Annotated in this window: 50 protein-coding genes, 4 tRNA genes and 1 rRNA gene; 42 read left to right on the top strand and 13 right to left on the bottom strand. The window is 57.8% G+C overall.

Annotated features, from left to right (window positions below):
- The 9 genes from wzxE to PFH44_RS05860 all read left to right on the top strand — a co-directional run.
- On the top strand, positions 1-726 hold a 726-nt coding region (gene wzxE, locus PFH44_RS05900; protein ID WP_283824561.1), incomplete at its 5' end, for a lipid III flippase WzxE.
- Positions 723-1,802 carry a TDP-N-acetylfucosamine:lipid II N-acetylfucosaminyltransferase gene (locus PFH44_RS05895; RefSeq protein ID WP_283824560.1) on the top strand — a complete coding sequence of 360 codons (1,080 nt, stop codon included), beginning with the start codon at positions 723-725 and terminating at the stop codon, positions 1,800-1,802. The genes wzxE and PFH44_RS05895, both read left to right, overlap by 4 nt.
- The gene (gene wzyE, locus PFH44_RS05890) at positions 1,799-3,145 is read left to right on the top strand and encodes an ECA oligosaccharide polymerase (RefSeq protein WP_283824559.1); all 1,347 of its coding nucleotides are present in this window, start codon (positions 1,799-1,801) and stop codon (positions 3,143-3,145) included. The genes PFH44_RS05895 and wzyE overlap by 4 nt, the downstream gene beginning before the upstream one ends.
- An 11-nt stretch (positions 3,146-3,156) precedes the next feature.
- Positions 3,157-3,897, top strand: coding sequence for a lipopolysaccharide N-acetylmannosaminouronosyltransferase (gene wecG / locus PFH44_RS05885; RefSeq protein ID WP_283824558.1), 741 nt, complete (start codon positions 3,157-3,159; stop codon positions 3,895-3,897).
- Positions 3,898-4,234: 337 nt separating this feature from the next.
- Positions 4,235-5,620: a bifunctional threonine/serine APC transporter ThrP gene (thrP, locus tag PFH44_RS05880; RefSeq protein WP_045853612.1), complete on the top strand. Its 1,386-nt coding sequence runs from the start codon at positions 4,235-4,237 to the stop codon at positions 5,618-5,620.
- Positions 5,621-5,722: 102 nt separating this feature from the next.
- A tRNA-Arg gene (locus tag PFH44_RS05875) sits at positions 5,723-5,799 on the top strand.
- A gap of 65 nt (positions 5,800-5,864) precedes the next feature.
- Positions 5,865-5,940, top strand: a tRNA-His gene (locus tag PFH44_RS05870).
- Between the two features lie 22 nt (positions 5,941-5,962).
- A tRNA-Leu gene (locus PFH44_RS05865) sits at positions 5,963-6,048 on the top strand.
- A gap of 42 nt (positions 6,049-6,090) precedes the next feature.
- Positions 6,091-6,167, top strand: a tRNA-Pro gene (locus PFH44_RS05860).
- Positions 6,168-6,647: 480 nt separating this feature from the next.
- On the opposite strand, the gene hemY is transcribed toward PFH44_RS05860, so the two are convergent.
- The 4 genes from hemY to hemC are packed head-to-tail and all read right to left on the bottom strand — an operon-like array spanning position 6,648 to position 10,735.
- Positions 6,648-7,844: a protoheme IX biogenesis protein HemY gene (gene hemY, locus PFH44_RS05855; protein WP_045853611.1), complete on the bottom strand. Its 1,197-nt coding sequence runs from the start codon at positions 7,842-7,844 to the stop codon at positions 6,648-6,650.
- Positions 7,845-7,847: 3 nt separating this feature from the next.
- Entirely contained in the window at positions 7,848-9,035 is a 1,188-nt protein-coding gene (gene hemX / locus PFH44_RS05850) for a uroporphyrinogen-III C-methyltransferase (RefSeq protein ID WP_283824557.1), read from the bottom strand.
- Between the two features lie 21 nt (positions 9,036-9,056).
- Positions 9,057-9,797, bottom strand: a complete 741-nt coding sequence (gene hemD, locus PFH44_RS05845; protein WP_045853609.1) for a uroporphyrinogen-III synthase — start codon at positions 9,795-9,797, stop codon at positions 9,057-9,059.
- Entirely contained in the window at positions 9,794-10,735 is a 942-nt protein-coding gene (gene hemC / locus PFH44_RS05840) for a hydroxymethylbilane synthase (protein WP_045853608.1), read from the bottom strand. The genes hemD and hemC overlap by 4 nt, the downstream gene beginning before the upstream one ends.
- A gap of 348 nt (positions 10,736-11,083) precedes the next feature.
- Between hemC and cyaA the strand changes: the two genes are divergently transcribed.
- The gene (cyaA, locus tag PFH44_RS05835) at positions 11,084-13,636 is read left to right on the top strand and encodes a class I adenylate cyclase (protein WP_283824556.1); all 2,553 of its coding nucleotides are present in this window, start codon (positions 11,084-11,086) and stop codon (positions 13,634-13,636) included.
- A 70-nt stretch (positions 13,637-13,706) separates the two neighbouring features.
- Here the strand turns inward: cyaA and cyaY are convergent, their stop codons facing one another.
- Positions 13,707-14,027, bottom strand: a complete 321-nt coding sequence (gene cyaY / locus PFH44_RS05830; RefSeq protein WP_041143490.1) for an iron donor protein CyaY — start codon at positions 14,025-14,027, stop codon at positions 13,707-13,709.
- Positions 14,028-14,165: 138 nt separating this feature from the next.
- Between cyaY and lptM the strand changes: the two genes are divergently transcribed.
- From lptM to PFH44_RS05790, 9 genes are all read left to right on the top strand, one after another.
- Positions 14,166-14,369, top strand: a complete 204-nt coding sequence (gene lptM / locus PFH44_RS05825) for an LPS translocon maturation chaperone LptM (protein WP_045853606.1) — start codon at positions 14,166-14,168, stop codon at positions 14,367-14,369.
- Positions 14,370-14,433: 64 nt separating this feature from the next.
- Positions 14,434-15,258 carry a diaminopimelate epimerase gene (gene dapF, locus PFH44_RS05820; protein ID WP_045853712.1) on the top strand — a complete coding sequence of 275 codons (825 nt, stop codon included), beginning with the start codon at positions 14,434-14,436 and terminating at the stop codon, positions 15,256-15,258.
- Positions 15,255-15,962 (top strand): DUF484 domain-containing protein, encoded by a 708-nt coding sequence (locus PFH44_RS05815; RefSeq protein ID WP_041143492.1) that lies wholly within the window; start codon positions 15,255-15,257, stop codon positions 15,960-15,962. Before dapF ends, PFH44_RS05815 begins: the two co-directional genes overlap by 4 nt.
- Positions 15,959-16,861 carry a tyrosine recombinase XerC gene (gene xerC, locus PFH44_RS05810; protein WP_045853605.1) on the top strand — a complete coding sequence of 301 codons (903 nt, stop codon included), beginning with the start codon at positions 15,959-15,961 and terminating at the stop codon, positions 16,859-16,861. The genes PFH44_RS05815 and xerC overlap by 4 nt, the downstream gene beginning before the upstream one ends.
- Positions 16,861-17,577 carry a 5-amino-6-(5-phospho-D-ribitylamino)uracil phosphatase YigB gene (gene yigB / locus PFH44_RS05805; protein ID WP_045853604.1) on the top strand — a complete coding sequence of 239 codons (717 nt, stop codon included), beginning with the start codon at positions 16,861-16,863 and terminating at the stop codon, positions 17,575-17,577. Before xerC ends, yigB begins: the two co-directional genes overlap by 1 nt.
- A 78-nt stretch (positions 17,578-17,655) precedes the next feature.
- A complete protein-coding gene (gene uvrD / locus PFH44_RS05800) occupies positions 17,656-19,818 on the top strand; it encodes a DNA helicase II (RefSeq protein WP_045853603.1) in 2,163 nt (720 codons plus the stop codon).
- A gap of 148 nt (positions 19,819-19,966) precedes the next feature.
- On the top strand, positions 19,967-20,023 hold the full coding sequence (ysgD, locus tag PFH44_RS28015) for a YsgD/CorL family protein (RefSeq protein ID WP_350028775.1): 57 nt from the start codon (positions 19,967-19,969) through the stop codon (positions 20,021-20,023).
- A gap of 148 nt (positions 20,024-20,171) precedes the next feature.
- Positions 20,172-21,122, top strand: coding sequence for a magnesium/cobalt transporter CorA (gene corA, locus PFH44_RS05795; protein ID WP_283824555.1), 951 nt, complete (start codon positions 20,172-20,174; stop codon positions 21,120-21,122).
- Positions 21,123-21,338: 216 nt separating this feature from the next.
- The gene (locus PFH44_RS05790) at positions 21,339-22,241 is read left to right on the top strand and encodes an endonuclease/exonuclease/phosphatase family protein (RefSeq protein WP_133601418.1); all 903 of its coding nucleotides are present in this window, start codon (positions 21,339-21,341) and stop codon (positions 22,239-22,241) included.
- A 58-nt stretch (positions 22,242-22,299) separates the two neighbouring features.
- Here PFH44_RS05790 and rarD read toward each other — a convergent pair whose 3' ends face one another.
- The gene (gene rarD / locus PFH44_RS05785) at positions 22,300-23,193 is read right to left on the bottom strand and encodes an EamA family transporter RarD (protein ID WP_283824554.1); all 894 of its coding nucleotides are present in this window, start codon (positions 23,191-23,193) and stop codon (positions 22,300-22,302) included.
- A 49-nt stretch (positions 23,194-23,242) separates the two neighbouring features.
- The gene (gene yigI / locus PFH44_RS05780; RefSeq protein WP_041143499.1) at positions 23,243-23,707 is read right to left on the bottom strand and encodes an acyl-CoA thioesterase YigI; all 465 of its coding nucleotides are present in this window, start codon (positions 23,705-23,707) and stop codon (positions 23,243-23,245) included.
- Between the two features lie 156 nt (positions 23,708-23,863).
- Between yigI and pldA the strand changes: the two genes are divergently transcribed.
- From pldA to rhtC, 3 genes are all read left to right on the top strand, one after another.
- Entirely contained in the window at positions 23,864-24,736 is an 873-nt protein-coding gene (gene pldA / locus PFH44_RS05775) for a phospholipase A (protein ID WP_283824553.1), read from the top strand.
- 68 nt (positions 24,737-24,804) lie between these two features.
- Positions 24,805-26,631 carry an ATP-dependent DNA helicase RecQ gene (gene recQ, locus PFH44_RS05770; protein ID WP_283824552.1) on the top strand — a complete coding sequence of 609 codons (1,827 nt, stop codon included), beginning with the start codon at positions 24,805-24,807 and terminating at the stop codon, positions 26,629-26,631.
- A gap of 160 nt (positions 26,632-26,791) precedes the next feature.
- Positions 26,792-27,412, top strand: coding sequence for a threonine export protein RhtC (gene rhtC, locus PFH44_RS05765; RefSeq protein ID WP_045853598.1), 621 nt, complete (start codon positions 26,792-26,794; stop codon positions 27,410-27,412).
- 42 nt (positions 27,413-27,454) lie between these two features.
- On the opposite strand, the gene rhtB is transcribed toward rhtC, so the two are convergent.
- Positions 27,455-28,075 carry a homoserine/homoserine lactone efflux protein gene (rhtB, locus tag PFH44_RS05760; protein ID WP_283824551.1) on the bottom strand — a complete coding sequence of 207 codons (621 nt, stop codon included), beginning with the start codon at positions 28,073-28,075 and terminating at the stop codon, positions 27,455-27,457.
- Positions 28,076-28,184: 109 nt separating this feature from the next.
- Between rhtB and pldB the strand changes: the two genes are divergently transcribed.
- The 3 genes from pldB to PFH44_RS05745 all read left to right on the top strand — a co-directional run bounded on the left by pldB (position 28,185) and on the right by PFH44_RS05745 (position 31,157).
- Complete coding sequence (gene pldB, locus PFH44_RS05755; protein ID WP_283824550.1) at positions 28,185-29,177, top strand: lysophospholipase L2; 993 nt, start codon at positions 28,185-28,187, stop codon at positions 29,175-29,177.
- 191 nt (positions 29,178-29,368) lie between these two features.
- Positions 29,369-30,169: a sugar/pyridoxal phosphate phosphatase YigL gene (gene yigL / locus PFH44_RS05750; RefSeq protein WP_283824549.1), complete on the top strand. Its 801-nt coding sequence runs from the start codon at positions 29,369-29,371 to the stop codon at positions 30,167-30,169.
- Positions 30,170-30,257: 88 nt separating this feature from the next.
- On the top strand, positions 30,258-31,157 hold the full coding sequence (locus PFH44_RS05745; protein WP_045853594.1) for a carboxylate/amino acid/amine transporter: 900 nt from the start codon (positions 30,258-30,260) through the stop codon (positions 31,155-31,157).
- Here the strand turns inward: PFH44_RS05745 and metR are convergent.
- Positions 31,045-31,998: an HTH-type transcriptional regulator MetR gene (gene metR, locus PFH44_RS05740; RefSeq protein ID WP_283824548.1), complete on the bottom strand. Its 954-nt coding sequence runs from the start codon at positions 31,996-31,998 to the stop codon at positions 31,045-31,047. The two genes, PFH44_RS05745 and metR, sit on opposite strands and share 113 nt — an antisense overlap.
- 236 nt (positions 31,999-32,234) lie before the next feature.
- Here metR and metE point away from each other — a divergent pair, with 236 nt between their 5' ends.
- On the top strand, positions 32,235-34,499 hold the full coding sequence (gene metE, locus PFH44_RS05735) for a 5-methyltetrahydropteroyltriglutamate--homocysteine S-methyltransferase (protein ID WP_283824547.1): 2,265 nt from the start codon (positions 32,235-32,237) through the stop codon (positions 34,497-34,499).
- A gap of 117 nt (positions 34,500-34,616) precedes the next feature.
- Here metE and PFH44_RS05730 read toward each other — a convergent pair whose 3' ends face one another.
- A complete protein-coding gene (locus PFH44_RS05730; RefSeq protein ID WP_283824546.1) occupies positions 34,617-35,432 on the bottom strand; it encodes a dienelactone hydrolase family protein in 816 nt (271 codons plus the stop codon).
- A 267-nt stretch (positions 35,433-35,699) separates the two neighbouring features.
- Here PFH44_RS05730 and udp point away from each other — a divergent pair, with 267 nt between their 5' ends.
- From udp to tatD, 9 genes are all read left to right on the top strand, one after another.
- Positions 35,700-36,461: a uridine phosphorylase gene (gene udp, locus PFH44_RS05725; RefSeq protein WP_041143515.1), complete on the top strand. Its 762-nt coding sequence runs from the start codon at positions 35,700-35,702 to the stop codon at positions 36,459-36,461.
- 141 nt (positions 36,462-36,602) lie between these two features.
- Positions 36,603-38,051 carry a DNA recombination protein RmuC gene (gene rmuC / locus PFH44_RS05720; RefSeq protein WP_283824545.1) on the top strand — a complete coding sequence of 483 codons (1,449 nt, stop codon included), beginning with the start codon at positions 36,603-36,605 and terminating at the stop codon, positions 38,049-38,051.
- A 70-nt stretch (positions 38,052-38,121) separates the two neighbouring features.
- Entirely contained in the window at positions 38,122-38,877 is a 756-nt protein-coding gene (ubiE, locus tag PFH44_RS05715) for a bifunctional demethylmenaquinone methyltransferase/2-methoxy-6-polyprenyl-1,4-benzoquinol methylase UbiE (RefSeq protein ID WP_041143517.1), read from the top strand.
- Between the two features lie 13 nt (positions 38,878-38,890).
- Positions 38,891-39,496 (top strand): ubiquinone biosynthesis protein UbiJ, encoded by a 606-nt coding sequence (gene ubiJ / locus PFH44_RS05710; protein WP_283824544.1) that lies wholly within the window; start codon positions 38,891-38,893, stop codon positions 39,494-39,496.
- Positions 39,493-41,133: a ubiquinone biosynthesis regulatory protein kinase UbiB gene (ubiB, locus tag PFH44_RS05705; RefSeq protein ID WP_283824543.1), complete on the top strand. Its 1,641-nt coding sequence runs from the start codon at positions 39,493-39,495 to the stop codon at positions 41,131-41,133. The genes ubiJ and ubiB overlap by 4 nt, the downstream gene beginning before the upstream one ends.
- Before the next feature lie 131 nt (positions 41,134-41,264).
- Positions 41,265-41,516, top strand: a complete 252-nt coding sequence (gene tatA, locus PFH44_RS05700; RefSeq protein WP_041143520.1) for a Sec-independent protein translocase subunit TatA — start codon at positions 41,265-41,267, stop codon at positions 41,514-41,516.
- A 3-nt stretch (positions 41,517-41,519) separates the two neighbouring features.
- Entirely contained in the window at positions 41,520-42,056 is a 537-nt protein-coding gene (tatB, locus tag PFH44_RS05695; RefSeq protein ID WP_045853587.1) for a Sec-independent protein translocase protein TatB, read from the top strand.
- 2 nt (positions 42,057-42,058) lie between these two features.
- Positions 42,059-42,832, top strand: a complete 774-nt coding sequence (gene tatC / locus PFH44_RS05690; RefSeq protein ID WP_045853586.1) for a Sec-independent protein translocase subunit TatC — start codon at positions 42,059-42,061, stop codon at positions 42,830-42,832.
- Positions 42,833-42,859: 27 nt separating this feature from the next.
- Positions 42,860-43,654 carry a 3'-5' ssDNA/RNA exonuclease TatD gene (gene tatD, locus PFH44_RS05685; RefSeq protein WP_161795630.1) on the top strand — a complete coding sequence of 265 codons (795 nt, stop codon included), beginning with the start codon at positions 42,860-42,862 and terminating at the stop codon, positions 43,652-43,654.
- Between the two features lie 8 nt (positions 43,655-43,662).
- On the opposite strand, the gene rfaH is transcribed toward tatD, so the two are convergent.
- Positions 43,663-44,151 (bottom strand): transcription/translation regulatory transformer protein RfaH, encoded by a 489-nt coding sequence (gene rfaH, locus PFH44_RS05680; RefSeq protein ID WP_041143524.1) that lies wholly within the window; start codon positions 44,149-44,151, stop codon positions 43,663-43,665.
- 177 nt (positions 44,152-44,328) lie between these two features.
- Between rfaH and ubiD the strand changes: the two genes are divergently transcribed.
- Complete coding sequence (gene ubiD / locus PFH44_RS05675; protein WP_041143525.1) at positions 44,329-45,798, top strand: 4-hydroxy-3-polyprenylbenzoate decarboxylase; 1,470 nt, start codon at positions 44,329-44,331, stop codon at positions 45,796-45,798.
- Between the two features lie 55 nt (positions 45,799-45,853).
- Positions 45,854-46,555, top strand: a complete 702-nt coding sequence (gene fre, locus PFH44_RS05670) for an NAD(P)H-flavin reductase (RefSeq protein WP_045853584.1) — start codon at positions 45,854-45,856, stop codon at positions 46,553-46,555.
- A gap of 234 nt (positions 46,556-46,789) precedes the next feature.
- Here fre and fadA read toward each other — a convergent pair whose 3' ends face one another.
- Together fadA and fadB are read right to left on the bottom strand one after the other, a co-directional pair.
- Positions 46,790-47,953, bottom strand: coding sequence for an acetyl-CoA C-acyltransferase FadA (gene fadA, locus PFH44_RS05665; RefSeq protein WP_283824542.1), 1,164 nt, complete (start codon positions 47,951-47,953; stop codon positions 46,790-46,792).
- Between the two features lie 9 nt (positions 47,954-47,962).
- Complete coding sequence (gene fadB / locus PFH44_RS05660) at positions 47,963-50,152, bottom strand: fatty acid oxidation complex subunit alpha FadB (protein ID WP_283824541.1); 2,190 nt, start codon at positions 50,150-50,152, stop codon at positions 47,963-47,965.
- A gap of 192 nt (positions 50,153-50,344) precedes the next feature.
- Here fadB and pepQ point away from each other — a divergent pair, with 192 nt between their 5' ends.
- The 5 genes from pepQ to PFH44_RS05635 all read left to right on the top strand — a co-directional run.
- Positions 50,345-51,676, top strand: a complete 1,332-nt coding sequence (gene pepQ / locus PFH44_RS05655) for a Xaa-Pro dipeptidase (protein ID WP_045853581.1) — start codon at positions 50,345-50,347, stop codon at positions 51,674-51,676.
- Positions 51,676-52,290 carry an IMPACT family protein gene (locus PFH44_RS05650; RefSeq protein WP_045853580.1) on the top strand — a complete coding sequence of 205 codons (615 nt, stop codon included), beginning with the start codon at positions 51,676-51,678 and terminating at the stop codon, positions 52,288-52,290. The genes pepQ and PFH44_RS05650 overlap by 1 nt, the downstream gene beginning before the upstream one ends.
- A 40-nt stretch (positions 52,291-52,330) precedes the next feature.
- A complete protein-coding gene (trkH, locus tag PFH44_RS05645; protein WP_045853579.1) occupies positions 52,331-53,782 on the top strand; it encodes a Trk system potassium transporter TrkH in 1,452 nt (483 codons plus the stop codon).
- A gap of 11 nt (positions 53,783-53,793) precedes the next feature.
- Positions 53,794-54,327 carry a menaquinone-dependent protoporphyrinogen IX dehydrogenase gene (hemG, locus tag PFH44_RS05640; protein WP_283824540.1) on the top strand — a complete coding sequence of 178 codons (534 nt, stop codon included), beginning with the start codon at positions 53,794-53,796 and terminating at the stop codon, positions 54,325-54,327.
- A 404-nt stretch (positions 54,328-54,731) separates the two neighbouring features.
- A 16S ribosomal RNA gene (locus PFH44_RS05635) occupies positions 54,732-54,796 on the top strand; the annotation flags it as partial.

The raw sequence follows: 54,796 nt of genomic DNA, 5'->3' as shown, positions 1-54,796 counted from the left end.
CTGCTAGGGCTGGGGCTGGTTCCCGCGCTGGTGGTGGTTCCGGCGGCTATCGGGTTGTGGCGGCGGGGGAGTATCCCGCTCAGCGCGCTGCGCCCGCGCTGGGATAACGGCCTGGCGGGGCAGCTGTCAAAATTTACCCTGATGGCGCTGATTACCTCGGTAACTCTGCCGGTCGCTTACGTGATGATGCGTAACCTGCTGGCGGAGCATTACGGCTGGGAGGCCGTGGGGATCTGGCAGGGGGTGAGCAGTATTTCCGACGCCTATCTGCAGTTCATCACCGCGTCGTTCAGCGTCTATTTGCTGCCTACGCTCTCCCGGCTAACCGCCAAAGCGGATATTACCCGCGAGATCGGCAAATCGCTAAAATTTGTCCTGCCGGCGGTGGCGGCGGCGAGCCTGACCGTCTGGCTACTGCGCGACTTTGCCATCTGGCTGCTGTTTTCCGAACGCTTCACGGCGATGCGTGACCTTTTTGCCTGGCAGCTGGTGGGCGACGTCCTTAAGGTCGGGGCCTATGTCTACGGCTACCTGGTGATCGCCAAAGCGTCACTGCGTTTTTATATTCTGACGGAAATCAGCCAGTTCACGCTGTTGACCGCCTTCTCACACTGGCTTATTCCGGCGCACGGCGCAGTTGGCGCAGCGCAGGCGTATATGGCTACGTATATTGTTTATTTCGCCCTTTGTAGCGGCGTGTTTTTACTTTGGCGTAAACGGGCATGACAGCACTGATACACGTACTGGGATCGGATATTCCGCATCACAACCAGACCGTTCTGCGGTTCTTTAATGACGAGCTGGCCGCCGGCGACGAGCGGGCGCGCAGGTTTATGGTGGTCGGTGACGCAGCGGGCGTCCGCGAGGCGTATCCGGCGCTATCCATCACCTGTTATCCCGGGAAGAAATCGCTGGCACAGGCGGTCATCTCCGCGGCGAAAGCGGATCGGCGCCAGCGCTTTTTCTTCCACGGTCAGTTCAATACCGGCCTGTGGCTGGCGCTGCTCGGCGGCGGAATTCGCCCTTCCCAGTTCAACTGGCATATCTGGGGCGCCGATCTGTATGAGAATTCGTCCAGCCTGAAGTTCCGGCTTTTCTATCCGCTGCGCCGTATGGCGCAGGGGCGCGTGGGGCGCGTTTTTGCCACCCGCGGCGACCTGAGCTGGTTTGCCCGCCGCCACCCAAAGGTGGCGGGAGAGCTGCTCTATTTCCCGACCCGGATGGATCCAGCGCTGAATACGCTGGCGGATAGCGCTCCGCGCGCCGACGCGCTGACCATTCTGGTCGGCAACTCCGGCGATCGCAGCAATGAACATATTGCGGCGCTGCGCGCTATTCATCAGCAGTTTGGCGATACGGTAAAGGTGATCGTCCCGATGGGCTATCCGGCCAACAATGCGGAATATATTAGCGAAGTGCGCGCGGCGGGCGCGGCGTTGTTTAGCGCCGGGAATTTACAGGTGCTCAGCGACAGGCTGGAATTCAACGATTACCTGGCGCTGCTGCGCCGCTGCGATCTGGGCTATTTTCTCTTTGCCCGCCAGCAGGGGATCGGTACGCTGTGCCTGCTGATTCAGGCGGGTATTCCCTGCGTCCTGAATCGGGAGAATCCGTTCTGGCAGGATATGACGGAGCAGAATATTCCGGTATTGTTTACCGGCGATACCCTGGATGTTGCGGTGGTACGCGAGGCCCAACGTCAGCTGGCGAACGTTGATAAGAACCAGATCGCTTTCTTCCGGCCAAACTACCTGGCGGGCTGGCAGCGGGCATTGCAGATTGCCTCGGGGGTGAGCGCATGACATTAATGCAATTTAGCGGGCTGCTGGTGGTCTGGCTGCTGTCGTCGCTGTTTATTGCCACCGCCACGTATTTTGAGTTTCGCCGGGTGCGCTTTAACTTCAACGTCTTCTTTTCGCTGCTGTTTCTGCTGACTTTCTTCTTCGGCTTCCCGCTGACCAGCATTCTGGTCTTCCGCTTTGACGTCAGCGTGGCGCCGCCGGAAGTGCTGCTGGAAACCCTGCTGGTGTCGGTGTGCTTTTACGCGGTGTATTACGTCACCTACAAAACGCGGCTGCGTTCGTCCGCTCACGATAGCCAGCGCCGCCCGCTGTTCACCATGAACCGCGTGGAGACCCATCTGGCATGGATGATTCTGCTGGCCGTTGCGCTGCTGTGCGTCGGCGTTTTCTTTGCCCACAACGGATTCCTGCTGTTCAGGCTCAACTCCTATAGCCAGATCTTCTCCAGCGAAGTGTCCGGCGTGGCGCTGAAGCGCTTTTTCTATTTCTTTATTCCGGCGATGCTGGTGGTCTACTTCCTGCGCCAGGACTATAAGGCGTGGATTTTCTTTCTTATCAGCACCACCGCCTTTGGCCTGCTGACCTACGCTATCGTCGGTGGCACGCGGGCGAACATCATTATCGCCTTCGCCATCTTCCTGTTTATCGGCATTATTCGCGGCTGGATAAGCCTGTGGATGCTGGCTGCGGCCGGCGTGCTGGGGATTGTCGGTATGTTCTGGCTGGCCCTGAAGCGCTACGGGATGAACGTCAGCGGCGATGAGGCGTTTTATACCTTCCTGTACCTGACCCGCGATACCTTCTCGCCGTGGGAGAACCTGGCGCTGCTGCTGCAGAACTACGATAAGATCGAGTTCCAGGGACTGGCGCCGATGATTAGGGATTTCTACGTCTTTATTCCCAGCTGGATGTGGCACGGTCGACCGTCGATGGTCCTCAATACCGCCAACTACTTCACCTGGGAGGTGCTGAATAATCACTCCGGGCTGGCCATCTCCCCGACGCTGATTGGTTCGCTGGTGGTGATGGGCGGGGTGTGGTTTGTTCCGCTGGGGGCGGTCGCGGTCGGGCTGATTATTAAGTGGTTTGACTGGCTGTATGAGCTTGGCAACCGGGAGAGCAACCGCTATAAGGCGGCCATTCTGCATAGCTTCTGTTTTGGCGCTATCTTCAATATGATCGTGCTGGCACGCGAAGGGCTGGACTCTTTCGGCTCTCGCGTGGTGTTTTTCCTCGTGATCTTTGGTATCTGCCTGCTGGCGGCGAAGTTGCTGTACTGGTTCCTGGATAGCGTAGGACTGATTCATAAGCGGACCAAACCGCTTTCGCAACCTCAGGTCTGATAAGGATTAACATGTCTGAGAGTACTTCCGCGCCGTTGTATCTGCTGAGAGGTTTACAGCTTATCGGGTGGCGCGACATGCAGCACGCACTGGATTTTCTCTACGCTGACGGCGCCATTCGTCAGGGTACGCTGGTGGCGATCAACGCCGAAAAGATGCTGGCAGTCGAGGACGATCCCGAGGTTCGGGCGCTAATTGGAGCGGCCGAATTTAAATATGCCGACGGTATTAGCGTGGTGCGGTCATTACGTAAAAAATATCCTCAGGCCCAGGTATCGCGCGTGGCGGGGGCCGACCTGTGGGAAGCCCTGATGGAGCGCGCCGGAGCCCAGGGCACGCCGGTCTTTCTGATCGGCGGCAAGCCGGAGGTGCTGGCCCAGACCTGTACGCAGCTGCGCCAGCGCTGGAACGTTAACATCGTCGGGAGCCAGGACGGCTATTTCTCCGCCGACCACCGTCAGGCGCTGTTTGAGCGCGTCCGCGACAGCGGGGCCAGCATCGTCACCGTGGCGATGGGCTCGCCGCGCCAGGAGATCCTGATGCGCGACTGCCGGCGGGTCTATCCGCAGGCGCTCTATATGGGCGTGGGCGGCACCTACGACGTCTTTACCGGCCACGTTCAGCGGGCCCCCAGGTTCTGGCAGAACATGGGACTGGAGTGGTTCTATCGTTTGATATCACAGCCCAGCCGGATTAAAAGACAGATCAGGCTGCTGCGCTATTTACGTTGGTATTATACCGGTCAGCTCTAATATTCCACTGCAAAATGGCGATTTTTCACACATATTCTGTGTAATACATTCACCTGGCTGATACTTTATTTGCCATTTCGGCAAAATTAATTAACCATTCTCATGCTTAATGCGCGCCGGCACTCTTTGCCGGCGTGCAGGCAGGGCTATTTCCTTTCACACATTTATAAAAATAACCGGTATATGCGCGGGACCTTCAGAAGGGCATCAGGGCGGCTTATCAGCTAACTTTCCGACATCCATCATGATGACGGAGGGATGGGTGCGTGCTGCCAATAGCGAGGCCGTTCGGCGGGGAACGAGTAAAACCCGGAGCAGGGCAAACACAAGAGGGTATATGACTGAGAAAAAAGCGGAACTTCAGCGCGGGCTGGAGGCCAGGCACATTGAGCTAATCGCCCTTGGCGGTACGATTGGCGTCGGTTTATTTATGGGATCGGCGAGTACGCTGAAGTGGGCCGGCCCGTCGGTCCTGCTGGCGTATATTATTGCGGGCTTATTTGTCTTCTTTATCATGCGTTCGATGGGGGAGATGCTGTTCCTCGAACCGGTAACCGGCTCGTTCGCCGTTTACGCTCACCGCTATATGAGCCCGTTCTTCGGCTATCTGACCGCCTGGTCCTACTGGTTTATGTGGATGGCGGTAGGGATATCGGAGATTACGGCCATCGGGGTTTACGTCCAGTTCTGGTTCCCCGACATGGCGCAGTGGATACCGGCCCTGATTGCCGTTGGGCTGGTGGCGTTGGCGAACCTGGCGGCGGTGCGCCTGTACGGTGAGATCGAGTTCTGGTTTGCGATGATTAAGGTCACGACCATCATCGTGATGATTGTGGTCGGGCTGGGGGTGATTTTCTTTGGCTTTGGTAACGGCGGGCACTCCATCGGCTTTGGCAACCTGACCGAACACGGCGGCTTCTTTGCCGGCGGCTGGAAGGGCTTCCTGACCGCGCTCTGTATTGTCGTTGCCTCCTACCAGGGCGTTGAGCTTATCGGTATTACCGCCGGAGAAGCGAAGAATCCGCAGGTGACCCTGCGCAGCGCGGTCGGCAAAGTTCTGTGGCGTATCCTTATTTTTTACGTAGGCGCCATTTTCGTCATTGTGACTATCTTCCCATGGAATCAGATTGGCTCCGGCGGCAGCCCGTTCGTACTGACCTTTGCGAAGATTGGCATCACCGCCGCGGCGGGCATTATCAACTTTGTAGTTCTGACGGCCGCGCTTTCCGGTTGCAATAGCGGAATGTACAGCTGTGGCCGCATGCTCTACGCGCTGGCAAAAAACCGCCAGCTGCCGGCGGCAGTCGGCAAGGTCTCCCGCAGCGGCGTACCGGCGGTCGGCGTCGCGCTGTCGATCCTGATCCTGCTGGTGGGCTCCTGCCTGAACTATATTATTCCCAATCCGCAGCGGGTGTTCGTCTACGTCTACAGCGCGAGCGTGCTGCCGGGTATGGTGCCGTGGTTTGTGATCCTGATTAGCCAGCTGCGTTTTCGCCGCGCGCATCAGGAGGCGATGGCCAGCCACCCGTTCCGCTCGCTGCTCTTCCCATGGGCGAACTATATTACGATGGCGTTTCTGGTTTGCGTGCTGATCGGCATGGGTTTTAACGAAGATACCCGGATGTCGCTGTTTGTCGGAATTCTTTTTCTGGCCCTGGTTACCCTTATTTATAAGGTTTTTGGCCTCGGGCGGCATGGAAATGTCGATAAAGCGGCTGAATAAGCAGCAAAGCGCATAAAGTGTGAGCAAACGGAAATTTTATTTAAAAAGGCACTAGACAGCGGGGGGGGAAGTCCGTAATATCCGACCCCGCAACGGCGCTAAGCGCCCGTAGCTCAGCTGGATAGAGCGCTGCCCTCCGGAGGCAGAGGTCTCAGGTTCGAATCCTGTCGGGCGCACCATTTAACCCGGTGCTTGAGCTGCGGTGGACTGTTTAAGACAGTGCCGCGTGAAAAGATTTGTAGTGGTGGCTATAGCTCAGTTGGTAGAGCCCTGGATTGTGATTCCAGTTGTCGTGGGTTCGAATCCCATTAGCCACCCCATTATTTGATAGAGTTGTGAATTGCGAAGGTGGCGGAATTGGTAGACGCGCTAGCTTCAGGTGTTAGTGTCCTTAGGATGTGGGGGTTCGAGTCCCCCCCCTCGCACCACGACTTTAAAGAATTGAACTAAAAATTCAAAAAGCAGTATATCGGCGAGTAGCGCAGCTTGGTAGCGCAACTGGTTTGGGACCAGTGGGTCGGAGGTTCGAATCCTCTCTCGCCGACCAATTTTGAACCCCGCTTCGGCGGGGTTTTTTGTTTTCTGCTATTGCAAAAAAATCCTCGTATCTTCCTGATTTAAAAAATAAAACTTCCCTGTTTCTACCGCCATTATTTGCCCAGAAAACTCCCAATTCACCATCAGGGGAGATGTCATCTCCACAGAACCTGTGCGATAATAAACGGGTAGATGCTCATTCCATCTCTTATGTTCGCCTTAGTGCCTCATAAACTCAGGAATGACGCAGAGCCGTTTACGGTGCTTATCGTCCACTGACAGATGTCGCCATTATCTGGTCTCATCAAACACCATGGACACGACGTTGAGTGAAGCACCCAATTTGTTGTCAAACAGACCTGTTTTAACGCCCGCCCTGATTATCAGTGCGGGCGTTTTTTTCTTTCAGGGGCTGGTAAGAAAAGGGCAGGGGATAAACGGAGAAGGCGGCGCGCTGTCGCCCCTGATGAGGCGACAGCGGCTGGGACGGCTACTGCGGCGTATTGTTCTGCAGGGTTAGCAGCAGGCCATCGCGGCGCAGAGTGGCGGCCTCTTCCGGCTGGTGCAGCCGGTCGAGCGTATCGGCCAGCCAGGCGTAGTCAAACGCATCCGGGCGCTGCTTCAGGGCGGCGCGGAACGCGATGCTGGCCTCCTGCCATTCGCCATGGCGCATCAGCGATTGCCCCAGCGTACTCCACAGCAGCGGACGATCGCCGACGGTTTTGATCTGCTGGCGCAGCACCTTTTCCAGCTGTTCCGGATTATTGGTTTTCAGGCGCGGGATAAGCATCACCAGGCGATCGTCATACTGCTTTTTCAGACCGTCGATAATAATCTGCTGCGCGGTATCGTGGTCATCGCTCTCGATGAGCAGATTGGCCATCGCCACCTGCAGCGCGACCTGGCCACGCGTTTTACGGCTTTGGTTTTTCCACCATTCGCGCAGGCCTTCGCTGCCCCGATCGGCCAGCGTCTTATCCATTAAACCAATCCACGCCTGCTGCTCCAGCGCGGCACGATGCTCTTCATCGCCGACGTTGGCTTTGGCCATCGACGGGATGATGTCCAGCAGCGAGTGCCAGGCGCCGGTGCGGGTGTAGGCCTGCTCCGCGAGACGCAGGACTTCAGGATGGCGGGGAGTGATTTCCAGCAGCTTATCAATACCGTGACGCGCCGCATGATTTTCATTGCGCGCCAGCTGCAGACGCACGCGGGCAATCTCTACCGGGATCAGATCGTCCCCGGCGAGCTCCGTTGCGCGCTCAAGATGCTGATTGGCGCGGGCTTCATCGCCGCGCTGCTGGGCCGCTTCCGCCGCCAGAAGATAGTTAACCACCGGCTGCTCGGCGTGATCGGCATTTTTGGCCATCAGCTTTTCAACCTGCTGATAGTCGCCTTCCGCCAGTTTAAGCAGCGCCTGCTCGGTTTGCTTGCGCGCGCGGCGGCGTTTACGTCCTACGAACCAGCCGCGGGTATGGGCGCCGGTGCGAAAAATACGCCGCAGCAGCCATTCAATGGCAAACAGCACCACCATGGTGAGGATCAGTACGATCGCCAGGCCGGTAACGCTGGTTTCAATGTTGTAGTTATCGGTTTGGATCAGCACGTAGCCCTGATGGCCGGAAATGATCGGACCGATAACGATCCCGGCGATCAGCAGTGCGAAGAGTAAGAGAATTTTCAACATGCGTTACTCTCCTTGTGGCGCAGGGGCTGGTGCCGGCACGGCTGGCGTCGGGGCAGGAGCCGGAGCACCGCTCTGCGCGACGGCGGGTTGTGCCATCAGGTTACGCACTCGCGTCTGCATCAGCTTCTCGAGTATTGCCTGACTCTGCAGATTTTCCGGTACGCTCATGGTGATGCTCTGCTGGCTCAGCTTATCGACTTCCTCAAGGAAGGCTTTGGTGGTGGCATCGTCAGTATCGTAATAGGCGCGAACCCAGGTCGATACGTTTTCCAGAGCCTGCTTGTAGGTCTCTTCCTGGTGGCGCGGAACCGCCTGCGCGGCGACCAGCAGGCGGGAGCGAATATTCTCGCGCAGGTAGACGTCCTGGTTCGGCGCCAGCAGCGGCACTGCCGTTTCATCGCGGCGGCGGATGGTGATAAAGCTGTCCATAAAGCTCTGCCAGCTCTTCTGCAGGTTAATGCGCCACTCGCCGATTGAGCTGGACAGCTCTTCGCTGTCGGAATCCATCGGCGAGTCGTCGTCGTTATTATCCGCCAGACGCAGGTTGTCTATCTGATTAGCGAGCTGATTCACTTTGAGAATGATGCCGTCGTAGTCGACCTGGCTTACCGCCGAGAGCGAGGCGATATCGTCGGTGATGGCGCGGCGGGCGCCAATCAGGCTGGGGTCGTTCATGTCGGCGAGGCTGGCGTCGGCGCTTTTGAGCAGCGCGGCAGCGGTGGGGACGTCCTGATCGCTCCACAGCTTGCGTCCGGCAACCTTCACCAGGAAATCAGCCTGCGCCAGCAGCCAGGTTTTAGCGTCGCTGCCGGAGATAACGGCCACTTTCTGCTGCACTTCTTCCAGCTGCTTCGCCAGCGCATCCTGCTGGCTTTTGGCCGCGGTCAGCTGGTCAGCCTGCTGCCTGATGATGCCTTCGAGTTCGGTTTTTTGTCCTTCCTGCGATTTCTGCAGGGCCGCAATCTGCGCGGCTAACGCTGAGCTGGCCGCGTTCTGGCGGGATAGCTGCTGCTTGTGCACGCTGTACAGGCCTACGCCAGCGGCGAGGGCAATAGCGATAGCGACCGCGCTCAAAACAAGACTGGTTTTATTCCCGCCGTTTTCCTTCCCGGTTTTCTCTGGCTGTGGCGTCTTTTCCACGGCCTCCCTGGTCTCTTCAACCACGGCGGATTGATTTTGTTGTTCCGTCATTATGGCTTCCAATGTTGAGAGTTATTGTAATGCGCGTAGCAGCGTATCGTTGTCGGCGCTTTCGGCAACCTGGATATCCTGCCAGCCCAATTCCCGTGCCTGCTGGGCCAGGCGCTCGCTGACAACTAAAATGCGACAGCGGAGGAGCCACCGTTCTCGATACCATTGCGGGATCAGCGTCCAAAGCTGTTGCAGCATCTCACCGCTGGTGATGACCAGCGTGGAGACGCCGCGAGACTGCCAGCGCACTGCTTCTTCTGCACCATCATAATGCTTTGCACAACGTTGATAACACTCACAAAAAGTGACATCAGCGCCGCGCTCGCGGAGCGTTTCGCCGAGTAATTCCCGGCCGCCGTTGCCGCGAAGCAGGAGGGCCTTCTTACCAGCAATGTTTTGTAATTCAGGTAATTGTAGCAAGACTTCGCTGATTTCCCGATCTAATGGGTAGCGAATATTCTGGCTGCTGACCTTATGCAGGGCCAGCGCCGTGGTACGGCCAATGGCAAAATAGCCGGGAGCCAGCGGCCAGCGCAGGGCCTGCTGCTGCAGGCGAGCGTGGGCAAACTCCACGGCGTGCTGCGAGAGGGCGAACAATAGATCGCCCGCGGAGAGAGCCGCCAGCCGGTCGCCGAGCGTGTGCAGCTCGCGGCCGGGCGTAAATTCAATCAGTGGAAAGCTCCAGGCCACGCGTCCCAGCCCGCGCAGGCGGCTGACCAGCTCTTCGCCCTGCGGCAGCGGACGGGTGACCAGGATACTCATCGTGGCGCTTCTCCGGCATAAACGGCGGTCAGGATCTCCCGGGCGCCGTTATCCAGCAGCTCTTCCGCCAGAGAGACGCCAAGGCGCTCGGCGTCTTCAGGGCGCCCGCGGCGTTCGCCGTGAACCAGCTGTGAACCGTCCGGCGCGCCGACCAGCGCGCGCAGCCACAGCTCGCCGTCAATAAGCTCGGCGTAGCTGCCGATCGGCACCTGACAGCCGCCCTCAAGGCGGGTGTTCATCGCCCGCTCGGCGCGAACCCGTATCGCCGTAGGCGTATGGTTCAGCGGCGCCAGCAGCGCCTGCGTCCACTCGTCGTCAAGGCGGCACTCAATGCCGACTGCGCCCTGCCCGACGGCGGGGAGAGATTGTTCAGGGCTTAACGGCTGGCGAATTCGCGCTTCGAGCCCGAGGCGTAGCAGCCCCGCCGCGGCGAGAATAATCGCGTCATACTCACCGCTATCCAGTTTGCCCAAACGGGTACCGACGTTTCCGCGCAGGGAACGAATCTGCAGATCCGGGCGCCGTGCGGCCAGCTGACACTGGCGGCGTAAACTTGACGTGCCAACGATGCTGCCCTGAGGCAGCGCGTCAATGGAGGCATAGTGATTTGAGACAAAAGCGTCGCGCGGATCTTCTCGCTCACAAATCGTTACCAGCCCGAGGCCCTCGGGAAACTCGACGGGAACATCCTTCATAGAATGGACGGCGATATCGGCGCGCCCTTCCATAATGGCAAGCTCTAACTCTTTGACAAACAGGCCCTTGCCACCCACTTTTGCGAGGGGCGTATCAAGGAGCACGTCGCCGCGAGTGACCATTGGCACCAGTTCAACCTTGAGCTGCGGATGGCAGGACTCAAGGCGCTCTTTCACATAATGCGCCTGCCATAGCGCAAGTGGGCTTTGCCTTGTGGCAATTTTCAAAACTTTGTCTAACATGCTTGTTACCGTCATTGTCGACCACAAACCATCCTAACATTGTTGTCTTATGGATGTTAGTTTTGTGGGTCAGGGCCTCGGCCATCTCTTTATTGGCCTTTTATGCGCATACCGGTTGCCGAACCGTAGAGAGGAATTTACACGCAGTAAACGGTGCTACACTTGTATGTAGCGCATCTTTCTTTACGGTCAATCAGCAAGGTGTTAGATTGATCACGTTTTAAACCATTTGTCCGTCAGCAGTTCATCACAACCACACCGACGACGAATGGTGACGGTTTTTGTTGAAATACTGAAACCCGGTACTGGCTATGGTACGTCGGGTTTTTGAACATCAGGCGATATGTCTTGTACCTCTATATTGAGACACTGAAACAGAGACTGGATGCCATCAACCAACTGCGCGTAGATCGCGCGCTTGCTGCCATGGGACCCGCTTTTCAGCAGGTTTACAGTCTACTGCCGACATTACTACATTATCATCACCCGTTGATGCCGGGTTACCTTGACGGTAACGTTCCCCGAGGCATTTGCTTTTACACGCCTGATGAAACCCAACGCCACTACCTTGACGAGCTTGAGCTAAACCGCGGAATGCTGACGCAGGAGCCGCCGAAAGGCGAGCTGCCGATTACCGGCGTTTACTCCATGGGCAGCACCTCATCCGTCGGCCAAAGCTGTTCTTCCGACCTTGATATATGGGTTTGCCACCAGGCCTGGCTCGATACCGACGAGCGCCAGCTGCTGCAGCGTAAATGCAGCCTGCTGGAGAGCTGGGCGGCGTCGCTTGGCGTGGAGGTCAGCTTCTTCCTGATCGATGAGAACCGCTTCCGCCATAACGAAAGCGGTAGCCTGGGCGGCGAAGACTGCGGCTCTACGCAGCATATCCTGCTGCTGGACGAATTCTACCGCACCGCCGTGCGCCTTGCCGGCAAGCGTATTCTGTGGAACATGGTGCCGTGCGACGAAGAAGAGCACTATGACGATTACGTCATGAGCCTCTACGCGCAGGGCGTGCTGACGCCGAACGAATGGCTGGATCTCGGCGGCCTGAGCTCGCTGTCGGCGGAAGAGTACTTCGGCGCCAGCCTATGGCAGCTGTATAAAAGCATTGATTCGCCTTATAAGGCGGTGCTGAAAACGCTGCTGCTGGAAGCCTATTCCTGGGAATACCCCAATAACCGCCTGCTGGCGAAAGATATTAAACAGCGCCTGCACGACGGCGAGATCGTTTCCTTCGGTCTCGATCCCTACTGCATGATGCTGGAACGCGTCACGATCTACCTGCAGGCCATCGAGGACGAGACGCGCCTCGACCTGGTACGCCGCTGTTTCTACCTGAAAGTGTGCGAAAAGCTGAGCCGCGAGCGCGCCTGCGTGGGCTGGCGTCGCGAGGTGGTGAGCCACCTGGTGAAAGAGTGGGGCTGGGATGAAAAGCGTCTGGCGATGCTGGACAACCGGGCCAACTGGAAGATCGACGAAGTACGCAAAGCGCACAACGAACTGCTTGATGCGATGATGCAGAGCTACCGCAACCTGATTCGTTTTGCGCGTCGCAACAACCTCAGCGTTTCCGCCAGCCCGCAGGATATTGGCGTGCTGACCCGTAAGCTGTACGCGGCGTTTGAAGCGCTGCCGGGGAAAGTGACCCTGGTGAACCCGCAGATATCGCCGGATCTCTCCGAACCGAATCTGACCTTTATCCACGTGCCGCCGGGCCGCGCCAACCGCACCGGCTGGTACGTCTATAACCGCGCGCCGGATATGGAATCGATCGTTAGCCATCAGCCGCTGGAATATAACCGCTATCTGAACAAGCTGGTGGCATGGGCGTGGTTTAACGGCCTGCTGACGTCGCGCACCCGGCTGTTTATTAAGGGCAACGGCATTGTCGATCTGGCGAAGCTGCAGGAGATGGTGGCCGATGTTTCTCACCACTTCCCGCTGCGTCTGCCTTCGCCTACGCCGAAAGCGCTGTATAGCCCCTGCGAAATCCGCCATCTGGCGATTATCGTTAACCTTGAATACGATCCGACCGCCGCGTTCCGCAATCAGGTGGTGCATTTTGACTTCCGCAAGCTGGACGTATTTAGCTTTGGCGAAGAGCAGAAGTGCCTGATAGGCAGCGTGGACCTGCTGTATCGCAACTCGTGGAACGAAGTGCGAACCCTGCACTTCAACGGCGAGCAGGCGATGATCGAAGCGCTGAAGACCATTCTGGGCAAAATGCACCAGGACGCCGCGCCGCCGGATAGCGTTGAAGTGTTCTGCTACAGCCAGCATCTGCGCGGGCTCATCCGCACCCGCGTGCAGCAGCTGGTCTCCGAGTGCGTTGAGCTACGCCTCTCCAGCACCCGTCAGGACACCGGCCGCTTCAAGGCGCTGCGCGTCTCAGGACAGACGTGGGGCCTGTTCTTTGAACGTCTTAACGTCTCGGTGCAGAAGCTGGAAAATGCCATTGAATTCTATGGCGCCATCTCGCACAACAAGCTGCACGGCCTGTCGGTTCAGGTAGAAACCAACCACGTCAGGCTGCCGCAGGTGGTGGATGGCTTTGCCAGCGAAGGGATTATTCAGTTCTTCTTTGAAGAGGCGGATAACGACAGCGGATTTAATATCTATATTCTCGACGAGAGCAACCGCGCCGAGGTTTACCATCACTGTGAAGGCAGTAAAGAGGAGCTGGTGCGCGACGTTAGCCGCTTCTACTCCTCATCGCACGATCGGTTCACCTACGGTTCCAGCTTTATCAACTTCAACCTGCCGCAGTTCTACCAGATCGTTGACGTTGACGGCCGGCCGCAGGTCATTCCCTTCCGTAGCCAGGCCATCGGCGCCGTGACGGCCCCGGTCAATCAGGATGCCGCGGCGTCGCCGATGCTCCAGCAGCACTACTCCTGATATCGCCAGGTATTCCCCGGCTGCGCGACGCGTACCGGGGATACCGATGAGCGTAGCCAGCTAGCCCGCTTTAACGGAAGCTCACCGCTTCGCCTGCCTGATGCGTTGCCGCCTGCTCCAGCAGATCCCAGAAGGTTTCGCCGCTGCGATCGCAGATCCACTCGTCGCCTTTGAGGTCAAAATGGTAGCCGCCCTGCTTGGTAGCCAGCCAGACCTGATGCAGCGGTTCCTGACGGTTGATAATGATTTTGCTGCCGTTTTCAAAGCTAATGGTCAGCACGCCGCCGTTAATTTCACAATCGATATCGCTATCGCCGTCCCACTCGTCCAGGCGCTCTTCGATAGTCATCCACAGGCTGTCGGCCAGGCGATGGAATTCACTGTCATTCATGGTTCTACCCTGCTTTTTTGAAGATGGCGGCAGTATAGCGCGAAACAAAAGCGCGCGCAGTCGGATGCTAAACGCTTGCTTTTACGTCTTCTCCTGCGATGATAGAAAGCAGAAAGAATGACTCACGGGCAACTATCAATGAAAAACGCTTTTCCTACGCTTGCCGTTCTGCTGGCGATCTTCAGCCTCACCGGCTGTGGTCTGAAGGGGCCGCTCTATTTCCCACCGGCGGATAAAACGGCGCCGCCGCCGACCAAACCGGTCGATAGCGGTATCCAGAGCGCGACGCCGGATCGTAACGATCGCGGCGATAGCGGTGGCCCGACCCAGGTAGACTACTGACGATACTCCCCGGGACGAACGGCCTGCCGTCCTCCTGAAACGCAAATTAGTTAGAGTACAGATGATGCAGTTTTCTAAAATGCATGGCCTGGGTAACGACTTTATGGTCGTTGACGCGGTAACACAGAATGTTTTTTTCTCTCCGGAGCTGATTCGCCGGCTGGCAGACAGGCATCTTGGCGTGGGCTTCGATCAGCTGCTGGTTGTCGAGCCGCCCTACGATCCGGATCTGGATTTTCATTACCGCATCTTTAACGCTGACGGCAGTGAAGTGTCGCAGTGCGGCAACGGCGCGCGCTGCTTTGCGCGGTTTGTACGTCTGAAAGGCCTGACCAATAAACGTGACATCCGCGTCAGCACGGCGAACGGTCGTATGGTATTAAGCGTAACGGAAGACGATCTGGTGCGCGTGAATATGGGCGAGCCGAACTTTGAGCCGTCCCAGGTCCCGTTCCGCGCGAACAAAGCGGAAAAGACCTATATTATGCGCGCCGCTGAGCAGACAGTATTGTGCGGCGTGGTCTCAATGGGGAACCCGCACTGCGTCATCCAGGTCGATGACGTGGAAACCGCGGCGGTGGAAACGCTTGGCCCGGTGATGGAAAGCCACGAACGCTTCCCGGAACGCGCGAACATCGGTTTTATGCAGATAGTCGAGCGTCATCGCATTCGCCTGCGCGTCTATGAGCGCGGCGCGGGCGAGACCCAGGCCTGCGGCAGCGGCGCCTGTGCGGCGGTCGCGGTCGGTATCCAACAGGGGCTGCTGGCCGAGGAAGTACGCGTGGAATTACCAGGCGGGCGTCTTGATATCGCCTGGAAAGGCCCGGGCCAACCGTTGTTTATGACTGGCCCGGCGGCACACGTCTACGACGGATTTATTCATTTATGAAACAACTCGGGGAAGAACAGCAGGATACGATCGGCGCGCTGGATGACCGCGCGGTGGTGGACTATCTGTTGCAACATCCTGAATTCTTTATTCGTAATGCCGCTCTTGTGGAGCACATGCAGGTTCCTCACCCGGTTCGGGGGACGGTTTCGCTGGTCGAGTGGCACATGGCTCGCGCGCGTAACCATATCAACGTGCTGGAAGAGAACATGTCGCTGCTGATGGAGCAGGCGACGGCCAACGAAAGCCTGTTTCAGCGGCTCCTCCATCTGCAGACGCGGCTGGCGGCGGCAGAAAGCCTCGATGAGATGCTCAATCGCTTTCATCGCTGGGCCCGCGAGCTCGGCCTGGCCGGCGCGACGGTGCGCCTGTTCCCCGACAGCTGGCGGCTCGGCGCGCCCTCAAAATTCACCCACCTTGCGTTGACCCGACAGGCCTTTGAACCCGTGCGTATTCAGCGTCTCAGGCAGGAGCGCCACTACCTCGGCCCGCTGAACGGACCGGAGCTGCTGGTGGTGCTGCCGGAGGCGAAAGCCATCGGCTCGGTGGCGATGTCGCTGCTGGGCGGCGATGATGCGCCAGGCGTGATGCTGTTCAGCAGCCGCGATGCGCAGCACTATCAGCAGGGGCAGGGCACACAGCTGCTTCAGGAAATTGCCCTGATGCTGCCAGGCCTGCTGGAGCGCTGGGTTGAGCGCGCATGATCGACTCTCCTCTGTTTACCGCCGTTGCCCGCTTCCTGCGCTATCTTGGCGTGGAGCGTCAGCTTAGCCCGATTACGCTGCTTAACTACCGACGCCAGCTTGATGCGCTGGTGGCGCTGGCTGAAAGCGCCGGCTTGAAAAGCTGGCAGCAGTGCGATGCGGCCCAGGTCCGCGGGCTGGCGGTGCGGAGCCGCAAACAGGGATTGGGGCCGGCAAGCCTGGCGCTGCGCCTCTCGGCGTTGCGCAGCTTCTTTGACTGGCTGGTGGCGCAGGGCGAGCTGAACGCCAACCCGGCAAAGGGAATTTCGGCGCCTAAAATACCGCGCCATTTACCGAAAAATATCGACGTGGATGACGTCAACCGGCTGCTGGATATCGATCTCAACGATCCGCTGGCGGTACGCGACCGGGCGATGCTGGAAGTGATGTACGGCGCGGGCCTGCGTCTTTCTGAGCTGGTGAACCTCGACATTAAGCACCTCGACCTGGAGTCAGGAGAGGTGTGGGTGATGGGGAAAGGCAGCAAGGAGCGCCGCCTGCCGATTGGCCGTAGCGCGGTGGCGTGGATTGAGCACTGGCTGGATCTCCGCGGCCTGTTCGGCACCGATGACGATGCGCTGTTTTTGTCGAAGCTTGGCAAACGCATCTCCGCGCGCAATGTTCAAAAGCGTTTTGCCGAGTGGGGAATTAAGCAGGGGCTGAACAGCCACGTTCATCCGCATAAGCTGCGCCACTCCTTTGCCACGCATATGCTGGAATCAAGCGGCGATCTGCGCGGCGTGCAGGAGCTGCTGGGCCATGCCAATCTCTCCACCACTCAAATCTATACCCATCTTGACTTTCAACACCTTGCCTCGGTGTACGATGCAGCGCATCCGCGCGCCAAACGGGGGAAATAATGCGTTTTTACCGACCTCTGGGCCAGATTTCAGCACTGACGTTTGACCTGGACGATACCCTTTATGACAACCGCCCGGTCATCGACCGGACGCTGCACGAGTCGCTGGCCTTCGTGCGCAGCTACCATCCTTCGCTGAGCCAGTTCGACGCCCATCACCTGCAGCAGCTGCGCCAGACGCTGCTGGAGACCGAGCCGGATATTTACCACGACGTGACCGAATGGCGAAGGCGTGCTCTGGTGCTGGGGATGATGAACGCCGGACTCTCTGCCGCGCAGGCCGAATCCGGCGCCGATGCAGCGATGGCGAACTTTGCCCACTGGCGCAGCCTGATTGACGTACCGCAGGAAACCCACGATACCCTGGCCGCGCTGGCGGAGAAGTGGCCGCTGGTGGCGGTGACTAACGGCAATGCGCAGCCGGAACTGTTCGGCCTGAGCGACTATTTCCGCTTTGTGCTGCGCGCCGGGCCTGACGGGCGTTCTAAGCCGTTTGCCGATATGTATCATCTGGCGGCGGAACGTCTGGCGCTGCCGCTGGGGCAGATACTCCACGTCGGCGATGACCTGACCACCGACGTGGCGGGCTCCATCCGCTGCGGCATGCAGGCCTGCTGGATTAAGCCGCAGGGCGCCGACCTGATGCACACCACCGACAGCCGGCTGCTGCCGCACATTGAAATTTCGCGGTTGGCATCTCTGACCTCGCTGATATAATCACCATTAGTTCTGTATATATTAACAGTATGCCCGGTCGGCGAAGCGCTGCCGGGCGGCTCATTTCCGGCGGTGCCAATGGACGTTTCTTACCTGCTCGACAGCCTTAATGATAAACAGCGTGAAGCCGTCGCGGCCTCGCGCACCAATATGCTGGTTCTGGCTGGAGCGGGCAGCGGTAAGACCCGCGTACTGGTGCATCGCATTGCCTGGCTTATCAGCGTAGAAAACTGTTCGCCCTACTCCATTATGGCGGTGACCTTTACCAACAAAGCGGCGGCGGAAATGCGCCATCGTATCGGCCAACTGATGGGCACCACCCAGGGCGGCATGTGGGTAGGCACCTTCCACGGCCTGGCGCACCGTCTGCTGCGCGCCCACCATCTTGATGCCAACCTGCCGCAGGATTTCCAGATCCTCGATAGCGAAGATCAGCTGCGCCTGCTGAAGCGTCTGATCAAAGCGATGAACCTCGACGAGAAGCAGTGGCCGCCGCGCCAGGCGATGTGGTACATCAACAGCCAAAAAGATGAGGGGCTGCGCCCGCATCATATCCAGAGCTACGGCAATCCGGTGGAGCAGACCTGGCAGAAGGTGTATCAGGCCTACCAGGAAGCCTGCGATCGCGCAGGGCTGGTGGATTTTGCCGAGCTGCTGCTGCGCGCGCACGAGCTGTGGCTCAACAAGCCGCATATTCTTCAGCACTACCGCGAACGCTTTACCAATATCCTCGTCGACGAATTCCAGGATACCAACAACATTCAGTATGCCTGGGTTCGCCTGCTGGCGGGCGATAGCGGCAAGGTGATGATCGTCGGCGATGATGACCAGTCGATCTACGGCTGGCGCGGCGCGCAGGTGGAGAATATCCAGCGCTTCCTGACCGATTTCCCCGGCGCCGAGACCATTCGCCTGGAGCAGAACTACCGCTCAACCAACAATATCCTCAGCGCCGCCAACGCCCTGATTGAAAATAACAGCGGACGTCTGGGCAAGAAGCTGTGGACCGACGGCGCCGATGGCGAACCGATCTCCCTGTACTGCGCCTTTAACGATCTCGACGAAGCGCGTTTCGTGGTTAACCGAATCAAAACCTGGCAGGAAAACGGCGGGGCGCTGGAGCAGTGCGCCATCCTTTACCGCAGCAACGCCCAGTCGCGCGTGATGGAAGAGGCGCTGCTGCAGGCCAGCATGCCGTACCGTATTTACGGCGGCATGCGCTTCTTCGAACGCCAGGAGATCAAGGATGCGCTCTCCTACCTGCGCCTGATTGCCAATCGCAACGATGACGCCGCGTTTGAGCGCGTGGTCAATACGCCGACCCGCGGCATCGGCGATCGCACCCTGGACGTGGTGCGTCAAACGTCGCGCGACCGCCAGCTGACGCTGTGGCAGGCGTGCCGCGAGCTGCTGAAAGATAAAGCCCTTGCGGGCCGCGCCGCCAGCGCCCTGCAGCGCTTTATGGAGCTGATCGACGCGCTGGCGCAGGAGACGGCGGATATGCCGCTGCACGTCCAGACCGACCGGGTGATTAAAGATTCCGGCCTGCGCATCATGTACGAGCAGGAGAAGGGTGAAAAAGGCCAGACGCGTATCGAGAACTTAGAAGAGCTGGTGACGGCAACGCGCCAGTTCAGCTACAACGATGAAGATGAAGATTTAATGCCGCTGCAGGCGTTCCTTTCTCACGCCGCGCTGGAGGCGGGCGAAGGGCAGGCGGATACCTGGCAGGATGCGGTCCAGCTGATGACCCTGCACTCGGCGAAAGGCCTGGAATTCCCGCAGGTGTTTATCGTCGGCGTGGAGGAGGGGATGTTCCCGAGCCAGATGGCGCTCGACGAGGGCGGACGTCTGGAAGAGGAGCGCCGCCTCGCCTACGTTGGCGTGACCCGTGCGATGCAGAAGCTCACGTTGACCTACGCCGAAACCCGTCGTCTGTACGGCAAAGAGGTTTACCATCGTCCGTCGCGCTTCATCGGCGAGCTGCCGGAAACGTGCGTGGAAGAGGTGCGCTTGCGCGCAACGGTGAGCCGTCCGGTTAGCCATCAGCGAATGGGCACGCCGATGGCGGAAAACGATACCGGCTACAAACTGGGTCAGCGCGTGCGCCATCCGAAGTTCGGCGAAGGCACCATCGTCAATCTGGAAGGTAGCGGCGAGCATAGCCGCCTGCAGGTGGCTTTCCAGGGGCAGGGTATCAAATGGCTGGTGGCGGCCTATGCGCGGCTGGAAACAGTGTAACAGTAAGAAAAGTATCGTTTTTTTGTAATAATCTGCTAGCCTTATATGCTAAAGGGCAGGATTTGCTCTTTAGCGTTCCGTTGCGTGTTGACGCCGTTTTTGCGCTGGCGTAACATGCGCGCACGATTACGCTAAGAGGACATTCGCCTTGGACACACCCAGTAGATGCTGGCTCAACTTCCTGTCCGTCAGGAACAACTCCTAAGGCTATCCTCTTATGCTGATAGCCTTAGCGGTTGTCAGCGACCCGTCATACCCGTCGCTCTGAGTCAGGCTTAATGGTCTGAAACCCCTTTTGTTTCTGTGTGCCCACCGAACTGTCCGATAATTTTTTTGCATTGGGAGTCCCGGTCATGCTGAGCGCATTTCAACTGGAAAATAATCGTCTGACGCGCCTGGAAGCCGACGAGATCAAGCACCTTGCCAGCTCGGTGTGGGTCGATTTGGTCGAGCCTGACGATGACGAACGTAGCCGCGTGCAGACGGAACTGGGTCAGAACCTGGCAACCCGTCCGGAGCTGGAAGATATCGAAGCGTCGGCGCGTTTCTTCGAAGATGAAGACGGTTTACACATTCACTCATTTTTCTTCTTTGAAGATGCAGAGGATCACGCCGGCAACTCCACGGTGGCGTTTACCATCCGCGAAGGGCGCCTTTTTACCCTGCGCGAGCGTGAGCTGCCTGCGTTTCGTCTCTACCGCATGCGCGCGCGCAGCCAGGCAATGGTTGATGGTAACGCCTACGAATTGCTGCTCGATCTGTTCGAAACAAAAATCGAACAGCTGGCGGATGAGATTGAAAATATCTACAGCGACCTGGAAAAGCTGAGCCGGGTGATTATGGAAGGTCGTCAGGGCGACGAGTACGATGACGCGCTCTCTACCCTGGCGGAACAGGAAGATATCGGCTGGAAGGTGCGTCTGTGCCTGATGGATACTCAGCGGGCGCTGAACTTCCTCGTGCGTAAGGCGCGCCTGCCGGCGGGCCAGCTGGAGCAGGCGCGTGAGATCCTGCGAGATATCGAATCGCTGCTGCCGCATAACGAGTCTCTCTTCCAGAAGGTGAACTTCCTGATGCAGGCGGCGATGGGCTTTATCAACATCGAGCAGAACCGCATCATCAAGATCTTCTCGGTGGTCTCCGTGGTCTTCCTGCCGCCAACCCTGGTGGCATCAAGCTATGGGATGAACTTTGAGTTTATGCCCGAGCTGCACTGGAGCTTTGGTTATCCGGGGGCGATCGTCTTTATGATGCTGGCCGGCCTGGCGCCATACCTCTACTTTAAGCGTAAAAACTGGCTTTAAAACAATAAATTATATCAAAACCGGCCGCCCTGTCAGGTGGCCGGTTTTTTTTCGCCTTTATGTCGGCCAGCCGCGCCGGAGAACGGAAACAGGCTTTGATTATCGCGAGCTACTTAATTCTCTACGCATCAGAAGTGTGGGCCATAAGTCACATAACGGCTGAGGGATAATTGTTACCATCGCAATATTCCCGATAAATAAAGGTGAAATTTTATAATGAAAAGTATCTTTACACTACCCTTCCTGGCCCTTGCCTGCCTCTCCGTTAATGCACAAGCTGTTGAAAAACTTGCTGGTAATGAGATTCTTGCGGTTCAAAAGGGCGGCGTTGCGGATAAAGTCTACGCCGAGAATTATCCTCAGCTGAAGATTGCGACCTATAACATCGGCAAGAATGAAGCGTCCGATAACGTGGCGGATTTTACTGCACTCAATTTAGCGATTAAGAATATCGGCGCCGATATTATTGCGGTTCCGGAAGTCGATAATAAAACCGCCAGAAGCCAGAAAATCGATCAGCTAAAAACCATCGCGGACGCCAACCACTATCACTACGCCTTCGGCAAAGCGCTGGATTTCGACGGCGGTGAGTATGGTCTCGGTATTCTGTCCAAATATAAAATCGACCACACCCAGGTGATTAAGCTGCCGTCGGGGGATGCCGAGCAGCGAATCGCGCTGCTGGCGCAAATCGCCGTTCCCGGCTTTGACAGCCCGGTGCTGGTGATGGTGACCCATCTCGACTGGCAGAAGGATCCGACGATGCGCGTGGAGCAGGTTCGCCATCTTCTGGACGTGAGCATCGGCGATGCCCCATCTGACTTTAAAGATATCGCCTCATCGATCAAAATCCTCGCGGGTGATTTTAACTCCACGCACGATGAGCAGCCGTTAAAAGAGGTGGGTTATTTCTTTAACCCCGTGGTGAAGCAGGGGACGGATTACCGCACCTGGCCCGCGGTTAACCCGGCAATCGATATTGACCATATTTTTACCTTCAAGGGGCAAAAATGGAATGTGAAAAAAATCGAGGTGCCGCATAACTCGCCGGCCTTTGCCTGGTCATCCGCCAGCGATCATTTACCCCTGATTGCCGAGCTGGAGCTCACCGAGCAGTAAAAATAACGCGCCGGCCTCTGCGGGTGAGAGGCCGGCGCGTGAGGAGGACGCGACGGCGCTAAGCCCGACGCAGCCGGCGCTGGGTGTACAGCGCGTCGACGATAAACACCGCCAGCGCGACCCAGATAAAGGCGAAGGTGACCATCTTATCTGCCCCCGGAACTTCCCCGTAAAACAGCACCGCTAGCAGGAACATCAGCGTTGGGCCAATGTACTGGAAAAAGCCCAGCGTGGAGAGGCGCAGGCGGGTGGCCGCGCCGGTAAAGCACAGCAGCGGGATGGTGGTCACGACGCCGGCAGCTATCAGCAGCAGGTTCAGCGACCACGGGTTTTGGCCCATATGGCTGGTGGGGCTATCGGCAATACCGAACAGGTAAAGGGCGGCAACCGGCAACAGCCACAGGGTTTCAAACAGCATCCCGGTTTGGGCATCGACGGCAATCTTCTTGCGCACCAGCCCGTAGAAGGCAAAGCTAAACGCCAGTCCGAGGCCAATTATCGGCAGCGAACCAAAGGTCCATAGCTGCACCAGCACCCCGCAGAGCGCCAGCAATACCGCCAGCCACTGCATGCGGCGAAAACGCTCGCCGAGGAAAAGCATCCCCAGCACAATGTTGACCAGCGGGTTAATAAAGTAGCCGAGGCTGGCTTCCAGCATATGGTGGTTATTCACCGACCAGATGAAGAGCAGCCAGTTGCCGCCAATCAGCACCGCCGACAGCGCCAGCAGGAGCACCTTTTTCGGCGTCTGCAGCAGCTTTTTAACCTGCGGCCACTGGCGGCTAAAGCTAATAAGCGCCAGCATAAAGAAGAAGGACCAGATCACGCGGTGAGTCAGAATTTCATCTGCGGGAACGTAGTAGATAAGCTTGAAATATGCGGGTGCAACACCCCAGATAAAATAGGCGGCAAGAGCCAGAATAACGCCAAGCCGCGTTTGTTTTGCATCCATCGGTAAAATCCGTTACGCCAAAACAGCGATGTTACTCGATTTACGCCGATCAACCCACCATATACGTCGCCGTGGCGCTGGCGATATAAACCTGATCTTCGTTATGTAATTCTACGCGGGCGACCGCCACTTTATTCCCGGCGCGCAGCAGGCTGCTGGTGGCGGTGAAGTGTTCTCCGCGGCCCGGCCGCAGGTAGTCGACGCGCAGATCGATGGTGCCCATACGCGACAGGCGCTGGCGCAGCTCTTCTTCGTTGATGGTCTCATGGCGGGTCAGCGTACTGCCGACGCACACCAGGCCGGCGGCAACGTCCAGCGCCGAGGCGATCACGCCGCCGTGCAGAATGCTTTGCGCCCAGTTGCCGACCATCATAGGCTGGTTTTTAAAGCTCAGCTGGGCGAACTCTTTTTCGTAACGCTCCAGCTTCAGGCCTAAGGCGCGGTTAAACGGCATATGGTTGACAAAAATTTCTCCCACCAGCTTTAGGGCGGCTTCGGAAGTGAGTTCAGACATAGCGGGTGTATCCATTCGTTAATGAGATGTTGATTTTATGCCTCTAAAATATTGATTTCCACTTTCGGAACGGATAACCGAGCAGGGAGTCCATAAACAGGTAAAATGAGCCCGGTGTAAAATAGAAATAAAAATCACTCTTTCAGGAGAACAGTAATGCGTATCTCTTTGGCCTGGCTGCTGGCGCTGGTTGCGCTCCCGGCCGGCGTTTTGGCGCAGGACGCGCCGGTTGCTCATCAGGTTCACGATACGCCGGCGGTGCGCGGCAGCATTATCGCTAACCTGCTGCAGGATCATGATAATCCGTTCCTGCTCTATCCCTATGAGAGCAACTACCTGCTCTATACGTGGAGCAGCGATATCAACAAGGAAGCGATCTCCAGCTATGACTGGGCCGAAAATGCCCGCAAGGATGAGGTGAAATTCCAGCTCAGCCTCGCCTTCCCGCTGTGGCGGGGGATCCTCGGCGATAATTCGCTGCTCGGTGCCTCCTATACGCAGAAATCCTGGTGGCAGCTCTCCAACAGCAAGGAGTCCGCGCCGTTTCGCGAAACGAACTATGAGCCGCAGCTGTTCCTCGGCTTTGCGACGAATTATCGGCTTGCCGGCTGGACGCTGCGCGATATTGAGGTAGGCTATAACCACGACTCCAACGGCCGCTCCGATCCCACCTCCCGCAGCTGGAATCGCCTGTATACCCGCCTGATGGCGCAAAACGGCAACTGGCTGGTGGAAGTGAAGCCCTGGTACGTTATCGGCAGTACCGATGATAATCCGGACATCACCAAATATATGGGCTATTACCGGCTGAAAGTTGGCTATCAGCTAGGCGATGCCATACTCAGCGCGCAGGGGCAATATAACTGGAATACCGGCTACGGCGGCGCAGAGGTTGGCGTTAGCTATCCGATTACCCGCCACGTGCGTTTTTATACCCAGGTCTACAGCGGCTATGGCGAGTCGCTCATCGACTATAACTTTAACCAGACGCGCGTCGGCGTCGGCGTGACGCTCAACGATCTGTTTTAATCGTTGCACTCTGGCTCACGGGCGCTGAAAATAGCGCCTGTTTTTCTTTTCAGGCAGACGGGGTCAATGTGGCACAGGCGGAAGTATTGAATCAAACGTTGCTGGCAAAGCAGGTTTTACAGGAAACCTTCGGCTACCAGCAGTTCCGCCCGGGTCAGGAAACCATTATCGACACGGCGCTGGAAGGGCGTGATTGCCTGGTCGTGATGCCAACCGGCGGCGGCAAATCGCTGTGCTATCAGGTGCCGGCGCTGGTGCTGGGCGGCCTGACGGTGGTGGTATCGCCGCTGATCTCGCTGATGAAAGATCAGGTCGATCAGCTGCTGGCGAACGGCGTGTCGGCAGCCTGCCTGAACTCAACCCAGAGCCGCGAGCAGCAGCAGGAGGTCATGGCCGGCTGCCGCAGCGGACAGGTTCGCCTGCTCTATATCGCCCCTGAACGCCTGATGCTGGATAATTTCCTCGAGCATCTCAGCCACTGGAACTTGTCGATGCTGGCGGTGGATGAGGCGCACTGCATTTCCCAGTGGGGGCATGATTTCCGTCCGGAATACGCCGCCCTGGGGCAGCTGCGTCAGCGGATGCCGCAAATCCCGTTTATGGCGCTGACCGCCACCGCCGATGACACCACTCGTCGCGATATCGTTCGCCTGCTGGGGCTGAACGACCCGCTGATTCAGGTCAGCAGCTTCGATCGCCCCAACATCCGCTATATGCTGATGGAAAAATTTAAGCCCCTGGACCAGCTGATGCGCTACGTGCAGGACCAGCGGGGCAAGTCGGGCATTATTTACTGCAACAGCCGCTCGAAAGTAGAAGATACCGCCGCGCGCCTGCAAAGCCGCGGCATCAGCGCGGCAGCCTACCACGCCGGGCTGGAGCATCAGGTCCGTGCCGATGTGCAGGAGAAGTTCCAGCGCGATGACCTACAAATCGTGGTGGCGACGGTGGCCTTCGGAATGGGTATCAATAAGCCGAACGTCCGCTTTGTGGTGCACTTTGATATTCCCCGTAACATTGAGTCCTACTATCAGGAAACCGGCCGCGCCGGGCGCGATGGCTTGCCGGCGGAGGCAATGCTGTTTTACGATCCGGCCGATATGGCGTGGCTGCGCCGCTGCCTTGAGGAGAAGCCCGCCGGGCCGCTGCTGGATATTGAACGCCATAAGCTGAACGCCATGGGGGCCTTTGCCGAGGCGCAAACCTGCCGCCGCCTGGTGCTGCTGAATTATTTTGGCGAAGGGCGTCAGGAGCCGTGCGGCAACTGCGATATCTGCCTTGACCCGCCGAAGCAGTACGACGCGTTAATGGATGCGCGCAAGGCGCTGTCGACGATTTATCGCGTCAACCAGCGGTTCGGGATGGGCTACGTGGTGGAGGTTCTGCGCGGCGCCAATAACCAGCGTATTCGCGATATGGCCCACGATAAGCTGCCGGTTTACGGTATTGGTCGCGATCAGAGCCACGAGCACTGGGTGAGCGTGATTCGCCAGCTGATCCACCTCGGGCTGGTGACGCAGAATATCGCCCAGCACTCGGCGCTGCAGCTCACCGAAGCCGCTCGCCCGGTACTGCGCGGCGAAGTGCCGCTACAGCTGGCGGTACCGCGCATCGTGGCGCTCAAGCCAAAAGCGATGCAAAAATCATTCGGCGGCAACTACGATCGCAAGCTGTTTGCCAAGCTGCGCAAGCTGCGTAAAGCCATTGCCGACGAAGAGAATATCCCGCCGTACGTCGTGTTTAACGATGCGACGCTGATCGAAATGGCCGAGCAATCGCCGATTACCGCCGGCGAGATGCTCAGCGTCAACGGCGTCGGTACGCGCAAGCTGGAGCGCTTCGGCAAAGAGTTTATGGCGCTGATCCGCGCGCATATTGATGGTGAAGAGGAGTAGTCAGGCGGGTCAAAAGGTGCCAGGATGTTCTCTTCATCCTTCAAGCTGCTCTGCGTTGACTGCGCTCACTCACCCTCGTCGCCGGCTGTTTTTCGCGCCTGGGAATGTCCTCATTTGTCATCCTGACGCATCTTGATCACTCCATTCCAGTGGGTTAACTATGCTGATGCTTTTCCTTACCGTCGCGCTGGTGCACATCATCGCGCTGATGAGTCCGGGCCCGGACTTCTTCTTCGTTTCACAAACCGCCGTCAGCCGCTCGCGCAAAGAGGCTATGATGGGCGTACTCGGGATCACCTGCGGGGTGATGGTCTGGGCGGGCGTAGCGCTGCTCGGCCTGCACCTGATCATTGAAAAAATGGCCTGGCTGCACACTATTATTATGGTCGGCGGCGGGCTCTATCTCTGCTGGATGGGCTATCAGATGCTGCGCGGCGCGCTGAAAAAGAGCGAGGCACCCGCCGCAGAGCCGCAGGTTGAACTGGCCCGCAGCGGGCGCAGTTTCCTCAAAGGGCTGCTCACCAACCTGGCTAACCCGAAAGCGATTATCTATTTCGGCTCGGTTTTCTCGCTGTTTGTTGGCGATAACGTCGGGGCAGGCGAGCGCTGGGGTATTTTCCTGCTGATCGTCCTGGAAACGCTGGCGTGGTTTGCGGTGGTGGCCAGCCTGTTTGCGCTGCCGGCGATGCGCCGCGGCTACCAGCGGATGGCGAAGTGGATTGACGGCGTGGCCGGCGCGCTCTTCACCGGGTTTGGCATTCACCTGATTATTTCGCGCTAAGTCCGAAGACCCGCCAGGCTGCGCCTGGCGGAGTTATTCACCTCAGGCGTGGCGTGCCGAAGCCAGCAGCGCGCCAACCAGCATAAACAGCGATCCAAAGACCTTGTTCAACGCCGTCATCTGCTTTGGCCCCTTAATCCATACCGCAATGCGCTGCGCCAGCGTGGCATAGCCAATCATCACGATGATATCGACCACAATGGTGGTGACCCCCAGAACGAGATACTGCATCACCTGGGGCTGATGCGGCACGATAAACTGCGGGAACAGGGCCGCCAGGAACACGATGCTCTTTGGGTTGGTCAAATTAACGAAAACCGCCCGCTGGTATAGTTTCCCCTGGGTTTGCGCCTTAGCCAGGGTGGTTAGGTTGATGGCCCCCGCGGCCCGCCACTGCTGAATACCCAGCCAGATAAGATAGGCCGCACCCGCCCATTTCAGTACTTCGAAGGCCAGCACCGAGCGGGAAAACAGCGTTCCCAGGCCAATACCGACCAGAACGATGTGAATCGCCAGCCCGGTCTGCAGGCCGGCAATCGAGGCCGTCGCCCCGCGGTAGCCGTGGTTGATTGAGGTGGTCATGGTATTAATCGCCCCTGAGCCCGGGGACAGGCTGAGAATAATCGATGTCAGCAGATAGGCGAACCACCACTCGAACGTCATGAGAAACTCCCTGATTGTCTGTTTTTATGCCACAATACGCTATTGTGTAAGCCTTGTGTGATACACGGTAAAAAAACGATTTCTGGCGGTTAACAGGGGTGTAAACCCGATGTTTTGGCAGCAAAAGGATTGGGACACACGAGAAAACGCGTTTGCGGCTTTCACTATGGGGCCTCTGACCGATTTCTGGCGACAGCGGGAAGAAGCGGAATTTACGGGCGTGGACAGCATCCCGGTCCGCTTCGTACGCTTCTGCGCCAAACAACACGACCGGGTGGTGGTTATCTGCCCTGGGCGTATCGAAAGCTACGTGAAGTACGCCGAGCTGGCCTACGATCTGTTCCACAGCGGCTTTGACGTGATGATTATCGATCACCGCGGACAGGGGCGATCGGGGCGCTTATTAACCGACAGCCACCGCGGCCACGTCGTCAACTTCAGCGATTATGTTGACGATCTCGCCGCGCTTTGGCAGCAGGAAGTGGCGCCCGGCCACTGGCGAAAACGCTTTATACTGGCCCACTCAATGGGCGGGGCCATCGCGACGCTATTTTTGCAACGCCACCAGCAGCACTGTGACGCCATCGCGCTATGCGCGCCGATGTTCGGGATCGTTATGCGTCTTCCGGACTGGATGGTGCGCCATATTCTCGACTGGGCTGAGGGCTATCAGCGCATTCGGGAAGAGTACGCCATTGGCACCGGCCGCTGGCGAGCGCTGCCCTTCGCGGTCAACGTTCTGACGCATAGCCGCCAGCGCTACCGGCGCAACCTGCGCTTCTATGCGGACGAACCCCAGCTGCGGGTGGGCGGGCCAACGTACCACTGGGTGCGCGAGGGGATCCTCGCGGGCGAAGAGGCGCTGGCTGGCGTAGAGAAAGATATTACCCCCACGCTGTTGTTGCAGGCTGAAGAAGAACGCGTGGTCGACAACCGTATGCACGAGCGCTACTGCGAGCTGCGAGCTGCGGCGGGCCACCCCTGCGAAGGTAATAAGCCGCTTGTCATAGAAGGGGCATACCATGAGATCCTTTTTGAAAAGGACGCCATGCGCTCAGTCGCGCTAAATGCCATCGTCGATTTTTTCACTCGACACAATTAGCGCCTTTCCCGGCAGGTGTAAATTGTTGCAGCCTGCGGGGCACGGACAGCGCGGAACCACCGCAACGTACAGGTCGTACGTGAGGATGGTGAGCGCTGCCCGGGTCCGAAATGGCAAATAAAATAGCCTGATGGGATAGGCTCTTAATCCGACGAAAACGCTCGTCGCCCTGCTTAGAGGTTAAATTTTTTATGTACCAGGTTGTTGCGTCTGACTTAGATGGCACGCTGCTTTCTCCCGATCACTACCTAACCCCCTACGCGAAAGAGACGCTGCAGCTGCTGACCGCTCGCGGCATCAACTTTGTTTTCGCTACCGGCCGTCATTACATCGACGTCGGGCAGATTCGCGATAATCTCGGCATTAAGTCCTACATGATCACCTCCAACGGGGCGCGCGTGCACGATAGCGAGGGCAATCAGATATTCGCCCATAACCTCGATCGCGATATTGCCAGCGATCTGTTTGAGATGATGCGCAGCGATCCGCTGGTCGTCACCAACGTCTATCGCGACGACGAATGGTACATGAACCGCCACCGCCCGGAAGAGATGCGCTTTTTCAAAGAGGCGGTGTTTAATTACAAGCTGTACGAGCCCGGCGAGCTTGATTCCCAGGGGATCAGCAAGGTGTTTTTCACCTGTGAGGATCATCAGCATCTGCTGCCGCTGGAGCAGGCGATCAACGCCCGCTGGGGCGATCGCGTGAACGTCAGCTTCTCAACGCTGACCTGTCTGGAAGTGATGGCGGGCGGCGTATCGAAAGGTCATGCCCTCGAAGCGGTGGCCAAAATGCAGGGCTACGCCCTGAAGGACTGCATCGCCTTTGGCGACGGCATGAACGATGCAGAGATGCTGTCGATGGCGGGCAAGGGCTGCATTATGCTGAATGCGCACCAGCGCCTGAAAGATCTTCACCCCGAGCTGGAGGTGATTGGCAGCAACGCTGACGACGCGGTACCGCACTATCTGCGCAGGCACTATCTCTCCTGATAAAGATTGACGACTGGCGATTTATTCTCCAGTTGTCAACCTGACTCTTCGCTACAATGAGCGTTCTTCCTCCTGAGAGACATTCATTGTGGCGCTACTGATTATTACCACCATCCTGTGGGCCTTCTCCTTTAGCCTGATCGGCGAGTACCTGGCGGGCAGCGTTGATAGCTACTTTTCGGTGCTGATGCGCGTTGGGCTGGCGGCGCTGGTGTTCCTGCCGTTTTTGCGCACCCGCGGGCAGTCGCCGCGGACTATCGTGCTGTATATGCTGGTAGGGGCCATGCAGCTTGGCATTATGTATCTGCTGGCGTTCCGCGCTTACCTCTACCTGACGGTCTCCGAATTTCTGCTGTTCACGGTGTTTACGCCGCTCTATATCACCCTGATTTATGACCTGATCAGCGGGCGCAGGCTGCGCTGGGGCTATCTGCTCAGCGCCGGGCTGGCGGTGCTGGGGGCGGCCATTATTCGCTACGATAAAGTGAGCGATCATTTCTGGACCGGGCTGCTGTTGGTTCAGCTATCGAATATCTGCTTTGCCATCGGCATGGTGGGCTACAAACGCCTGATGGAGCTACGGCCGATGCCCCAGCACAACGCTTTTGCGTGGTTCTATATGGGGGCGCTGCTGGTGGCGGTTGCGGCCTGGCTTATGCTGGGCAACCCGCACAGGCTGCCGACGACCACGGTGCAGTGGAGCATCCTGGTATGGCTTGGCGTGGTGGCTTCAGGGCTGGGGTACTTCATGTGGAACTACGGGGCGACGCAGGTGGATGCCGGAACGCTGGGCATCATGAATAACGTCCATGTTCCAGCCGGGCTGCTGGTTAACCTTGCCATCTGGCAGGAACAGCCCCACTGGCCGAGCTTTATTATTGGGGCTCTGGTGATCCTGGCCTCGCTGTGGGTCCATCGCCGTTGGGTCGCTCCGCACTCCGGACAAACGGCAGATGATCGCAAGCGTGGTTCCGCGCTGAGCGAATAAATGCTTCGGTAACCGGCTGACGCTGCTCGCCGTCGCGCACGGCGGCGTACAGCCGGCTCCACAGGCCTTCACCCAGGGTTTTGGTGACCACCAGACCCTGGCGTTCAAAATTCTCCACCACCCAGTGCGGCAGCGCCGCGATGCCCATCCGCGCGGCAACCATCTGAATGAGCAGCAGCGTATTATCGACGCTCTTCAGCTGCGGGCTGATACCCGCCGGCTGCAGGAAGTGGCGCCAGATATCCAGACGACTGCGTTGCACCGGGTAAATCAGCAGCAGCTCTGCGGCCAGGTCTTCCGGCACAATCCGCGTTTTCAAGGCCAGCGGATGATCCGGCGCCAGCACCAGGCGCACTTCAAAATCAAACATCGGCGAATAGTGCAGCCCGCTGCGCGGCAGAATATCGGACGTCATCACCAGATCCAGCTCGCCCTGCTGGAGTGCGGGCTGTGGGTCAAAGGTCACCCCGGACTGGAAATCAACCTCGACGTGCGGCCAGCTGGCGCGGAAGCTCTCGAGCGCCGGCGTCAGCCACTGAATGCAGCTATGACACTCAATGGCGATGCGCAGCCGGGTTTGCTGCGGCTCGTTACAGTCCTGCAGGGCGCGGGCGATTTGCGGCAGCACCTGGTGTGCCAGCTGCAGCAAAATCTCGCCCTGCGCGGTGAAGCGCAAAGGCTGACTTTTACGCACAAACAGACGGAAGCCAAGGCGCTGTTCCAGATCGCTGAACTGGTGGGACAGGGCGGATTGGGTCTGGTGCAGGGCCGCCGCAGCGCCCGCCAGTGAACCGCTATTCCGCAACGCCAGCAGCGTTTTCAGGTGTTTAATTTCGATCATGAAAGTCCTTCACTTCGGCATGAATAATTTGCGCTTGAGGAATATACAGTAACCGCCAATTATGGATGTGTAAACATCTGGACGTCTAAAAAATCCGTCGTCTTTTAAATTAATAGCGCGTTGGCTACGTTTCCCCACCCCGGTCACTTACTTATGTAAGCTCCCGGGGATGAGTAAACTTGCCGCCTTCTCTGAATTTAAAATCCTTAGGATTTGCACATCATGAGGCTCAAAAAATGACAATTATTAATCACACCCTCGGTTTCCCTCGCGTTGGTCTTCGCCGCGAGCTGAAAAAAGCGCAAGAGAGCTACTGGGCGGGTAACACAACCCGTGAAGAGCTGCTGGCAGTGGGCCGTGAGCTGCGCGCTCGCCACTGGGATCAGCAAAAGCAGGCGGGTATCGATCTGCTGCCGGTGGGCGATTTCGCCTGGTACGACCATGTTCTGACCACCAGCCTGCTTCTGGGCAACGTGCCGGCTCGTCATCAGAACAAAGACGGCTCCGTCGATATCGATACTCTGTTCCGCATTGGCCGCGGCCGTGCGCCGAGCGGTGAACCGGCGGCAGCGGCGGAAATGACCAAATGGTTTAACACCAACTATCACTACATGGTGCCGGAGTTTGTGAAAGGTCAGGCGTTCAAACTGACCTGGACCCAGCTGCTGGACGAAGTTGACGAAGCGCTGGCGCTGGGCCATAAGGTGAAGCCCGTGCTGCTTGGCCCGGTGACTTATCTGTGGCTGGGTAAAGTGAAAGGCGAGCAGTTCGATCGCCTGGAGCTGCTGAATGACATTCTGCCGGTCTATCAGCAGGTGCTGGCTGAGCTGGCAAAACGCGGCGTTGAGTGGGTGCAGATTGATGAGCCGGCGCTGGTGCTGGAGCTGCCGCAGGCGTGGCTGGATGCCTTCAGGCCGGCATACGACGCGCTGCAGGGCCAGGTTAAGCTGCTGCTGACCACCTATTTTGAAGGGGTTAGCGCCAACCTCGATACCATCGTCGCGCTGCCGGTACAGGGTCTGCACGTTGACCTGGTTCACGGTAAAGATGATGTTGCCGGGCTGCATGCGCGCCTGCCGTCAGGCTGGCTGCTCTCCGCGGGCCTGGTCAACGGTCGTAACGTCTGGCGCGCAGATCTGACCGAGAAATATGCGCAAATTAAAGAGATCGTCGGCAAACGTCAGCTGTGGGTCGCCTCCTCCTGCTCCCTGCTGCACAGCCCGATCGACCTGAGCGTGGAAACCCGCCTGGATGCGGAGGTGAAAAGCTGGTTTGCCTTCGCCCTGCAAAAATGCACCGAGCTGGCGCTGCTGCGCGATGCGCTGAACAGCGGCGATACCGCCGCCATTGAGGAGTGGAGCGCGCCGATTCAGGCCCGCCGTCACTCAACCCGCGTACACAACGCCGCGGTGGAAAAACGCCTGGCGGCCATTACCGCCCGGGACAGCCAGCGCAACAGCCCGTACGCAGAGCGTGCCCGGGCCCAGCGCAGCCGCTTTAACCTGCCGGCGTGGCCGACCACGACCATCGGCTCTTTCCCGCAGACCACCGAAATTCGCGGCCTGCGCCTGGACTTCAAGAAAGGCAATCTCGACGCGAACAACTACCGTACCGGCATCGCGGAGCATATTAAGCAGGCAATCGTTGAACAGGAGCGTTTAGGCCTCGACGTGCTGGTGCACGGCGAAGCCGAGCGTAACGACATGGTGGAGTATTTCGGTGAGCACCTCGACGGCTTTATCTTTACGCAAAACGGCTGGGTTCAGAGCTACGGTTCGCGCTGCGTCAAGCCGCCGGTGGTGATCGGCGACGTCAGCCGCCCGGAAGCCATCACCGTTGAGTGGGCGAAATACGCGCAGTCTCTTACCGACAAGCCGGTGAAAGGCATGCTGACCGGTCCGGTGACGATTCTGTGCTGGTCGTTCCCCCGCGAAGACGTCAGCCGCGAAACCATCGCGAAGCAGATTGCGCTGGCGCTGCGTGACGAAGTGGCGGATCTGGAAGCGGCCGGTATCGGCATCATCCAGATTGATGAACCGGCGCTGCGCGAAGGCCTGCCCCTCAAGCGGAGCGACTGGGATGCCTACCTGCAGTGGGGCGTGGAGGCCTTCCGCATCAACGCCGCCGTGGCTCGGGATGATACCCAGATCCATACCCATATGTGTTACTGCGAGTTCAACGACATCATGGATTCTATCGCGGCGCTGGATGCGGACGTGATTACCATTGAGACCTCGCGTTCCGACATGGAGCTGCTGGAGTCGTTCGAGGAGTTCGAATATCCGAACGAAATCGGGCCGGGCGTGTATGACATCCACTCGCCTAACGTCCCGAGCGTGGAGTGGATTGAAGCCCTGCTGGAGAAAGCCGCTCAGCGCATCCCGGCGGAGCGTCTGTGGGTTAACCCGGACTGCGGACTAAAAACTCGCGGCTGGCCGGAAACCCGTGCGGCGCTGGCGAACATGGTGAAAGCCGCGCAGAACCTGCGTGAATCCGCATAAAGAGCCGCCGCGGTAAAATCAGCGGTAACGCAGTAACAGGTAACGTAGAAATCGATCGTGCGGTAATAAAAAGAGGAGGCGAATGCCTCCTCTTTTATATTCATCGGGAGCGCAAATTTAAGCCTTCTTTCCCCCGCCATACTGGGCAAACCACGCCAGCATGCGCTGCCAGCCGTCCCGCGCCGACTCCTCATGGTAGCTGGCGCGATAGTCGGCATTAAACGCGTGGCCGGCCTGCGGATAGACCACGATCTCCGCCGTCGCGTTGGCGGCGCGCAGCGCCTGGCGCATGGTTTCAACCGTATCCTGCGGGATGCTGTCATCCTTCGCGCCGTAGAGTCCCAGCACCGGCGCGTTAAGATCGACGGCGACGTCCACCGGATGCTTCGCGGAGTTTAGCGTTTTCTGCCCGACCAGCTTGCCGTACCAGGCGACGGCGGCCTTCAGCTGCGGGTTGTGCGCGGCATAGAGCCAGGTAATACGTCCACCCCAGCAGAAGCCGGTGATCAGCAGGCGATGAGCATCGCCCCCGTGACGACCCGCCCAGCTGGCGACGTGGTCAAGGTCTGCCAGCACCTGCGAGTCCGGGACTTTGCTGACCAGCTCCTGGAATAGCGTCGGGATATCGGTGTACTCGTTGGGATCGCCCTGGCGAAAGTACAGCTCTGGAGCGATCGCCAGATAGCCTTCCAGCGCCAGGCGACGGCAGACGTCGCGGATATGCTCATGGACGCCGAAAATTTCCTGCACCACGATCACCACCGGAAGCGGGCCATCGCTATTTTTAGGCCGGGCATGGTACGCCGGCATATTCTCTCCCTGAGAAGGGATCGAGGTTTCTCCAGCGGTAATGCTCTCTTCCGACGTATAAACGGCGGTAGAAGCGTGCGGGGTGGCTGCAGGTGCAAAGCCGGGTTGCTTGGTTGTGGTCATGGTATTCTCCGTACCCTTAATTTATTAGCGCATCGATAACTATAGACTCTTAAGACCGGACGTTAACGAATCACAGTGCCCGAAACAGGCTATCTTTTGTTCAGACACGGTGAATATAACTTGTTAATGTGACGTAACTCACTATTTAATGGAATATTGTTGCAATGATTTTCATTCATGGTGATTGGTGTCACAAAATTAAGCGGATGGCTTCTGTAAAGTACCGTTTTGCTTCTGCTGATAATTCGACCCACAGAGGAGTCTTTTATGTCTAAGTCTGATGTTTTTCATCTCGGCCTCACCAAAAACGATTTACAAGGGGCTACGCTGGCTATCGTCCCTGGCGATCCGGAGCGTGTGGAAAAGATCGCCGCGCTGATGGATAAGCCGGTCAAGCTGGCATCGCACCGCGAATTTACCTCCTGGCGCGCCGAGCTTGACGGCAAGCCGGTGATCGTCTGCTCTACCGGTATCGGCGGCCCGTCGACGTCGATTGCCGTTGAAGAACTGGCTCAGCTGGGAATCAATACCTTCCTGCGTATCGGCACCACTGGCGCCATCCAGCCGAATATCAACGTTGGCGACGTGCTGGTGACTACGGCATCCGTGCGCCTCGACGGCGCGAGCCTGCACTTTGCGCCAATGGAATATCCGGCCGTCGCTGACTTTGCCTGCACCACCGCGCTGGTGGAAGCGGCTAAATCAATCGGCGCAACGACCCATATCGGCGTAACCGCCTCTTCCGATACCTTCTATCCGGGCCAGGAGCGCTATGACACCGTTTCCGGTCGCGTGGTGAGCCGTTTTAAAGGCTCGATGGCAGAGTGGCAGGCGATGGGCGTCATGAACTACGAAATGGAATCCGCCACGCTGCTGACCATGTGCTCCAGCCAGGGCCTGCGCGCCGGGATGGTTGCCGGGGTTATCGTTAACCGTACCCAGCAGGAAATTCCTAACGCCGAAACCATGAAGCAAACCGAAAGCCATGCGGTGAAAATTGTCGTTGAAGCGGCCCGCCGTCTGCTGTAGTTCCTCCCCTTATCGCGAAGGCCGGCTCGCCCGGCCTCTCTTTTTTGCGCTGCGCCTCGCAGGAAATTCCTTTTAAACTGGACGTTTGTACAGCACAATTCTATTTTTGTGCCGTAGGCGGTTGCAGTAGCAGGGGGCGTTGTGGATATCTCAATGATTATAAGTGCCATCGCGGCGCTGGTCGTAGGGCTGGTCGTCGGCTGGCTGGCGACGAAGGCCGCTGCCGATCGGACGCGTGCCGACCTCATCGAAGAGCGGCGCGAGCTGGATATTGAGCTCAGCTCGGCCCGCCAGCAGGTGGTGCAGGCGGCCCACTGGCGCGATGAGTGCGAGCTGCTGAATAATGAGCTGCGCAGCCTGCGCGATATCAATAGTTCGCTGGAGGCCGACCTCCGTGAAGTCACCACCCGCCTTGAATCTACCCGGCTACATGCGGAAGAGAAAGTTCGCCAGATGATGAACAGCGAGCAGCGCCTCAGCGAGCAGTTTGAAAATCTGGCGAACCGCATTTTCGAGCACAGCAACCGGCGGGTTGATGAGCAGAACCGACAAAGCCTGCACGGCCTGCTGACGCCGCTGCGTGAACAGCTGGACGGTTTTCGTCGCCAGGTACAGGACAGCTTCGGCCAGGAGGCGCGAGAGCGCCACACCCTGGCCCATGAAATCCGCAATTTACAGCAGCTCAATACCCGAATGGCGCAGGAGGCCCTCAACCTGACCCGCGCGCTTAAGGGCGATAACAAAACCCAGGGCAACTGGGGAGAAGTGGTTTTAACCCGCGTGCTGGAGGCTTCCGGGCTGCGGGAAGGCTACGAGTACCAGACTCAGGTCAGCATTGAAACGGAAAACCGCTCGCGGATGCAGCCGGACGTGATCGTCCGTTTGCCGCAGGGAAAAGACGTGGTCATTGATGCCAAAATGACCCTGGTGGCCTATGAGCGCTACTTCAACGCCGAAGATGACTACGCCCGCGAGGCGGCGCTGCAGGAGCATATTGCCTCGGTGCGCAGCCATATCCGCCTGCTTGGCAGGAAAGACTATCAGCAGCTGCCGGGGCTGCGATCGCTCGACTACGTCCTGATGTTTATCCCCGTTGAGCCCGCATTTCTGCTGGCGATAGACCGCCAGCCAGAGCTTATCAGCGAAGCGCTGCAGCACAATATTATGCTGGTCAGCCCCACCACGCTGCTGGTTGCGTTACGCACGATAGCCAACCTCTGGCGCTATGAGCATCAGAGCCGCAATGCGCAGAAAATTGCCGAACGCGCGGGCCGCCTGTACGACAAGATGCGGCTGTTTGTCGATGACATGTCCGCAATAGGCCAGAGCCTCGACAAAGCGCAGGATAATTACCGCCAGGCGATGAAAAAGCTGGCCTCCGGTCGCGGCAACCTGCTGGTGCAGGCTGAAGCCTTTCGCGGCCTCGGGGTGGAGGTTAAGCGCGGGATTAATCCGGACTTAGTCGAACAGGCAACCGCCCAGGACGATGAATACCGGCTGGATGATGATGATAACCCATCGGAAAGTAACGGTTTTTCATCCGAACCTTCCGCCGCATCGCTGTCGGGCGAGGGTTCTCAGCCGCGTTGAACCGTATGGGAAATGCGCTAAATCTGTTACACTCGGCGAACATTTTCTTGATAAGCAAGCAGGCATTGAGATGGTTGAGGATTCACAAGAAACGACGCACTTTGGCTTTCAGACGGTTGCCAAAGAGCAGAAGGCGGACATGGTTGCGCATGTATTCCATTCTGTGGCCGCGAAATATGATGTGATGAACGATTTGATGTCGTTCGGTATTCATCGTTTGTGGAAGCGTTTCACCATCGATTGCAGCGGCGTGCGTCGCGGGCAGACCGTGCTGGATCTGGCCGGCGGCACCGGCGACCTGACGGCAAAATTCTCCCGCCTGGTCGGTGAATCTGGCCGCGTGATGCTGGCCGATATTAACGATTCAATGCTGAAAATGGGCCGCGAAAAGCTGCGCAACGTCGGCATCGTCGGCAACGTTGAGTACGTTCAGGCCAATGCCGAAGCGCTGCCGTTTGCCGATAACACCTTTGACTGCATCACGATTTCATTCGGCCTGCGCAACGTCACCGATAAAGAAAAAGCGCTGCGCTCCATGTACCGGGTGCTGAAGCCGGGCGGACGCCTGCTGGTGCTGGAGTTTTCAAAACCGATTATTGAACCGCTGAGCAAAGCGTACGACGCCTACTCCTTCCATATCCTGCCGCGCGTGGGCGAACTGGTAGCCAGCGACGGCGAAAGCTATCGCTATCTGGCGGAATCTATTCGCATGCACCCCGATCAGGACACCCTGAAGGGCATGATGCAGGATGCGGGCTTTGAAAGCGTCGACTACTACAACCTGACGGCAGGTATCGTGGCGTTACACCGCGGTTATAAGTTCTGACAGGGGGGACGCTATGCCTTTCAAACCACTGGTAACCGCGGGTATTGAGGCGGTTCTGAATACCTTTCTCTGGCGTGATAAAGCCTTAAAACCGGCGCGTCAGCGTCTGTCAGGGAAAGTGCTGCGCGTGGAGCTGCAGGAGCTGTCGACGCCGGTGGTTCTGGCCTTTAGCGAGCGCCAGGTCGATGTGCTCGGCGCGTGGGAAGGCGAAGCCGACTGTACCGTCATCACCCGCCTGAGCGTCCTGCCGCAGCTGCGCAATCGTCAGCAGCTTACCGCGCTTATCCGCAGCGGTGACCTGCAGGTGCAGGGCGATCTGCAGGTGGTGCAGAATATGGTGACGCTGTGCGATCTGGCGGAGTTTGATCCCGCTGAGCTGCTGGCCCCGTATACCGGCGATATTGTCGCCGAGGGCGTCAGCAAAGTATTCCGCACCGGCGCTCGATTCCTGCTGCACGGCGCGCAGCGCCAGCAGCGGTATGTCGCTGAGGCGCTCACCGAAGAGTGGCGTCTGGCGCCGGGCCCGCTGGAAATGGCCTGGTTTGGGGAAGAGACCGCCGCCGCGGAACGCGCCCTGGCTGCGCTTGAAAAACGGCTGGAAACGCTGGAGGGCAAATGACGCCAGGAGAATTACGGCGCCTGTATCTTATTATCCGCACCTTTTTGAGCTACGGGCTCGATGAGCTGATCCCCAAAATGCGTATCACGCTGCCGCTGCGTATCTGGCGGCGTACGCTGTTCTGGATGCCAAATCGTCACAAAGACAAACCTCTCGGCGAACGCTTACGCCTTGCGCTGCAGGAGCTGGGCCCCGTGTGGATCAAATTTGGCCAGATGCTGTCAACCCGTCGCGATCTCTTTCCTCCGCAAATAGCCGATCAGCTCGCGCTCCTGCAGGATCGCGTGGCGCCGTTTGATGGCCAGCTGGCTAAAAAGCAGATCGAGCTGGCGATGGGCGGTCTTCCGGTTGATGCCTGGTTTGATGATTTCTCGATTGAGCCGCTGGCCTCCGCCTCGATTGCTCAGGTGCATACCGCGCGCCTGAAAGAGAACGGCAAAGAGATTGTGATTAAGGTTATCCGCCCGGACATCGTGCCGGTTATCAAAGCGGATATGAAGCTTATCTATCGCCTGGCGCGCTGGGTGCCTCGCCTGCTGCCCGACGGCCGCCGCCTGCGCCCGCAGGAAGTGGTGCGCGAGTATGAAAAGACCCTGCTCGACGAGCTCAACCTGCTGCGCGAATCGGCAAACGCCATCCAGCTGCGGCGCAATTTTGAAGATAGCCCGATGCTCTACGTTCCGGAGGTTTACTCCGATTACTGTAGCGAAGGCATGATGGTGATGGAGCGGATTTACGGCATCCCGGTTTCCGATGTCGAGGCGCTGGAAGCTCAGGGTACCAACATGCAGCTGCTTGCAGAGCGGGGCGTGCAGGTCTTTTTCACCCAGGTATTCCGCGACAGCTTTTTCCACGCCGACATGCATCCGGGCAATATTTTTGTCAGCTACGAGCATCCGGAGAACCCGAAATATATCGGCATTGACTGCGGCATCGTGGGCTCGCTGAATAAAGAAGATAAGCGCTATCTGGCGGAAAACTTCATCGCCTTCTTCAACCGTGACTATCGCAAAGTTGCCGAGCTGCACGTCGATTCCGGCTGGGTGCCTGCGGATACAAACGTTGAAGAGTTCGAGTTTGCCATCCGCACCGTCTGCGAACCTATCTTCGAAAAGCCGCTGGCTGAAATCTCCTTTGGGCACGTACTGCTGAACCTGTTCAATACCGCCCGGCGCTTCAATATGGAAGTGCAGCCGCAGCTGGTATTGCTACAGAAGACATTACTTTACGTAGAAGGGGTAGGCCGCCAGCTCTATCCTCAGTTAGACTTGTGGAAAACGGCGAAGCCTTTCCTTGAGTCGTGGATTAAAGATCAGGTCGGCATTCCGGCGCTGGTACGCGCGTTTAAAGAAAAAGCGCCGTTCTGGATTGAAAGAATGCCGGAGATACCGGAGCTGGTGTACCAAAGCCTGCAGCAGAGCAAACAGCTGCAGCACAGCGTTGATACGATTGTCCGCGACATCCAGGTGCGGCACGCTCACCAGGGACAGTCCCGTTATCTGTTTGGTATAGGCGCCGTTTTATTACTCAGCGGTACGCTGTTATTTATCCACCGGCCGGAGTGGGGCCTGATGCCCGGCTGGCTAATGGCCGGTGGCGTTGTGACCTGGCTGATTGGCTGGCGGAAAACGCGCTAAGCGGTATGGCCTCCATCACGGCGCATTCGTTGTTGCGCGAAGTCATGCGAGCAGCCTGACGAAGAGGCGGCCCGCGGGATGACGTGTATAATGCGTCCCATTAATTCATCATCTGTCATAGGGGAATGTGTATGGGTGGTATCAGTATCTGGCAGTTATTAATTGTTGTCGTCATCGTCGTTCTGCTTTTTGGGACAAAAAAGCTGAGCTCGCTGGGATCGGATTTAGGCGCATCAATCAAGGGCTTTAAAAAGGCTATGAGTGATGATGAAAAACCTGAAAACGGGACTCCGGACGCGGATTTCGCGGCGAAATCTATCGCTGACAAGCAGGATGATGCGAAAAAAGACGAGACAAAACGCCACGACAAAGAGCAGGTGTAATTCGTGTTCGATATCGGTTTTAGTGAACTACTGCTGGTGTTTGTGATTGGCCTTATCGTACTGGGGCCACAGCGACTGCCCGTAGCGGTAAAAACGGTGGCTAGCTGGATCCGCACGCTGCGGTCGCTGGCGGCCACCGTGCAAAATGAGATCACTCAGGAACTAAAACTGCAGGAGTTTCAGGAGAGCCTGAAGAAAGTCGAAAAGGCGAGCCTGGATAACCTGACGCCTGAGCTGAAGGCCTCAATGGACGAGCTGCGTGAAGCCGCCGAATCCATGAAACGCTCCTATTCCGCGCACGATCCTGAGAAAGCCAGCGACGAAGCGAACACTATCCATAACCCGGTGGTGAAAGGCAGCGAAGAACAGCGGCAGGACGTCACGCCGGCGACGGCTGAACGCCAGGCCAGCGCGCCGGTTCATGCGCCAGCCAGCGCCGTCGATGAGCCGCTGACGCCGTCGACCGAGCTTCCTGAAGCCAAAGAAAAGGCTGCCGTAAAAGCTACCGATTCCTCCCCCGCATCGAGTGATAAACCGTAAAAATGGGCGTAGACGATACTCAACCGCTAATTTCGCATCTGATTGAGCTGCGTAAGCGTCTGATCAACAGCATTCTCGCGATTCTGGTGATTTTTCTGGCGTTGGTTTACTTTGCCAACGACATCTATCAGCTGGTTTCGGCCCCGCTTATCCGGCAGATGCCGGTTGGCGCGACGATGATCGCCACGGACGTAGCCTCTCCTTTCTTCACGCCGATCAAGCTGACATTTATGGTCTCGATCATTTTGTCGGTGCCGGTCATTCTTTATCAGGTCTGGGCGTTTGTGGCGCCGGCCCTGTATAAGCATGAACGCCGGCTGGTGATGCCGCTGCTGGTCTCCAGCACGCTGCTGTTCTACATCGGTATGGCCTTCGCCTACTTTGTGGTGTTCCCGCTGGCGTTTGGCTTCCTGACGCACGCGGCGCCGGAAGGCGTGCAGGTCTCCACCGATATCCGCAGCTATCTCGACTTCGTCATGGCGCTATTTATCGCTTTTGGCGTCTCGTTTGAGGTGCCGGTAGCCATCGTCCTGCTGTGCTGGATGGGCGTCACCACGCCGGACGATCTGCGTAAGAAACGGCCCTATGTGCTGGTCGGCGCCTTCGTTGTGGGTATGCTGCTGACGCCGCCGGACGTATTCTCGCAAACGCTGCTGGCGATTCCGATGTACTGCCTGTTTGAAGTTGGGGTCTTCTTCGCCCGCTTCTACACCGGAAAACGCCTGACGCGCGATGAAGATGCCGCTGCCGAAGAGGCGGGCAGTAAAGAAGAGTAGCTAACCGCCCGTCAGGGCGGTTGTCATATGGGAGGGGCGATGTTTGATATTGGCGTAAATCTGACCAGTTCACAGTTTTCTCGCGATCGTGATGAGGTCGTTGCCCGCGCTCAGGCGGCCGGCGTGACCGGCATGCTGCTGACCGGCACCAATCTCCATGAAAGTGAACAGGCGCAGCAGATGGCGCGGCGCTATTCCCGCTGCTGGTCAACCGCAGGCGTGCACCCGCATGACAGCAGCAGCTGGACGGAGTCGGTCGCGGTGGCGATCGGCGAGCTGGCGCGCAGGCCTGAAGTGGTGGCAATCGGTGAATGCGGCCTCGATTTCAACCGTAACTTTTCGACTCCTGCGGAGCAGGAAGCGGCGTTTAGCGCCCAGCTGGCGCTGGCGGCCGAGCTTTCGCTGCCGGTATTTTTGCACTGCCGCGACGCCCACGAGCGCTTTCTGACGCTGCTCTCGCCGTGGCTGGATAAGCTGCCCGGAGCCGTGCTGCACTGCTTTACCGGCAGCCGTGATGAAGTACGCGAGTGTCTGGAGAGAGGTTTGTATATCGGGATCACCGGCTGGGTATGCGACGAGCGTCGCGGCCTTGAGCTGCGCAATCTGCTGACTGAAATTCCGGCCGATCGCCTGCTGATTGAGACCGATGCGCCCTATCTACTGCCGCGAGACCTGAGCCCTAAACCCAATTCCCGGCGCAACGAGCCCGTGCACCTGCCGCACATCCTGACGCGCGTTGCGGGCTGGCGCGGGGAGGAGGCTCAGCGGCTGGAGGCGGTGACGGACGCCAACGCCAGAACGCTCTTTGGCGTTCGCTTTTAGCCGCGCCGTCAGATTTTATGGAAGTCGGTATTTTTGACGCTCTGCAGCACCTGTTTGTTAAGCAGGTTTAGCAGCAGCATAGAGCGCGTTTCGCCATCCGGCTCGCTGAAGATCGCCTGCAGGCCTTCGAACGCGCCGTCGGTAATCAGCACGCTATCGCCGCCATGCGGCGTTTCCGGATCCGTAATGCCTTCCGGTTTATAGATAGAGAGCTGATGGATAACCGCCGACGGTACGGTAGCCGGCTGGGCGCCAAAACGAACAAAGCTGTTCACGCCGCGCGTAGCGCTAATGGTCGTGGTATGGATAACTTCCGGATCGAATTCGATAAACAGATAGTTAGGGAACAGGGGTTCGCTGACCGTAGTGCGTTTACCGCGGACGATTTTTTCCAGTGCGATCGTCGGCATCAGGCAATTGACCGCCTGCCGTTCGAGATGTTCCTGGGCGCGCTGAAGCTGCCCACGCTTGCAATACAGTAAATACCAGGCTTGCATAATAACTCTTTCCACTCGATTAGTAGCAAGCATAACAAAAGCCTGGAGCGATCGCGAAAGCCATTATAAGTGAAAACTAAAATTCTATATTCTTTCACGCTAATTTAACAAAAGTACAGCATGGCACCGGCGAACACCGTATAATCAGCCGCCTGTATAGAGGTCAATAACAACTCCATGAAATACCACGATCTACGCGACTTTCTGACATTACTGGAGCAGCAGGGGGAACTGAAAAGGATATCCCTGCCGGTCGATCCTCATCTGGAAATCACCGAAATTGCCGATCGCACTTTACGTGCCGGCGGCCCGGCTCTGCTATTCGAAAATCCTAAAGGTTACACCATGCCGGTGCTGTGTAATCTGTTTGGCACGCCTAAGCGCGTGGCGATGGGCATGGGGCAGGAAGACGTTAGCTCGCTGCGGGAAGTGGGCAAGCTGTTAGCTTTCCTCAAAGAACCTGAGCCGCCAAAAGGCTTTCGCGATCTCTTCGATAAGCTGCCGCAGTTCAAGCAGGTACTGAACATGCCGACTAAGCGCCTGCGCGGCGCTCCCTGTCAGCAGAAAATTATCGAAGGCGAGAGCGTCGACCTGACGCAGATCCCGATTATGACCTGCTGGCCGGATGATGCCGCGCCGCTGATTACGTGGGGGCTGACGGTCACCCGCGGCCCGCATAAGGAACGGCAGAACCTGGGTATCTATCGCCAGCAGCTGATTGGCAAAAATAAGCTGATTATGCGCTGGCTATCCCATCGCGGCGGCGCGCTGGATTTCCAGGAGTGGTGTGCGGCGCATCCGGGAGAGCGTTTCCCGGTCTCCGTGGCGCTCGGCGCCGACCCGGCGACCATTCTTGCGGCAGTAACGCCGGTTCCCGATACCCTTTCAGAGTACGCTTTTGCCGGCCTGCTGCGCGGAACGAAAACGGAAGTCGTGAAGTGTATTTCTAACGATCTGGAAGTACCCGCCAGTGCTGAAATTGTGCTGGAAGGATATATTGAACCGGGTGAAATGGCGCCGGAAGGGCCGTATGGCGATCATACCGGCTATTACAACGAAGTGGACAGCTTCCCGGTGTTTACGGTGACCCATATCACCCGACGCGAAGATGCCATTTACCATTCGACCTACACCGGAAGGCCGCCCGATGAGCCTGCCGTATTAGGCGTGGCGCTAAACGAAGTCTTTGTGCCGATTCTGCAAAAGCAGTTCCCGGAAATTGTCGATTTCTACCTGCCGCCGGAAGGATGCTCTTACCGCCTGGCGGTAGTCACGATGAAGAAACAGTACGCCGGACATGCTAAACGCGTGATGATGGGCGTATGGTCCTTCCTGCGCCAGTTTATGTACACCAAATTCGTTATTGTCTGCGATGATGACGTTAACGCGCGCGACTGGAACGATGTGATCTGGGCGATTACTACCCGGATGGACCCGGCTCGTGATACGGTACTGGTAGAAAATACGCCAATTGATTATCTGGATTTTGCCTCGCCGGTTTCCGGCCTGGGTTCAAAAATGGGGCTGGATGCCACAAACAAATGGCCAGGCGAGACTCAGCGAGAATGGGGCCGCCCAATCAAAAAAGATCCTGAGGTGACGGCGCGCGTCGACGCCATCTGGGACGAGCTGGCTATCTTTAAATAACAGTAAGCGGGGCTAACGCCGCTGTTTTGCTCTATAGACCCGACAGAGGGGACGCATGACAACCTTAAGCTGTAAAGTGACCTCGGTGGAGGCGATTACCGATACCGTGTATCGCGTTCGATTAGTGCCAGAAGCGGCTTTCTCTTTCCGCGCTGGCCAGTATTTGATGGTGGTAATGGATGAGCGCGATAAGCGTCCGTTCTCTATGGCCTCTACGCCAGCGGAACAGGAGTTTATTGAACTGCATATCGGCGCTTCTGAGCTAAACCTGTATGCGATGGCGGTCATGGATCGCATCCTGAAAGAGCGTGAGATCGAGGTTGATATCCCGCATGGCGAAGCCTGGCTGCGTGAAGATGAGGATCGTCCGCTCATTCTCATTGCCGGGGGAACCGGTTTTTCATACGTGCGTTCCATTTTGTTAACGGCTCTGGCCCGCAATCCGAATCGCGATATTGCCATCTACTGGGGCGGCCGCGAGGCGAAGCACCTCTACGATCTGTCTGAGCTGGAAGCGCTGAGCATTGAGCATCCTGGCCTGCGCATTGAGCCGGTTGTTGAACAGCCGGAAGAGGAGTGGCGCGGACGTTCCGGAACCGTGCTGACCGCGGTGCTGCAGGATTACGGCACCCTGGCGGAGCATGATATCTACATTGCCGGTCGCTTCGAAATGGCTAAAATTGCCCGCGACCTGTTCTGTAATGAACGCCATGCCCGTGAAGATCGCCTGTTTGGTGACGCCTTCGCGTTTATCTGATTATCGGCGCCCCGTTCTTGCGGGAAGGGGCGGCTGATGGTGGATTGCAGAAATAAAAAACCCGCCCCTGACAGGCGGGAAGAACGGCAACTAAACCCCCCTCCCGTCATAATTCACGCTGCCTCTTTGCTGGCTGCCTTCGTTCACCCCGGTCACATAGTTATCTATGCTGCCGGGGATTTACCTGGTTGCCGCCGCGATGCCGCAGGAATTATTCAGGGATTAACTCTTTGATCAAATCCGCTCAAATACCGTCGCAATCCCCTGACCTAAACCAATGCACATGGTGGCCAGCCCAAACTGCGCGTCTTTGCGCTCCATCTGATTAATTAACGTGGTACTGATACGCGCGCCGGAGCAGCCCAGCGGGTGGCCCAGGGCGATCGCACCGCCGTTAAGGTTGATCTTTTCGTCGATCTGCTCCATCAGGCCCAGATCTTTTATGCACGGCAGGATCTGCGCGGCAAACGCTTCGTTCATTTCAAAAACGTCGATATCGCTGGCGCTCAGTCCGGCCTTTTTCAGCGCCAGCTTTGAGGCCGGAACCGGGCCGTAGCCCATGATGGACGGATCGCAGCCAACAACGGCCATTGAGCGTACGCGGGCGCGGGGTTTCAGCCCCAGCTCCCGGGCGCGGCTCTCGCTCATCAGCAGCATGGCGGCAGCGCCGTCGGAGAGGGCGGAAGAGGTGCCTGCGGTGACGGTGCCGGTGACCGGGTCAAAGGCGGGGCGCAGCGCGGCCAGCGCCTCTACGGTGGTTTCCGGGCGAATAACTTCATCATAGTTAAATGATTTCAGTACCCCGTCGGCGTCGTGACCGCCCGTGGCAACAATCTCATTTTTAAAGGCGCCGGATTGCGTCGCAGCCCATGCGCGAGCGTGGGAGCGTGCGGCAAACTGGTCCTGCATTTCGCGGCTGATGCCGTGAAGACGCGCCAGCATCTCTGCCGTCAGGCCCATCATGCCGGCCGCTTTGGCGACGTTACGGCTAAGGCCCGGGTGGAAATCGACGCCGTGGCTCATCGGGACGTGGCCCATATGCTCCACGCCACCAATCAGGCATACGCTCGCGTCGCCGGTCATGATCATGCGCGCCGCATCGTGCAGCGCCTGCATCGATGAACCGCACAGGCGGTTAACCGTCGTCGCGGGCACCGAGTGCGGGATCTCCGCCAGCAGCGCCGCGTTACGTGCGATGTTGAAACCCTGCTCCAGCGTTTGCTGTACGCAGCCCCAGTAGATATCGTCAATCGTGGTGGCGTCGAGCGCCGGATTACGCGATAGCAGGCTACGCATCAGGTGCGCGGAGAGGTCTTCCGCACGCACGTGGCGAAACGCGCCGCCTTTTGAACGGCCCATCGGGGTACGAATTGCATCGACAATGACAACCTGTTCCATTGTGACTCCTTAAGCCGTTTTCAGCTCGCCTACCGGGCGGGCAGGCTCAACCGGGGGGTAATAGGGTTCGTTATGGCGCGCTTTGCTGCGCAGACCTTCTGGCACCTCATACAGCGGGCCGAGGTGCTGGTACTGCTGCGCCATATCGAGATATTTTGCGCTGCCCAGCGTATCCAGCCAGCGGAAGGCTCCGCCGTGGAATGGAGGGAAGCCGAGGCCATAAACCAGCGCCATATCCGCTTCCGCCGGGCTGGCGATAATGCCTTCTTCCAGGCAACGCACCACTTCGTTGACCATGGGGATCATCATGCGGGCGATAATTTCTTCATCGCTGAAGTCGCGCTTCGGCTGGCTTACGTCCGCCAGCAGGCCTTCAACGGCCGCGTCCTCTTCTTTCTTCGGTTTGCCTTTGCTGTCCTGGGTATAGCGCCAGAAGCCAAGGCCGTTTTTCTGGCCGAAGCGGGTCGCGTCGAACAGGGCGTCAATCGCGTCGCGATAATCTTTCTGCATGCGCTGCGGGAAGCCGGCGGCCATCACCGCCTGCGCGTGATGAGCGGTATCGATGCCGACCACGTCGAGCAGGTACGCCGGGCCCATCGGCCAGCCGAACAGCTTCTCCATGACCTTATCGACCTTGCGGAAGTCCGCGCCATCGCGCAGCAGCTGGCTGAAGCCGGCGAAGTAGGGGAACAGCACGCGGTTGACGAAGAAGCCGGGGCAGTCGTTAACCACGATCGGCGTTTTGCCCATCTTGCTGGCCCAGGCCACCACTTTGGCAATCGTCTCGTCCGAGGTTTTTTCACCGCGAATCACTTCAACCAGCGGCATGCGGTGCACCGGGTTAAAGAAGTGCATGCCGCAGAAGTTCTCCGGACGCTGCAGCACGCTTGCCAGTTCGCCGATCGGGATCGTTGAGGTGTTGGAGGCCAGCACCGTATCCGGGCGCACTTTGCCTTCGGTCTCAGCCAGCACCGCTTTTTTCACTTTCGGGTTTTCGACAACGGCTTCCACGACCACGTCCACGCGCTCAAAGCCGGAGTAGTCCAGCGTTGGCTGAATGGTGCCGATGACGCCAGCCAGCTTCAGGCCGTCAATCTTGCCGCGCTCAAGCTGTTTGTTAAGCAGCTTGGCGGCTTCATTCATGCCGAGCGTCAGCGATTTGTCGTTAATATCCTTCATGATGACCGGCACGCCTTTCCAGGCAGACTGATAGGCGATACCGCCGCCCATAATCCCCGCGCCCAGCACGGCGGCCTGTTTCGGGGTTTCAACGTCTTTGGTGAGCTTCTTCGCTTTGCCTTTGACGTACTGATCGTTGAGGAAGATGCCGACCAGCGCGCGGGCCTCTTTGGTGTGCGCCAGCGGGACGAAGCTTTGATTCTCCAGCTTCAGCGCCTCATCGCGGCCGAGTCGCGCGGCAGCTTCGATGGTTTTGACGGCGGTCATCGGCGCCGGATAGTGTTTACCGGCGGTCTGGGCAACCATGCCTTTCGCAATAGTGAAGCTCATGGCCGCTTCGATTTTGCTGAGCTTCAGCGGCTCCAGCTTCGGCTGGCGCTTCGCCTGCCAGTCGAGATCGCCGCTAATGGCCTGGCGTAAAATGCTGAGCGCGCCGTCGCGCAGTTTCTCCGGCTTGACGATGCCGTCGACGAGGCCGATTTTCAGCGCCTGATCCGCACCGACGTCTTTGCCGGCGGCGATAATTTCCAGTGCGCTATCGGCACCGAGCAGACGCGGCATACGCACTGAACCGCCGAAGCCCGGCATGATGCCCAGCTTAGTTTCCGGCAGGCCGATGCGCAGGTCCGGCGTGGCCAGGCGATAGTCCGTTGCCAGCACGCACTCGCAGCCGCCGCCCAGCGCATAGCCGTTGACCGCTGAAACGGTGGGCACCGGTAAATCTTCGAGGCGGTTGAAAACGCTGTTGGCAAAATGCAGCCATTGGCTCAGCTGCTCCTGCGGGACCAGGAACAGGGAGAGAAATTCGGTTATGTCGGCACCGACGATAAAGGCCGCTTTTTCAGAGCGCAGCAGCAGCCCTTTAAGATCTGTTTGCTTTTCGAGCACGTCCAGCGCATGGCCGAGGCTGGCTACGGTTGCGGTATCGAGCTTGTTCACCGAGCCGGGGGCATCGAACACCAGTTCGGCAATGCCATCTTCCAGCCAGTCGAGGTACAGGTTGTCGCCTTTGTAGAGCATGTCAGTCTCCTGAATCCAGCAATATGATCTGGTCGTACCAGATGAAACGGAGTGTGGGATTTATGTTAAAGAATTGCAAACAAGTCTTTAAATAAATGCTGGTCGGATCACACCCGGCGGAAATCGCCCTGCCGGAAGCCGATGTGCTAAGATGCGGAGAGTCACGATCTAATAAAATCAAAGGATAAATAGATGGAATCACTAGCCGCGCTCTATAAAAACCATATTGCTACCCTACAAGAACGTACCCGTGATGTTTTATCTCGCTTTAAGCTCGATGCCTTACTGATTCACTCCGGTGAGCTGGTTAACGTTTTTCTTGACGATCATCCGTACCCGTTCAAGGTCAATCCGCAGTTTAAAGCGTGGGTGCCCGTCACGCAGGTTCCTAACTGCTGGCTGCTGGTGGATGGCGTCAATAAGCCGAAGCTGTGGTTCTACCTGCCGGTTGATTACTGGCATAACGTTGAGCCGCTGCCGACTTCCTTCTGGACCGAAGAGGTGGACGTGATTGCGCTGCCGAAGGCGGATGGTATCGGTAGTCAGCTCCCGGCGGCGCGCGGCAATATCGGCTATATCGGCCCGGTCCCTGAGCGCGCGCTGGGGTTAGAGATCGCCGCGGATAAAATCAACCCGAAAGGGGTTATCGACTATCTGCACTACTACCGCTCCTATAAAACGGATTACGAGCTGGCCTGCATGCGCGAAGCGCAGAAATCAGCGATCAACGGTCATCGGGCGGCGCATGAAGCCTTCCTGTCCGGGATGAGCGAGTTCGATATCAACCAGGCCTATCTGACCGCGACCGGTCACCGCGATACCGACGTACCGTACAGCAACATCGTGGCGATCAATGAGCACGCCTCCGTGCTGCACTACACCAAACTGGATCACCGTGCGCCGGCGGAAGCGCGCAGCTTCCTGCTTGATGCCGGTGCGGAATATAACGGCTATGCGGCGGATCTCACGCGCACCTGGGCCGCGCATGGCGATAGCGACTTTGCCCAGCTGATTAAGGACGTTAATGACGAGCAGCTGGCGCTGATTAGCACGCTGAAAGTCGGCACCAGCTACGTGGATTACCACGTCCAGTTCCATCAGCGCATTGCTAAGCTGCTGCGTAAGCATCAGATCGTCACCAACATGAGCGAAGAGGCGATGGTCGAAAACGACCTGACCGGGCCGTTTATGCCTCACGGCATCGGCCACCCGCTGGGCCTGCAGGTGCATGATGTCGCCGGCTTTATGCAGGATGATTCCGGTACTCATCTGGCGGCGCCGTCTAAATATCCGTACCTGCGCTGCACGCGCGTCATCCAGCCGCGTATGGTGCTGACCATCGAGCCGGGTATCTACTTTATTGAATCCCTGCTGGCGCCGTGGCGCGAAGGGCAGTTCAGCAAGCACTTCGACTGGCAGAAAATTGAAGCGCTGAAACCGTTTGGCGGCATTCGTATCGAAGATAACGTCGTTATCCATGAAAGCAGTGTCGAAAATATGACGCGTGACCTGAAACTGGCCTGATGGACAGCTGGTTGATACCGGCCGCGCCGGTGAGCTTTGTCGAAGAGATTAAGAAGAGCCGGTTTATTACGCTACTGGCGCATACCGATGGCGTAATGGCGGCAAAGGCGTTTGTTGAATCAGTAAGAGCGGATCACCCGGACGCTCGCCACCACTGCGTGGCGTGGGTGGCCGGGCCGCCGAATGATTCACAGCAGCTGGGTTTCTCCGACGATGGTGAACCGGCGGGAACGGCAGGTAAACCGATGCTGGCACAGCTTATGGGCAGCGGCGTTGGTGAGATAACCGCCGTCGTAGTGCGTTACTACGGCGGTATTCTGCTGGGTACCGGTGGTCTGGTGAAGGCCTATGGCGGTGGCGTACACCAGGCGCTTGCTCAGCTGACAACGCAGCGCAAGACGCCGCTGACCGCATATACTTTGCAGTGTGAATACGGGCAATTAGCCGGTGTTGAGGCGCTGTTGACCCAGTTCGCAGGGCACATTGTCGAAAGCGAATATCAGGCGTTCGTCCAGCTGCATGTTGCGCTTCCTCAAGCTGAAGTGGCGTCATTTTCAGCAAAACTGGCTGATTTTAGCCGTGGCTCGTTGCAATTACTGAAGATTGACGAATAATCCCCACCTGATTTTTTGCATATCAAAGGAAGCGCCAGAGATGCATTTTCGCGCGATTACCCGAATCGTTGGACTGCTGGTCATTTTATTTTCAGGGACCATGATCCTCCCGGGATTAGTGGCCCTGATATACCGTGATGGTGCCGGGCGGGCGTTTACCCAGACCTTTTTCGCCGCTTTAGCTATTGGCTCTCTATTATGGTGGCCGAACCGCCGTGAAAAGGGTGAGCTGAAATCCCGCGAGGGCTTCCTGATCGTCGTCCTCTTCTGGACCGTGCTGGGCAGCGTCGGTGCGCTGCCGTTTATCTTCGCAGAGCAGCCAAACCTGACGGTAACCGATGCGTTTTTTGAATCCTTCTCTGGCCTCACCACCACGGGCGCAACCACGCTGGTTGGCCTCGACTCGCTGCCTCATGCCATCCTTTTCTATCGCCAGATGCTGCAGTGGTTTGGCGGGATGGGGATCATTGTGCTGGCGGTCGCGATCCTGCCGATACTCGGCGTCGGTGGGATGCAGCTGTACCGGGCGGAGATGCCCGGGCCGCTGAAGGATAACAAAATGCGCCCGCGAATTGCCGAAACGGCAAAAACGCTGTGGCTCATCTACGTTCTGCTGACCGTCGCCTGCGCGCTGGCGCTGTGGTTTGCCGGGATGCCGGCGTTTGACGCCATCGGTCACAGCTTTTCGACCATCGCTATTGGCGGCTTCTCCACGCATGACGCCAGCGTCGGCTACTTTAATAGTCCGACGATTAACTCGATTATTGCGGTCTTCCTGCTGATCTCCGGCTGTAACTACGGCCTGCACTTTTCATTACTCAGCGGACGAAGCCTCAAGGTGTACTGGCGTGACCCCGAATTCCGCATGTTTATTGGCGTACAGCTGACGCTGGTGGTGATTTGCACGCTGGTGCTGTGGCTGCATGATGTCTATAGCTCCGCGTTAACCACCTTGAACCAGGCCTTCTTCCAGGTTGTCTCAATGGCCACGACGGCGGGCTTCACCACCGATAGCATTGCGCGCTGGCCGCTGTTCCTTCCGGTGCTGCTGCTGTGCTCGGCATTTATCGGCGGCTGTGCCGGTTCGACGGGCGGTGGTCTGAAGGTTATTCGTATCCTGCTGCTCTTTAAGCAGGGGAACCGCGAGCTGAAACGCCTGGTACACCCGAATGCGGTGTACAGCATTAAGCTGGGCAACCGCGCGCTGCCGGAACGCATCCTCGAAGCCGTATGGGGATTCTTCTCCGCCTATGCGCTGGTGTTTATCATTAGTATGCTGGCGATTATTGCTACCGGCGTCGATGACTTCTCCGCATTTGCTTCGGTCGTCGCAACCTTAAACAACCTGGGGCCGGGCCTGGGCGTCGTGGCGGATAACTTTGCGACGATGAATCCGGTCGCAAAATGGATCCTGATTGCTAATATGCTATTTGGTCGTCTGGAAGTGTTCACCCTGTTGGTGCTGTTTACTCCCACTTTCTGGCGTGAATAGCTGGAGTATTTGTGAAAACGTTGATTCTATTTTCCACCCGTGATGGGCAGACTCGTGAAATTGCCTCCTTTCTGGCATCCGAGCTGAAAGAGCTGGGCGTCGATGCGGACACCCTCAACCTTAACCGCGCCCATGCGGTTGCATGGCACGACTACGATCGCGTGGTGATTGGGGCATCCATTCGCTATGGCCACTTCCATCCTGCGGTTGACCGCTTCGTGAAGAAGCACCTGCAGTCGCTGAACGCGCTGCCCGGTGCGTTTTTTTCGGTTAACCTCGTGGCGCGTAAACCTGAGAAGCGTACTCCGCAAACCAATAGCTATACGCGCAAGTTCCTGCTCGGTTCACCGTGGCAGCCGCAGCGTAGCGCGGTGTTTGCCGGTGCGCTGCGCTATCCGCGCTATAGCTGGTACGACCGCCTAATGATCCGCCTGATTATGAAGATGACCGGCGGTGAAACGGATACCAGTAAAGAAGTGGTCTATACCGACTGGCAGCAGGTCGCTAATTTTGCGCGAGAGATCGCACAAATGAGTAGCAAATAGCGGATAAAATCACCGTGATGATGGCAAACTGAGCGGTTGAAAAGTTTTTTGCAAACAGGGCTTGTCAACGTCGGAGAACTCCCTATAATGCGCCTCCACTGACACGGAACAACGGCCAACACGCCGCCGGGTCAGAAGGCTCCAGCGTTGAATATCAGCCGCCAAAGCCGACGGAGAAAAGCAAAATAAACGCTTGACTCTGAATGAGGAAAACGTATTATACGGGACCTCGCGACAGAGCGCTAAAGCGCGTCGCAACTGCTCTTTAACAATTTATCAGACAATCTGTGTGGGCACTCAAAGTGACATGGATTCTTAACGTCCCCGGACGAAAAATGAATGCCAAGTCTTATGAGTGAACATACGTAATTCATTACGAAGTTTAATTCATGAGCATCAAACTTAAATTGAAGAGTTTGATCATGGCTCAGATTGAACGCTGGCGGCAGGCCTAACACATGCAAGTCGA

Origin of the sequence: Klebsiella sp. Ech2A, from assembly GCF_030078455.1 — a bacterium.
In the GTDB taxonomy this organism is placed as follows: domain Bacteria; phylum Pseudomonadota; class Gammaproteobacteria; order Enterobacterales; family Enterobacteriaceae; genus Klebsiella; species Klebsiella terrigena.
Note: the sequence above shows the minus strand (reverse complement) of the source record. Positions and strands in the feature narration are given on the sequence as shown.

Coding starts and splice junctions, on each gene's coding strand:
- PFH44_RS05895 (WP_283824560.1), top strand. CDS start 723: ATGACAGCACTGATACACGTACTGGGATCGGATATTCCGCATCACAAC.
- wzyE (WP_283824559.1), top strand. CDS start 1,799: ATGACATTAATGCAATTTAGCGGGCTGCTGGTGGTCTGGCTGCTGTCG.
- wecG (WP_283824558.1), top strand. CDS start 3,157: ATGTCTGAGAGTACTTCCGCGCCGTTGTATCTGCTGAGAGGTTTACAG.
- thrP (WP_045853612.1), top strand. CDS start 4,235: ATGACTGAGAAAAAAGCGGAACTTCAGCGCGGGCTGGAGGCCAGGCAC.
- hemY (WP_045853611.1), bottom strand. CDS start 7,844: ATGTTGAAAATTCTCTTACTCTTCGCACTGCTGATCGCCGGGATCGTT.
- hemX (WP_283824557.1), bottom strand. CDS start 9,035: ATGACGGAACAACAAAATCAATCCGCCGTGGTTGAAGAGACCAGGGAG.
- hemD (WP_045853609.1), bottom strand. CDS start 9,797: ATGAGTATCCTGGTCACCCGTCCGCTGCCGCAGGGCGAAGAGCTGGTC.
- hemC (WP_045853608.1), bottom strand. CDS start 10,735: ATGTTAGACAAAGTTTTGAAAATTGCCACAAGGCAAAGCCCACTTGCG.
- cyaY (WP_041143490.1), bottom strand. CDS start 14,027: ATGAATGACAGTGAATTCCATCGCCTGGCCGACAGCCTGTGGATGACT.
- lptM (WP_045853606.1), top strand. CDS start 14,166: ATGAAAAACGCTTTTCCTACGCTTGCCGTTCTGCTGGCGATCTTCAGC.
- dapF (WP_045853712.1), top strand. CDS start 14,434: ATGCAGTTTTCTAAAATGCATGGCCTGGGTAACGACTTTATGGTCGTT.
- PFH44_RS05815 (WP_041143492.1), top strand. CDS start 15,255: ATGAAACAACTCGGGGAAGAACAGCAGGATACGATCGGCGCGCTGGAT.
- xerC (WP_045853605.1), top strand. CDS start 15,959: ATGATCGACTCTCCTCTGTTTACCGCCGTTGCCCGCTTCCTGCGCTAT.
- yigB (WP_045853604.1), top strand. CDS start 16,861: ATGCGTTTTTACCGACCTCTGGGCCAGATTTCAGCACTGACGTTTGAC.
- uvrD (WP_045853603.1), top strand. CDS start 17,656: ATGGACGTTTCTTACCTGCTCGACAGCCTTAATGATAAACAGCGTGAA.
- corA (WP_283824555.1), top strand. CDS start 20,172: ATGCTGAGCGCATTTCAACTGGAAAATAATCGTCTGACGCGCCTGGAA.
- PFH44_RS05790 (WP_133601418.1), top strand. CDS start 21,339: ATGAAAAGTATCTTTACACTACCCTTCCTGGCCCTTGCCTGCCTCTCC.
- rarD (WP_283824554.1), bottom strand. CDS start 23,193: ATGGATGCAAAACAAACGCGGCTTGGCGTTATTCTGGCTCTTGCCGCC.
- yigI (WP_041143499.1), bottom strand. CDS start 23,707: ATGTCTGAACTCACTTCCGAAGCCGCCCTAAAGCTGGTGGGAGAAATT.
- pldA (WP_283824553.1), top strand. CDS start 23,864: ATGCGTATCTCTTTGGCCTGGCTGCTGGCGCTGGTTGCGCTCCCGGCC.
- rhtC (WP_045853598.1), top strand. CDS start 26,792: ATGCTGATGCTTTTCCTTACCGTCGCGCTGGTGCACATCATCGCGCTG.
- rhtB (WP_283824551.1), bottom strand. CDS start 28,075: ATGACGTTCGAGTGGTGGTTCGCCTATCTGCTGACATCGATTATTCTC.
- pldB (WP_283824550.1), top strand. CDS start 28,185: ATGTTTTGGCAGCAAAAGGATTGGGACACACGAGAAAACGCGTTTGCG.
- yigL (WP_283824549.1), top strand. CDS start 29,369: ATGTACCAGGTTGTTGCGTCTGACTTAGATGGCACGCTGCTTTCTCCC.
- metR (WP_283824548.1), bottom strand. CDS start 31,998: ATGATCGAAATTAAACACCTGAAAACGCTGCTGGCGTTGCGGAATAGC.
- metE (WP_283824547.1), top strand. CDS start 32,235: ATGACAATTATTAATCACACCCTCGGTTTCCCTCGCGTTGGTCTTCGC.
- PFH44_RS05730 (WP_283824546.1), bottom strand. CDS start 35,432: ATGACCACAACCAAGCAACCCGGCTTTGCACCTGCAGCCACCCCGCAC.
- udp (WP_041143515.1), top strand. CDS start 35,700: ATGTCTAAGTCTGATGTTTTTCATCTCGGCCTCACCAAAAACGATTTA.
- ubiE (WP_041143517.1), top strand. CDS start 38,122: ATGGTTGAGGATTCACAAGAAACGACGCACTTTGGCTTTCAGACGGTT.
- ubiJ (WP_283824544.1), top strand. CDS start 38,891: ATGCCTTTCAAACCACTGGTAACCGCGGGTATTGAGGCGGTTCTGAAT.
- ubiB (WP_283824543.1), top strand. CDS start 39,493: ATGACGCCAGGAGAATTACGGCGCCTGTATCTTATTATCCGCACCTTT.
- tatA (WP_041143520.1), top strand. CDS start 41,265: ATGGGTGGTATCAGTATCTGGCAGTTATTAATTGTTGTCGTCATCGTC.
- tatC (WP_045853586.1), top strand. CDS start 42,059: ATGGGCGTAGACGATACTCAACCGCTAATTTCGCATCTGATTGAGCTG.
- tatD (WP_161795630.1), top strand. CDS start 42,860: ATGGGAGGGGCGATGTTTGATATTGGCGTAAATCTGACCAGTTCACAG.
- rfaH (WP_041143524.1), bottom strand. CDS start 44,151: ATGCAAGCCTGGTATTTACTGTATTGCAAGCGTGGGCAGCTTCAGCGC.
- ubiD (WP_041143525.1), top strand. CDS start 44,329: ATGAAATACCACGATCTACGCGACTTTCTGACATTACTGGAGCAGCAG.
- fre (WP_045853584.1), top strand. CDS start 45,854: ATGACAACCTTAAGCTGTAAAGTGACCTCGGTGGAGGCGATTACCGAT.
- fadA (WP_283824542.1), bottom strand. CDS start 47,953: ATGGAACAGGTTGTCATTGTCGATGCAATTCGTACCCCGATGGGCCGT.
- fadB (WP_283824541.1), bottom strand. CDS start 50,152: ATGCTCTACAAAGGCGACAACCTGTACCTCGACTGGCTGGAAGATGGC.
- pepQ (WP_045853581.1), top strand. CDS start 50,345: ATGGAATCACTAGCCGCGCTCTATAAAAACCATATTGCTACCCTACAA.
- PFH44_RS05650 (WP_045853580.1), top strand. CDS start 51,676: ATGGACAGCTGGTTGATACCGGCCGCGCCGGTGAGCTTTGTCGAAGAG.
- trkH (WP_045853579.1), top strand. CDS start 52,331: ATGCATTTTCGCGCGATTACCCGAATCGTTGGACTGCTGGTCATTTTA.